Origin of the sequence: Mahella sp., from assembly GCF_020054945.1 — a bacterium.
In the GTDB taxonomy this organism is placed as follows: Bacteria; Bacillota; Clostridia; order Mahellales; family Mahellaceae; genus Mahella.
Genome location: NZ_JAIHAU010000002.1, coordinates 1 through 57,671, shown reverse-complemented (window position 1 = coordinate 57,671; position 57,671 = coordinate 1). Strand labels below are relative to the sequence as shown.

General features: G+C 44.4%; 54 protein-coding genes, 1 tRNA gene, 1 other RNA gene and 3 pseudogenes (1 of these 59 running past the window's edge). 50 read left to right on the top strand and 9 right to left on the bottom strand.

Going from position 1 to position 57,671, the window contains the following annotated elements:
- The 19 genes from JG770_RS00725 to JG770_RS00635 all read left to right on the top strand — a co-directional run.
- Window positions 1-13 carry the 3' portion of a DegT/DnrJ/EryC1/StrS family aminotransferase gene (locus JG770_RS00725; protein ID WP_363320862.1) on the top strand. Its footprint begins 1,106 nt before the window's first position, so 13 of the gene's 1,119 nt are visible here — the last part of the coding sequence; its start codon lies off the left edge, out of view; the stop codon is at window positions 11-13.
- A 2-nt stretch (window positions 14-15) separates the two neighbouring features.
- Window positions 16-849: a diaminopimelate epimerase gene (gene dapF / locus JG770_RS00720; protein WP_291953890.1), complete on the top strand. Its 834-nt coding sequence runs from the start codon at window positions 16-18 to the stop codon at window positions 847-849.
- A gap of 13 nt (window positions 850-862) precedes the next feature.
- Window positions 863-2,101 carry an LL-diaminopimelate aminotransferase gene (locus tag JG770_RS00715; protein WP_291953888.1) on the top strand — a complete coding sequence of 413 codons (1,239 nt, stop codon included), beginning with the start codon at window positions 863-865 and terminating at the stop codon, window positions 2,099-2,101.
- Entirely contained in the window at window positions 2,082-3,548 is a 1,467-nt protein-coding gene (locus JG770_RS00710) for an aminotransferase class I/II-fold pyridoxal phosphate-dependent enzyme (RefSeq protein WP_291953886.1), read from the top strand. The genes JG770_RS00715 and JG770_RS00710 overlap by 20 nt, the downstream gene beginning before the upstream one ends.
- Window positions 3,541-4,179 (top strand): dTMP kinase, encoded by a 639-nt coding sequence (gene tmk, locus JG770_RS00705; RefSeq protein WP_291953884.1) that lies wholly within the window; start codon window positions 3,541-3,543, stop codon window positions 4,177-4,179. The genes JG770_RS00710 and tmk overlap by 8 nt, the downstream gene beginning before the upstream one ends.
- Window positions 4,180-4,208: 29 nt before the next feature.
- Window positions 4,209-5,432 (top strand): O-antigen ligase family protein, encoded by a 1,224-nt coding sequence (locus JG770_RS00700; RefSeq protein WP_291953883.1) that lies wholly within the window; start codon window positions 4,209-4,211, stop codon window positions 5,430-5,432.
- Window positions 5,433-5,457: 25 nt separating this feature from the next.
- Window positions 5,458-5,787 (top strand): cyclic-di-AMP receptor, encoded by a 330-nt coding sequence (locus tag JG770_RS00695; RefSeq protein ID WP_291953882.1) that lies wholly within the window; start codon window positions 5,458-5,460, stop codon window positions 5,785-5,787.
- Window positions 5,788-5,790: 3 nt separating this feature from the next.
- Window positions 5,791-6,240, top strand: coding sequence for a YaaR family protein (locus JG770_RS00690; protein ID WP_291953880.1), 450 nt, complete (start codon window positions 5,791-5,793; stop codon window positions 6,238-6,240).
- A gap of 2 nt (window positions 6,241-6,242) precedes the next feature.
- Complete coding sequence (holB, locus tag JG770_RS00685; RefSeq protein WP_291953958.1) at window positions 6,243-7,199, top strand: DNA polymerase III subunit delta'; 957 nt, start codon at window positions 6,243-6,245, stop codon at window positions 7,197-7,199.
- Window positions 7,171-8,022, top strand: a complete 852-nt coding sequence (locus tag JG770_RS00680; RefSeq protein WP_291953877.1) for a stage 0 sporulation family protein — start codon at window positions 7,171-7,173, stop codon at window positions 8,020-8,022. The genes holB and JG770_RS00680 overlap by 29 nt, the downstream gene beginning before the upstream one ends.
- A 103-nt stretch (window positions 8,023-8,125) precedes the next feature.
- Window positions 8,126-8,296 carry a 4Fe-4S binding protein gene (locus JG770_RS00675; RefSeq protein ID WP_013780020.1) on the top strand — a complete coding sequence of 57 codons (171 nt, stop codon included), beginning with the start codon at window positions 8,126-8,128 and terminating at the stop codon, window positions 8,294-8,296.
- Window positions 8,297-8,367: 71 nt separating this feature from the next.
- Entirely contained in the window at window positions 8,368-9,387 is a 1,020-nt protein-coding gene (locus JG770_RS00670; protein WP_291953872.1) for a zinc-dependent alcohol dehydrogenase family protein, read from the top strand.
- 72 nt (window positions 9,388-9,459) lie between these two features.
- Window positions 9,460-11,640 carry an SH3 domain-containing protein gene (locus JG770_RS00665; protein WP_291953870.1) on the top strand — a complete coding sequence of 727 codons (2,181 nt, stop codon included), beginning with the start codon at window positions 9,460-9,462 and terminating at the stop codon, window positions 11,638-11,640.
- Between the two features lie 229 nt (window positions 11,641-11,869).
- The gene (locus tag JG770_RS00660) at window positions 11,870-12,526 is read left to right on the top strand and encodes a redox-sensing transcriptional repressor Rex (protein ID WP_291953867.1); all 657 of its coding nucleotides are present in this window, start codon (window positions 11,870-11,872) and stop codon (window positions 12,524-12,526) included.
- Complete coding sequence (locus JG770_RS00655) at window positions 12,523-13,257, top strand: PRC-barrel domain-containing protein (RefSeq protein ID WP_291953866.1); 735 nt, start codon at window positions 12,523-12,525, stop codon at window positions 13,255-13,257. The genes JG770_RS00660 and JG770_RS00655 overlap by 4 nt, the downstream gene beginning before the upstream one ends.
- Window positions 13,258-13,380: 123 nt before the next feature.
- Window positions 13,381-14,820, top strand: a complete 1,440-nt coding sequence (locus JG770_RS00650; protein ID WP_291953864.1) for a VanW family protein — start codon at window positions 13,381-13,383, stop codon at window positions 14,818-14,820.
- Between the two features lie 124 nt (window positions 14,821-14,944).
- The gene (locus JG770_RS00645) at window positions 14,945-15,436 is read left to right on the top strand and encodes an Lrp/AsnC family transcriptional regulator (protein WP_291953862.1); all 492 of its coding nucleotides are present in this window, start codon (window positions 14,945-14,947) and stop codon (window positions 15,434-15,436) included.
- Complete coding sequence (locus JG770_RS00640) at window positions 15,433-16,617, top strand: aminotransferase class I/II-fold pyridoxal phosphate-dependent enzyme (RefSeq protein WP_363320858.1); 1,185 nt, start codon at window positions 15,433-15,435, stop codon at window positions 16,615-16,617. Before JG770_RS00645 ends, JG770_RS00640 begins: the two co-directional genes overlap by 4 nt.
- A gap of 68 nt (window positions 16,618-16,685) precedes the next feature.
- On the top strand, window positions 16,686-17,798 hold the full coding sequence (locus tag JG770_RS00635) for a nitronate monooxygenase family protein (RefSeq protein WP_291953859.1): 1,113 nt from the start codon (window positions 16,686-16,688) through the stop codon (window positions 17,796-17,798).
- A gap of 46 nt (window positions 17,799-17,844) precedes the next feature.
- Here JG770_RS00635 and JG770_RS00630 read toward each other — a convergent pair whose 3' ends face one another.
- On the bottom strand, window positions 17,845-19,344 hold the full coding sequence (locus JG770_RS00630; protein WP_291953857.1) for a hypothetical protein: 1,500 nt from the start codon (window positions 19,342-19,344) through the stop codon (window positions 17,845-17,847).
- A gap of 827 nt (window positions 19,345-20,171) precedes the next feature.
- Here JG770_RS00630 and JG770_RS00625 point away from each other — a divergent pair.
- Together JG770_RS00625 and JG770_RS00620 are read left to right on the top strand one after the other, a co-directional pair.
- Window positions 20,172-20,354 (top strand): hypothetical protein, encoded by a 183-nt coding sequence (locus tag JG770_RS00625; protein WP_291953855.1) that lies wholly within the window; start codon window positions 20,172-20,174, stop codon window positions 20,352-20,354.
- 608 nt (window positions 20,355-20,962) lie between these two features.
- Window positions 20,963-23,311, top strand: a complete 2,349-nt coding sequence (locus tag JG770_RS00620) for a DEAD/DEAH box helicase family protein (protein WP_291953854.1) — start codon at window positions 20,963-20,965, stop codon at window positions 23,309-23,311.
- A gap of 73 nt (window positions 23,312-23,384) precedes the next feature.
- On the opposite strand, the gene JG770_RS00615 is transcribed toward JG770_RS00620, so the two are convergent.
- Entirely contained in the window at window positions 23,385-23,753 is a 369-nt protein-coding gene (locus JG770_RS00615; protein ID WP_291953852.1) for a hypothetical protein, read from the bottom strand.
- Entirely contained in the window at window positions 23,746-23,871 is a 126-nt protein-coding gene (locus JG770_RS00610) for a hypothetical protein (protein ID WP_291953850.1), read from the bottom strand. The genes JG770_RS00615 and JG770_RS00610 overlap by 8 nt, the downstream gene beginning before the upstream one ends.
- A gap of 270 nt (window positions 23,872-24,141) precedes the next feature.
- On the opposite strand from JG770_RS00610, the pseudogene JG770_RS10610 reads away from it, so the two are divergent.
- Window positions 24,142-24,306 (top strand): annotated as a pseudogene (locus tag JG770_RS10610) (hypothetical protein); the annotation flags it as partial.
- Window positions 24,307-24,341: 35 nt separating this feature from the next.
- Here JG770_RS10610 and nagZ read toward each other — a convergent pair.
- Window positions 24,342-25,616, bottom strand: a complete 1,275-nt coding sequence (nagZ, locus tag JG770_RS00605; RefSeq protein WP_363320856.1) for a beta-N-acetylhexosaminidase — start codon at window positions 25,614-25,616, stop codon at window positions 24,342-24,344.
- Window positions 25,617-25,968: 352 nt separating this feature from the next.
- Between nagZ and JG770_RS00600 the strand changes: the two genes are divergently transcribed.
- From JG770_RS00600 to JG770_RS00560, 9 genes and pseudogenes are all read left to right on the top strand, one after another.
- Window positions 25,969-26,274, top strand: a complete 306-nt coding sequence (locus tag JG770_RS00600) for a DUF4351 domain-containing protein (RefSeq protein ID WP_291953846.1) — start codon at window positions 25,969-25,971, stop codon at window positions 26,272-26,274.
- A 281-nt stretch (window positions 26,275-26,555) separates the two neighbouring features.
- Window positions 26,556-29,456, top strand: coding sequence for a hypothetical protein (locus JG770_RS00595; RefSeq protein ID WP_291953844.1), 2,901 nt, complete (start codon window positions 26,556-26,558; stop codon window positions 29,454-29,456).
- 15 nt (window positions 29,457-29,471) lie between these two features.
- Window positions 29,472-30,638 carry a type III-B CRISPR module RAMP protein Cmr1 gene (cmr1, locus tag JG770_RS00590; RefSeq protein WP_291953842.1) on the top strand — a complete coding sequence of 389 codons (1,167 nt, stop codon included), beginning with the start codon at window positions 29,472-29,474 and terminating at the stop codon, window positions 30,636-30,638.
- A gap of 1 nt (window position 30,639) precedes the next feature.
- Window positions 30,640-31,866 carry an RAMP superfamily CRISPR-associated protein gene (locus tag JG770_RS00585; RefSeq protein WP_291953839.1) on the top strand — a complete coding sequence of 409 codons (1,227 nt, stop codon included), beginning with the start codon at window positions 30,640-30,642 and terminating at the stop codon, window positions 31,864-31,866.
- Complete coding sequence (gene cmr4 / locus JG770_RS00580) at window positions 31,856-32,803, top strand: type III-B CRISPR module RAMP protein Cmr4 (protein WP_291953838.1); 948 nt, start codon at window positions 31,856-31,858, stop codon at window positions 32,801-32,803. Before JG770_RS00585 ends, cmr4 begins: the two co-directional genes overlap by 11 nt.
- A 7-nt stretch (window positions 32,804-32,810) precedes the next feature.
- Window positions 32,811-33,197, top strand: coding sequence for a hypothetical protein (locus tag JG770_RS00575; protein ID WP_291953836.1), 387 nt, complete (start codon window positions 32,811-32,813; stop codon window positions 33,195-33,197).
- 6 nt (window positions 33,198-33,203) lie between these two features.
- Window positions 33,204-34,007 (top strand): hypothetical protein, encoded by an 804-nt coding sequence (locus JG770_RS00570; protein ID WP_291953834.1) that lies wholly within the window; start codon window positions 33,204-33,206, stop codon window positions 34,005-34,007.
- Between the two features lie 92 nt (window positions 34,008-34,099).
- Entirely contained in the window at window positions 34,100-34,363 is a 264-nt protein-coding gene (locus JG770_RS00565; RefSeq protein WP_291953832.1) for a DUF4351 domain-containing protein, read from the top strand.
- Window positions 34,364-34,440: 77 nt separating this feature from the next.
- Window positions 34,441-34,584: pseudogene (locus tag JG770_RS00560) on the top strand (4-phospho-D-threonate 3-dehydrogenase); the annotation flags it as partial.
- A gap of 66 nt (window positions 34,585-34,650) precedes the next feature.
- Here the strand turns inward: JG770_RS00560 and JG770_RS00555 are convergent.
- Both JG770_RS00555 and JG770_RS00550 read right to left on the bottom strand, forming a co-directional pair.
- Entirely contained in the window at window positions 34,651-35,397 is a 747-nt protein-coding gene (locus tag JG770_RS00555; RefSeq protein ID WP_291953830.1) for a helix-turn-helix domain-containing protein, read from the bottom strand.
- Between the two features lie 93 nt (window positions 35,398-35,490).
- Window positions 35,491-36,156, bottom strand: a complete 666-nt coding sequence (locus JG770_RS00550) for a FadR/GntR family transcriptional regulator (RefSeq protein ID WP_291953828.1) — start codon at window positions 36,154-36,156, stop codon at window positions 35,491-35,493.
- Between the two features lie 412 nt (window positions 36,157-36,568).
- Between JG770_RS00550 and JG770_RS00545 the strand changes: the two genes are divergently transcribed.
- The 12 genes from JG770_RS00545 (at window position 36,569) to JG770_RS00490 (ending at window position 48,657) form a co-directional block, all read left to right on the top strand.
- Window positions 36,569-37,957, top strand: a complete 1,389-nt coding sequence (locus JG770_RS00545) for an extracellular solute-binding protein (protein ID WP_291953826.1) — start codon at window positions 36,569-36,571, stop codon at window positions 37,955-37,957.
- An 87-nt stretch (window positions 37,958-38,044) separates the two neighbouring features.
- Window positions 38,045-38,929 carry a sugar ABC transporter permease gene (locus JG770_RS00540; protein WP_291953824.1) on the top strand — a complete coding sequence of 295 codons (885 nt, stop codon included), beginning with the start codon at window positions 38,045-38,047 and terminating at the stop codon, window positions 38,927-38,929.
- Between the two features lie 20 nt (window positions 38,930-38,949).
- Window positions 38,950-39,789 carry a carbohydrate ABC transporter permease gene (locus tag JG770_RS00535; protein WP_291953822.1) on the top strand — a complete coding sequence of 280 codons (840 nt, stop codon included), beginning with the start codon at window positions 38,950-38,952 and terminating at the stop codon, window positions 39,787-39,789.
- 94 nt (window positions 39,790-39,883) lie between these two features.
- Complete coding sequence (locus tag JG770_RS00530) at window positions 39,884-40,594, top strand: hypothetical protein (protein WP_291953821.1); 711 nt, start codon at window positions 39,884-39,886, stop codon at window positions 40,592-40,594.
- A 185-nt stretch (window positions 40,595-40,779) separates the two neighbouring features.
- Window positions 40,780-41,823 carry an alcohol dehydrogenase catalytic domain-containing protein gene (locus JG770_RS00525; protein ID WP_291953819.1) on the top strand — a complete coding sequence of 348 codons (1,044 nt, stop codon included), beginning with the start codon at window positions 40,780-40,782 and terminating at the stop codon, window positions 41,821-41,823.
- 17 nt (window positions 41,824-41,840) lie between these two features.
- The gene (locus JG770_RS00520) at window positions 41,841-42,719 is read left to right on the top strand and encodes a hydroxymethylglutaryl-CoA lyase (RefSeq protein WP_291953817.1); all 879 of its coding nucleotides are present in this window, start codon (window positions 41,841-41,843) and stop codon (window positions 42,717-42,719) included.
- A 19-nt stretch (window positions 42,720-42,738) separates the two neighbouring features.
- Complete coding sequence (locus JG770_RS00515) at window positions 42,739-44,055, top strand: hypothetical protein (protein ID WP_291953815.1); 1,317 nt, start codon at window positions 42,739-42,741, stop codon at window positions 44,053-44,055.
- A 26-nt stretch (window positions 44,056-44,081) separates the two neighbouring features.
- Window positions 44,082-44,522: a PPC domain-containing DNA-binding protein gene (locus tag JG770_RS00510; protein WP_291953812.1), complete on the top strand. Its 441-nt coding sequence runs from the start codon at window positions 44,082-44,084 to the stop codon at window positions 44,520-44,522.
- 269 nt (window positions 44,523-44,791) lie between these two features.
- The gene (locus JG770_RS00505) at window positions 44,792-45,679 is read left to right on the top strand and encodes an ABC transporter ATP-binding protein (protein WP_291953810.1); all 888 of its coding nucleotides are present in this window, start codon (window positions 44,792-44,794) and stop codon (window positions 45,677-45,679) included.
- Window positions 45,676-47,640: an ABC transporter permease gene (locus JG770_RS00500; RefSeq protein ID WP_291953808.1), complete on the top strand. Its 1,965-nt coding sequence runs from the start codon at window positions 45,676-45,678 to the stop codon at window positions 47,638-47,640. Before JG770_RS00505 ends, JG770_RS00500 begins: the two co-directional genes overlap by 4 nt.
- Window positions 47,621-48,007, top strand: a complete 387-nt coding sequence (locus tag JG770_RS00495; RefSeq protein WP_291953806.1) for a hypothetical protein — start codon at window positions 47,621-47,623, stop codon at window positions 48,005-48,007. Before JG770_RS00500 ends, JG770_RS00495 begins: the two co-directional genes overlap by 20 nt.
- Entirely contained in the window at window positions 48,004-48,657 is a 654-nt protein-coding gene (locus tag JG770_RS00490; RefSeq protein WP_291953805.1) for a hypothetical protein, read from the top strand. Before JG770_RS00495 ends, JG770_RS00490 begins: the two co-directional genes overlap by 4 nt.
- Before the next feature lie 15 nt (window positions 48,658-48,672).
- Here the strand turns inward: JG770_RS00490 and JG770_RS00485 are convergent, their stop codons facing one another.
- From JG770_RS00485 to JG770_RS00475, 3 genes are read right to left on the bottom strand one after another with little or no spacing between them, the layout of a single operon-like run.
- Entirely contained in the window at window positions 48,673-49,464 is a 792-nt protein-coding gene (locus JG770_RS00485) for an ABC transporter ATP-binding protein (protein WP_291953803.1), read from the bottom strand.
- Window positions 49,455-50,378, bottom strand: coding sequence for a hypothetical protein (locus tag JG770_RS00480; RefSeq protein WP_291953801.1), 924 nt, complete (start codon window positions 50,376-50,378; stop codon window positions 49,455-49,457). The genes JG770_RS00485 and JG770_RS00480 overlap by 10 nt, the downstream gene beginning before the upstream one ends.
- The gene (locus tag JG770_RS00475) at window positions 50,362-50,937 is read right to left on the bottom strand and encodes an RNA polymerase sigma factor (protein WP_291953799.1); all 576 of its coding nucleotides are present in this window, start codon (window positions 50,935-50,937) and stop codon (window positions 50,362-50,364) included. Before JG770_RS00475 ends, JG770_RS00480 begins: the two co-directional genes overlap by 17 nt.
- Window positions 50,938-51,190: 253 nt before the next feature.
- Between JG770_RS00475 and JG770_RS00470 the strand changes: the two genes are divergently transcribed.
- The 7 genes and pseudogenes from JG770_RS00470 to rnpB all read left to right on the top strand — a co-directional run bounded on the left by JG770_RS00470 (window position 51,191) and on the right by rnpB (window position 57,547).
- Window positions 51,191-52,186 (top strand): deoxyguanosinetriphosphate triphosphohydrolase, encoded by a 996-nt coding sequence (locus JG770_RS00470; RefSeq protein ID WP_291953798.1) that lies wholly within the window; start codon window positions 51,191-51,193, stop codon window positions 52,184-52,186.
- Between the two features lie 96 nt (window positions 52,187-52,282).
- Complete coding sequence (gene dnaG / locus JG770_RS00465) at window positions 52,283-53,956, top strand: DNA primase (protein WP_291953796.1); 1,674 nt, start codon at window positions 52,283-52,285, stop codon at window positions 53,954-53,956.
- A 15-nt stretch (window positions 53,957-53,971) separates the two neighbouring features.
- Window positions 53,972-55,021 (top strand): annotated as a pseudogene (rpoD, locus tag JG770_RS00460) (RNA polymerase sigma factor RpoD); the annotation flags it as partial.
- A gap of 18 nt (window positions 55,022-55,039) precedes the next feature.
- A tRNA-Ile gene (locus JG770_RS00455) sits at window positions 55,040-55,115 on the top strand.
- A gap of 65 nt (window positions 55,116-55,180) precedes the next feature.
- A complete protein-coding gene (locus JG770_RS00450) occupies window positions 55,181-56,299 on the top strand; it encodes a Nif3-like dinuclear metal center hexameric protein (protein WP_291953794.1) in 1,119 nt (372 codons plus the stop codon).
- Between the two features lie 33 nt (window positions 56,300-56,332).
- On the top strand, window positions 56,333-57,049 hold the full coding sequence (locus JG770_RS00445) for a hypothetical protein (RefSeq protein ID WP_291953792.1): 717 nt from the start codon (window positions 56,333-56,335) through the stop codon (window positions 57,047-57,049).
- A 146-nt stretch (window positions 57,050-57,195) separates the two neighbouring features.
- Window positions 57,196-57,547, top strand: an RNA gene (gene rnpB / locus JG770_RS00440) — RNase P RNA component class A.
- The last annotated feature ends 124 nt before the right edge of the window (window positions 57,548-57,671 follow it).

The window sequence follows — 57,671 nt, the reverse complement described above, 5'->3', positions numbered from 1 at the left end:
TTTTGGGAGGTAAAGATGCATTTTGTGAAGATGCACGGTTTGGGCAATGATTTTATCGTTGTAGACGAGTTCAATGCTCAATCCGGCAGGGATTATAATAAACTGGCGCCGATGCTTTGCGACAGGCATTTCGGCATAGGCGCCGATGGTATAGTAATAGTATTGCCGTCTGACATAGCCGATGCGCGTATGCGCATAGTCAATGCCGATGGTAGCGAAGCCGAGATGTGCGGTAACGGCATACGCTGCTTTGCTAAATATGTGTATGAGAGCGGCGCAATAAAAAGACAGGTATTGTCAGTCGAAACATTGGCTGGTATAATAAAGCCAGAACTTTCTGTAGAGGGAGGCGAGGTGCAAAAGGTAAAGGTGGATATGGGCAAACCTGATTTTGAGCCGGGCGCCATACCGGCATTTATGCCAGGTACAAGGATAGTAGAAAGGCCGCTTGAGGTGGACGGCCGGCCATATGCTGTAACGTCTATGTCCATGGGCGTGCCGCACACCGTGATATTTGTCGATGATGCGGACAAGGCGGATATAATAGGATTAGGGCCTAAGATAGAGAAACACCCCGTATTTCCCAAAAAAACAAATGTGAATTTTGTCGAGGTATTAAACAATCATGAGATAAAGGTGCGCACATGGGAGAGAGGCGCCGGGGCCACATTGGCCTGCGGTACCGGTAGCTGTGCGTCGGCGGTGGCCGCGGCCACAACGGGGCGCACGGGGCGTGAGGTGACGGTACATCTGATGGCGGGGCAGCTTGAAATACGGTGGGCTGAGGACGATACTGTCTTTATGACCGGTCCGGCCACAAAGGTATTTCAAGGCGACATAGAGGTTTAGAGAGGAGCAAAATATGTCTGAAGAGAGTTACATACAACAATTATTTGCTGACAGGATAGGCGGCACTAATTTCGGCAAAGAAACGGTGTTATATAAATTCGAAAAAATAAAGCGCGCTAAAGCCGCTGCTATAAAGGCTCATCCGGATATGGAGGTCATAGACCTGGGCGTAGGCGAGCCCGATGAGATGGCCGATATGAAAGTAGTGCACGCGCTGGCCGAAGAGGCAGCGCGTCCCGAAAACCGCGGCTATGCTGATAACGGCATACAGGAGTATAAGGATGCGGCTGCCGGATACTTAAAAGCAGTGTATGGCGTTGATGTCGACCCTGTGAACGAGATAAATCATGCTATAGGTTCCAAGTCGGCGCTGGCTTTGCTGCCTTATGCGTTTATAAATCCCGGCGACGTGGCGCTTATGACAGTGCCGGGGTATGGAGTGCTGGGCACTATTACCCAGTGGTTGGGCGGCGAGGTGGTAAATCTGCCGCTATATGAGGAAAATGGTTTTTTGCCTGACCTCGACGATGTACCCGAGGATGTATGCAAGCATGCTAAACTGATGTATTTGAATTATCCGAACAACCCTACCGGAGCGGTAGCTACGATGGATTTCCTGGAGAAAGTGGTAGATTTTGCTACAAAAAATCATATACTGGTAGTATATGATGCAGCATACGCCGCATTGGTGTATGACGGTGAACGGCCGTTGAGTTTTTTATCGATACCGGGAGCCAAGGAGGTAGGGGTGGAGATCCATTCCATGTCCAAGGCTTTCAATATGACCGGTTGGCGTCTCGGCTTTGTTGCCGGCAATGAGCGTGCGGTGCGGGCATTTGCCACGGTGAAGGATAACAACGATTCGGGCCAATTCAAGGCCATACAGAAGGCCTCGATTTATGCGTTGGCTCATCCCGAAATAACCGAGCGCATATGCCAAAAATATTCCCGACGGCATGATATGCTCTCTCAGGCCCTTGCCGGATTGGGGTTTAAAGCCAAGAAACCGCGAGGTACATTTTATGAATATGTGCCGATACCCAAAGGCATCGAGGGTGGTCCTCAATTCAAAACCGCGGAGGATTTTTCACAATGGCTGCTTGCAGAGAGGCTTATATCCACAGTACCGTGGGATGATGCAGGCCGTTTTATCCGTCTTTCAGTTACCTTCCAAGCCAACGGAGAGGATGAGGAACGCCGCGTGGTGAGCGAGATAGTGCGGCGCTTATCCGATGTCAGGTTTGAATTCTGATCAAAACCGTGCGCCTATATATGACATGGCAAGGCGCTATGTCGAAGAAAATACGGTGAGATTTCATATGCCCGGCCATAAAGGCCGGCTATATGGCGATGATGCTGCGGATCTGGCGCAGGACATGTGGCAGATGGATATTACAGAGCTGCCCGATACGGATGACCTGCACATGCCGCAAGGGGCGATCATGGAGGCTCAACGCCTCATGGCCGAGGCGTACGGTGCTGACCGGAGTTTTTTGATGGTGAATGGCAGCACCGGAGGCATATATGCCATGATGCTGGCGGCGTGCAAGCCGGGCGACAGCATCGTGGTGGCGCGCAATTGCCATAAATCGGTTATAAACGGGCTGATATTGGCAGGATTGAACCCCATATACATATGGCCGCCGATGCTGCAGGATTGGCATATTACCGGCCAGATAAGGCCGGAACAGGTCGGAGAGGCTTTAGAGCAGCATCCCGAAGCCGTTGCTGTGCTCATAACCAGTCCGGACTATTATGGATTATGCGCCGATGTGGCAGGGATAGCCGGCGTGTGCCACCAACGCGGCGTACCGTTGCTGGTCGATGAAGCGCATGGCGCACACTTCGCGTTTCACGAGAGCCTGCCGCCGTCGGCGGGGCATTGCGGGGCCGATATATGGGTGAACAGCATGCACAAAACCCTGCCGGCGCTGACCCAGACGGCGGTTTTGCATGTCAGGAGCCGCATGGTCGATACAGACAGGGTGATGGCCGGACTGCAGATGGCGCAGACGACCAGCCCATCCTATATATTGATGGCTTCTATGGATATGGCCAGGCGTTATATGGCAAACGAAGGACGGGGTGATCTCGGCAATTTGCTGGGATACATCGCGGATTTGAGCCAATGGCTGTGCGGCATGGGCGGCGTCAGGATGATGGATGAATCTATAAAAGGCAGGAGCGGTGTAACCTTTAAGGATCCAACCCGCCTGTGCCTTGATATAAGCGGTTTGGGTATAGGAGGCGTTGCCGCTGAAGAATTGTTAAGAGTCGAGGGCGTGCAGGCAGAGATGGCCGACTTATATAATGTCGTGTTTATAACCACCGTGATGGATAATGCAAAGGATTTTGCTGTTCTAAAAGAGGCGCTCATCCGGCTGGCGGCATCGGGCCGCAACGCAAAAGAGGTATACCATCCGCCTGTTATGACATTGCCGCATCCGGTGCAGACCCTGTCGCCGAGGCAAGCCGCGCTGGGGGCTGCCGAACGTGTGCCTCTCGAGGATGCGGCCGGCAGGATAGCAGCTCAGCCGATAGGCTTATACCCGCCTGGCATACCGGCCGTATGCCCCGGCGAATTTATAGATAGGGACACTATAGAAGTATTGCTGGAAGCATCGGCGAGGGTCGGCAGGGTTTTTAACATGGGGGAGGACAAGATGGTAGCGGTGGTACGGGAGAAGGCATATGAGTAGAGGTCTTTTCATAACGATAGAGGGGATAGACGGCAGCGGTAAAAGCACACATGCGTCTATGCTGGCCGATTATTTGAACGAGCGCGGCATACCGTCGCTGCTAACCAGAGAGCCGGGCGGTACGCGCATAGGCGAGCAGGTGCGCTCTATACTGCTGGATAATGCCAATAGCGATATGGCGGCCATGACCGAGGCTTTGCTCTATGCCGCTTCCCGGGCGCAGCATGTGGCCCAGGTTATAAAGCCTGCTTTAGAACAAGGCCGGATAGTGCTGTGCGACAGGTTTGTGGATTCCAGCCTGGCATATCAAGGCTATGCCAGAGGGCTCGGGCCGGATACCGTAAAGGCTATAAACGAACACGCCCTGGGAGGCGTGTGGCCCGACATAACCTTGCTTTTGGATATATCTCCTGAAACAGCATGGGAAAGGATATTAAAGGATGGATTTAAAGACCGGTTGGAATCGGAAGGCCTGGAATTATTGAAAGCTGTTTACGAGGGATATATAGATATTGCACGCCGGTATAGCGATAGGTTTTATATCATAAACGCCACAGGCGGTGTAAATGATATACATAAAAAAATATTATCTATAATTGAACCGAAATTGAAAAAATATCGTCTAATATAAAGGAGGGATTTGAGGAGGGAAGATTACAAATGAGCATTGAAATAAAAGAACGGCCGTTGAATACGGCTGTTACGATGTCGGAATTCAGCAGCAAGCCTGACATATACGATAAATATATGTATTACAATGTAATAGCGCTGGTGCTTGGGATACTGTCGCCATATACGGCGCCGTTAATGGTAGCCTTTATATCAGTGCAATACATAATACGCAAGATAAAGAGCCGGGATATAGATTTAGCATCCGTTCCGTTGGCGCAGCCGTATATGCTCATGTTTATAGCTGTGCTTATAAGCGATATCTACTCGCCCGACTTTATTGAAATAATAGCGACTGTAGGTTTTATGCTGCCCTATGTTATCTACGGCATATATACCGAAGAGGTGTTCGATAAACATTTCGCCATGCACATGGTCAGCCTTATAGCATGGACCAGTCTGCCGGTATCCTTGTTCGGCATAGTACAGAAAATTTTAAGCGACAACGGTATATTGTTTTATTTGCCGGGAGGAAGGTTGGCATCCACATTTGTTAATGCCAACCTCTATGCGTTCTACCTTGCGGTTGTCATATTCGTAACGCTCGGATATATGTTTTATACTACCGGTGAGAAAAAGCGCCGCGCATTAATGATGGTGCTATGTTTGGATGCCTTGAACCTGTATCTTACCAATTCGCGCACAGCGCTGTTCTCGGTGCTGATAGCCGCCATATTTTTCTTCTTGCTTTGCGGCAAGCGCCATGCGGCGCACATACTGTTTATGTCTGCGTTTATACTAATGATGGCCATTATTGTATACCCTCAGCTTATACCGCGCTATTTCGTATTGGATGAAAGCATGGAAGCACGAAAGGAAATATGGCAAACGGCCCTCGTGGGCATACGTTACAGCCCTATAATAGGGAGAGGATTTCTGTCATTTATGGATTTTTCGGCTATGTTTGGAGTAGGACAGCTCCATGCTCATAATATAGTGTTGAATACATGGTTTGAATGGGGTGTGCTGGGGGTCATATCAATCATATGGTATGTTGTAGCGCTGTTTAAGAGGGGCTTGTCGGCATTGAGAGATTCACCGCACAGGCCTGTAATAGCAGGCATACTGGCTGCTGTGATAGCAGCCTTTATACAGAGCATGACCGATAACCCGGTAGTAAATATACAGACAGGGCTTATATTTATTATGCTGGCTTCGATATTAGTAGCGCTGACGCCAAATAACGCTTGCCCGACCGCTCAAAAAAAGGTATAATAAAAGAAAAAAGGGGGCTTTACTTGTGAAACTTATTATAGCCATAGTACAGGATGAGGATGCTAGTAAGCTTATAGCCACGCTGATGGACTCGGGTTTTAGTGTTACCAAGCTTGCCACCACCGGCGGTTTTCTGCGCTCGGGGAATACGACTCTGTTGCTCGGCATCGAGGACGACAGGGTGCCTGCGGCCATGGCGTGCATAGAAAAGGTGTGCAAGAGCCGTAAACAGGTGGTGACTTCTCCTATGCCGATGGGCGGAGCAGGAGAGGTTTACATGCCTTATCCGGTTGAAGTAGTGGTTGGAGGGGCGACGGTATTCGTGCTGAATGTAGAGGAATTCCGCAAGCTGTAGCCTATGAAGGTAAATGATATAAGAGGCGGATATGCCTACAGCAGCCAACCTTCCGATGCGATGCATATAGACAAAAATGCCTCCGGCGGTGCATTCTCGCAAGCATTCGGCAATGCTGCAAATAACGAGGCAAAGGATTGGCTGAATAGTATGCTGTCGGATATCAAAGCCCAGGGCCAAAGATTAGAAAAAAATACCGATTTAGCCGAGCTTTTGCACTACAGGCGCACCATAACGATATTTTTGAATGCTGTGACATCATCCATGTTGCAGTTCTCAGCGTCTGAAGCAGTGGATAAACGCGGCCGGCGCAAGAGGTATATTATCATAAAGCGGATCGATGAACAGCTTGAGCGTCTTACCGAGCAGGTCATGACGGATGAGATGGATCATATAGCTGTGTTAAAGCTTATAGGCGAAATAGAAGGCCTATTGGTAGACCTTATAGCGTGATTATGATGTTTACATTCGATGATATTATCGGACAAGATTCTATAATAAAAGAGCTTAAAGAGGCTCTTGCCCACCAGACCATATCCCACGCCTATATATTCGAGGGGCCGGCCGGCGCAGGCAAAAGTACATTGGCCAACGCATTTTGCCAGGCCATCGTCTGTGAAGAGCATAAGCCGTGCGGCGTATGCGGCGCATGCAGGCGCTTTGAGGCAGGCACACACCCCGATTATAAGGTTATAGCGCCCGAAAAGAATACGATAGGAGTGGATAAGATAAGGGAGCTCATAGGCGATATATATATAAATCCATATATGGCCGATCGCAAGGTATATGTTGTAGACCAAGCGCAGTCTATGACCGTACAGGCACAGAATGCGCTGCTCAAGACGCTGGAGGATCCGCCGCCTTATGCGGTCATTATCCTGCTTACGACCGGTGCCGATAATCTTTTGCCCACAGTGGTATCGCGTTGCCTTATCTATAAATTAAAACCTGTGCCATTAACCCATGTTGAAGATATTCTGATACGCCGATTTAACGCCAGTCCCGGCGATGCAAAGCAAGCCGCTGCCGCTTCGGACGGTATAATAGGCAAGGCGATATCCATAATAAACGATAGCGCATGGCAGGCATTGCACCGGAGCGCGCTGAATAATTTACAAAACATAGTCAGAGACAGATGGGATGCCTTCTTTGCGGCAGAGGAATTTCTGGTCGAACATAAGGATGATATAGATGCCATACTGGATAGCTGGGCGGACTTTATAAGAGGCAAACTGCTGGATGCGAAGGTATCGGACTTTACATTGTTCCGATGGAGTAGTATCATGGAATGTGTGGATGCGGCGCGCAAAGCTTTGGCATCCAACGCTAATTATCAATTAACCGCAGATGTTTTGTTGCTTAATATATTGGAGGTAGTAGATAATGCCCATAGTAGTGGGAGTACGTTTTAAAAGAGCAGGCAAGATGTATTATTTTGCTCCCGATATTTGGGATTTAAATATAGGAGACTGTGTTATAGTAGAGACGGCTAAAGGTCTTGAATACGGTCAGGTGGTATCTGGGCCCAAAGAGGTATCGGATACCGATATAGTCGCGCCATTAAGAAAGGTCATAAGGATGGCCACCGACGAGGATAGGCAGATGCTGAAAGAAAATGAAATCAAGACGCGCGAGGCTTTTGAAAAATGCTGCCAGAAGATAGCCGAGCATAATATCCATATGAAACTTATAGATGCCGAATACACATTCGACAGGAATAAGCTGATCTTTTATTTTACCGCTGAAGAACGCGTGGATTTCAGAGATTTGGTCAAGGAATTGGCAGCTATCTTTAAAACGCGCATAGAGTTAAGGCAGATAGGCGTAAGGGATGAGGCCAAGATGCTTGGAGGCTTAGGCCCTTGCGGGCGTCCGGTATGCTGCAATGGTTTTTTGGGTGAATTTGAGCCGGTATCTATAAAGATGGCCAAGGAACAGGAATTAGCGCTTAATCCGTCGAAGATATCGGGTATGTGCGGGCGCCTTATGTGCTGTTTAAAATATGAACAATCATTTTATGAACAGCAGCTGAAAAGATTGCCCAGATGCAATGCCAGCGTGATTACCCCGAAAGGTACGGGCACAGTAATCGAGGTTAACGTGCTTCTCGATAAAGTAAAAGTAAAATTGGAGCGGCCGGATGACAGCTTTGAGATGGATGTTTTTGATGCATCCGATGTAAAGCTTGTACCGGGCTGCGGTAAGGCACACTGCCCCCACATAACGTCGAAATAGTCGGAAAATTGCTTCTTCGGCAAAGGTATTTCAATATAGCCCGATCCATGCTACAATGGAAACGGACATCTTTAAGATGTACGAGGTATGAGGGGGTGAAGATATGCCTTATAGAATTACGGATGATTGCATAAGCTGCGGCGCCTGCGAGCCGGATTGCGAAGGAGGCGCCATATCTGCCGGCGATGATATATACGTAGTGGATCCCGCGCTGTGCACTGAGTGCGGCAACTGCGCCGATGTGTGCCCGGTGGATGCTTGTGTTTTGGAATAGTAATATAATAGAGGATCAGAATGATTTCTGGTCCTTTATTTTTTAATATATACGATAATGGAGGCGATATTATGAAAGCAGCTGTATTTTATGGCACAGGTGATATAAGGGTGGAGGAAGTAGAAAAACCTCGGCTGAAGGAAGGCCACATATTGGTCGAGGTTAAAGCGTGCGGCATATGCGGTACCGATATGCATATATATTCGGGAGGCATGGGGCCGTCGGCCGTCAAACCGCCCACCATACTGGGCCATGAATTTGCAGGCCGCGTGGTGGAAAAAGGCGATGGCGTATCCGATATAGACGTTGGCGATAACGTGGCCATAGATCCGAATATATACTGTGGCCATTGCCATTACTGCAGGATAGGCAAAGTGCATCTGTGCGAAAATCTTAAAAATATCGGCGTCATACTAAATGGCGGGTTTGCCGAATACTGCTTGGTGCCCCAGAATCAGGCCTATAAGCTGCCGCCTGACATGCCGTATGAGGTGGGGGCTATGGTGGAGCCTTTGGCATGCTGCCTTCATGGCACGGACCTGGCGCAAATAAAGCCTGGCGACAGCGTGGTAATACTCGGCGGCGGGGCTATAGGCCTGCTGCATGCGCAACTTGCCCGTTTGGCAGGGGCGTCGTCCGTCATAATAAGCGAACCTTCACAAGGACGGAGGCAATTGGCCCAAAAGCTGGGCTTCGATATGCTGATAGACCCGACCAATTGCGATGTAAAAGCCGCTGCGAAGGCCATGATACCCTACGGCGCGGACGTCGTAATAGAGGCGGCAGGCCTTGCAAGGACGGCCAAACAGGCATTTGATCTTGTAAAAAACGGCGGGACCGTATTGCAGTTCGGTGTGGTGGATGAAACGGCCGAGATACAATTGAAACCATTTGAAATATATCAGAAGGAAATAAAGTGGATAGGATCGTTTATAAATCCGTATACACATGCCAGAGCGCTGGAATTATTGGCTAAAGACCTTATAAAAGTATCGCCGCTTATAACCCACAGGTATTCGCTGGATGATATGGAGGAGGGTTTGAAACCTGATAAACGTGGCGACAGGGTAAAAGCCATGGTAATAATTTAGCAAAATTAAAGGGAATATGATTTTTTTGTCGAATATAAATAATAGAGGATAACGAAAGGGGGTGAGAATGGAATGAGACGTATAACAGCAGTGCTTTTATCGATTTTGCTGGCGTTTACGATGTTGTTACCGCTTGCCGGCCAGGCACGAGCTGCCAAAAGCGAACCCGATGTGATAAGGGTGCAATTGCGCAATTACATAGGCAACAAATCACTGATATCGGTGAAAATAACCAAAGGCAGCTACAGCATGGCGGGCAACCCATCATTAATATTGCAGCAAGATCATAACTACGCGGTAAAAGCAGTAAATGGGAGTTTGAGCCTTTATGAAGGTAACACGCTCATAGGCACCTATGGCTCATCGCTTGAACTGGTACCGGCGCATTACGGTACTGACAATGTTATAGAAGTCAACGGCAGGGCATATATAGGCAGCATGGCGTTTGGCATCGACGGGGCATATGTCAGGCCTATAAGCAAACTTATGCTGGAAGATTACCTGAAAGGGGTCGTACCGTATGAAATGCCTGCTTCATGGAATAAAGAGGCTCTGAAAGCCCAAGCTATAGCGGCCAGGACATACGCTATACGCTGCCTTAAACCTACTGGCAGTTATGATGTGCTGGATACCACTGATAATCAGGTTTATGGCGGATATATATGGAACAGCCAATCATATAGCAACAGCAATGCGGCCGTGGATGAGACACGAGGCATAGTGCTGGAGTACAATGGCAGCCCTGCGTTGACGGAGTATTCGTCCAGCAATGGTGGTATAGTCGAGAAAAGCAGCTATTCGGCGGCCAAAAAGGATGAGTATGATCCGATAAACCCATGGACAGTCACATATAAGAAGGTACAAATAGATCCGGTACAGATCGATGCAGCCAATGGATACCTGGCTCAAAACGACATTGCAGCGCTCGATGTATGGTGGAATAGCATAGAAAATATTACATATGCATCAAGGGCTAATGAGAAGGCTATGATAGCCGGCGTCAAATCGTTATTGGCACCGATGTATACCGGCAAAGATATTCGTATAACCGAGATAACCGATATGACCATGGACCTTAGTAAGCGCACGGAAGGCCAGCGTTTGCCGGCCGACAGCCACGTTACAATGACGGTAAAATTCTTAACTAAAGATATCGAAACAAAAGCATATGATACAAAAGTCATTGTGCCGGAGCAGGATCCTTTGTCCAATGAGCAGGCGCCTCAGCCGGTGACTGAGTTAAATGTAAATCAGCGAACGATTACTTTTACAGTAACGCAAATGCGCATGGGCTTTGGAGCAAGCATAATAAAAAGTTACCTTATAGACAGCTTTGAGAAAAGCGGCGATGGTTATGTCATAAAGGGCAGAGGTTATGGCCATGGCAGGGGTATGAGCCAGTACGGGGCCAAGTACAGGGCTGAGGCAGGGCAAAATTATGGTCAAATACTGGACTTCTACTATCCGGTAGCCAGCCGCGTGAAGTACTCCATACCCGCACAGCCGGCGCCGGCACCTCTGCCCGACCGCGGCGAGGACAGACCCGTACCGCCGCCAGCACCCACACCTGCGCCAGCACCGGCTACACAGACCGGTACGGTGAAGGTGAATACAACGCTGAATGTACGCAGCGGAGCCGGTACCCAGTACAAAGTGGTAGGCAGCCTGAAGAATGGCACCAAAGTAGAAGTATTGGGTAAGAGCGGCAGCTGGTACAAGATAAAATATGGCGGCATAACAGGCTATGTTAGCGGACAATACCTGGTGGTAAGCGGTACAAGCCCGGCACCTGCGCCGACGCCAGCGCCAACACCTGCACCAGCACCGGCTGCACAGACCGGCACGGTGAAGGTGAATACAACGCTAAATGTACGCAGCGGGGCCGGTACCCAGTATAAAGTAGTAGGCAGCTTGAAGAACGGCACTAAAGTAGAAGTGCTGGGCAAGAGCGGCAGCTGGTACAAGATAAAATATAACGGTATAACAGGCTATGTCAGCGGACAATACATGGTGGTAAGCAGTGCAAGCCCGATGCCAGCACCCGCACCATCGCGAGGCAGCACAACACAGACCGGTACGGTGAAGGTGAATACAACGCTGAATGTACGCAGCGGAGCCGGTACCCAGTACAAGGTGGTAGGCAGCCTGAAGAACGGCACCAAAGTAGAAGTATTGGGCAAGAGCGGCAGCTGGTACAAGATAAAGTATGGCGGCATAACAGGCTATGTCAGCGGACAATACCTGATTGTATAATAAGTTTCACAAAAAAGGCTACAGAAGATGCTTATTCTGCGGTCTTTTTTGTTGCGTACAAGCATGTTCACAATCTAGCCATGGAGCACGACCATAAATCAACCTATGCCTGTTTTCGCGGCATTTTTCGTTGACATCTCGGTATATTATATATATAATAGAAGCAAATATACCGCTAAATATTTACATATATTAACGATAAATTAATGATAAATTAGCAAAGGCAGGGATGTGTATCGTGGCTAAGGAGGAAGGCAAGGTTTCCGATGCGGTAGTCAGGCGCTTGCCCAGGTACTACAGACATGTGCGCGAGCTCATGCGCAACGGAGTAACCCGCGTATCGTCGGCAGAGTTGAGCAGAAAAATGGGGTTGACCGCCTCGCAAATACGCCAGGACTTTAATTGCTTTGGAGGTTTTGGTCAGCAGGGCTACGGTTATAACGTCGAGGAACTCTACGAGCAGTTGACAAGAATATTAGGGCTGAATGAGAAATATAATACTATAATAATAGGAGCTGGGAATATAGGTCAGGCTATAGCCAATTATACCGATTTCGAGAAAGACGGTTTCATATTGCAAGCGTTATTTGATATAAATCCGCGGTTGATAGGGCTGGCTATAAGGGGTATTGAAATCCGCGATATAGATGAACTTGGAGCATTTGTGCAGCAACATCCCATAGATATAGCCATAATAGCTACGCCCAGGGCAAAGGCGCAGGAAGTGGCCGATATGGTGGTCAGATACGGTATAAAAGCTATATGGAACTTCGCTCCTGTGGATATAGCGGTGCCGCCCGATGTAGTGATAGAGCATGTCCATCTAAGCGATAGCCTATACACGCTTTCGTATAAAATAAGAGAATTGAGGAGTGACTCAGATTGAAAGCGAGCCATCAGATTATAGGATTGCCGGTTATATCAGCTCAAGAGGGTATGGAGGCCGGCAGTATAAAAGAGCTGCTGATTGATCCTCAAAAGAGGGCAGTGCGTTTTGCAGTGGTAGATGATGGGCAATGGTACTTTGGCGCAAATATAGTGGATATGGCTGATATACTCGGCATGGGAGACGACGCTGTCATTATAAAAAGCCGCAATGTCATAAAGAAGATAACCGAATCAGAAGAAGCGGTTCGACTGGTTAAAGTTGAGCCGCCTTTGTTAGGCCGGATTGTAATGACGCATAAGGGCAAAATTGTAGGCTCTATAGAGGAATATTTCGTACACGAGGATAACGGCCGCTTGTTGGGCTTCCGGGTCCGGTCGTCATCGGGGACCGAAGATATAGATTTTGTACCTGATGACAACGTATTGACGTATGGAACCAAGGCTGTGGTTGTAAAGCTGCCGCACAAAGGGGAGAGCGTTGCCGAAGAATATGAAGCGGAGGTTGCAACAGGGCAGCAAGCCGTTGCGTCCGCTGCGAAAGAGCCATATAAAAATGTCTTTTTAGAGCGTCAGAAAGCTTTTTTAATAGGCAGGCGCGTTACAAAAGATATAAATGATCTGGATGGCAAGATAATAATATCGAAGGATACCATGCTGGATGAAGAAATTATAGAGCTTGCTGCCAAAGCAGGCAAACTGGTAGAGCTTACCATGAACAGCAGGCCATGAAATGTTAAGCATTTTTAACAGATATTATAAATGTGTTAAATTTCACATATTTTCTTTACTTTTTCTGTTTTATAAACTATCATTAGTTATATGAAGTATGAAACATATGTGGGAGGAAACTATATGTCTGTTCAAGCTTCGAGCGTTCCTGTTCGCAAGAAAAGAACGGGGATAATATGGTGGGCTATAGTATTTATCTTGCTTATAATCGCCGGTGCCGCGGCTGGCATAGCTATGGCCAATATAAAGGGAATACTGGACGCTCAGACATTCTATTGGAATGTCAGCGTAGACGGTGTGGACCTGACGGGTATGACAAAGGATCAGGCCATGGCGGTCATAGGTCAGGCAAGACAAGCCGACTTAGACAAGATAAAGCTTCAATTACAGTATCAGGATAAATCATGGGATTTTGATTATAAAGATATAGCAGCCGCTTATGATGTGGAACAGCAGGTCGAAAAGGCATATGCTGTGGGCCGACAGGGCAGTGCTATTGAAAGATTAAAGGAGATATACGCTGTAAAACAGCAAGGAGCAGCATTTCAGACTACATTTACTTATGACATTTCTTTACTTAAAGACGATGTGGAGGCAATAGCCAAAGAACTCGAGATAACGCCGGTGGACGCCACTGTAAAGTTTACACCGAATGTATCGGCAGCTAATCGTTTTAAATTTACCGAGGAACGAATCGGGCGCAGGATGGATGTTGATAAAGCTATGGAGGCATTATCGGCGGCAGTGGAAAATGACCGGTATGAGCCCATAGAATTGGTAGTTAACAAAGTACAGCCAAAGGTTTTCGTGAATGACTTAAAAAAGGCTACGTCGCTTGTAGCGGAGTTTTCCACCCCACTCGGCAACAGCACGCCGGACAGGGTGACCAATATAAAGCTGGCATCAGGCGCTTTTAACGGAGAGGTAGTCCAGCCCGGAGAGATTTTCTCAATAAACGAAGCGACCGGCGAGCGTACCCGGGCCAAGGGCTATAGAGATGCTAAGGTATTTAAGGAAGGCGGCAAAGTGATCGAGGATGATCTTGCAGGCGGGGTATGCCAGGTCTCATCCACGCTATACAATGCCGTGCTTATGTCGGGTCTGGATGTGGTAGAACGCTATCATCATTCCCGCCAAACGTCATATATAGATCTGGGCCGCGATGCTACTATAAGCTACGGAGCGGCTGATTTTAAGTTTAAGAATAATCGTAAAACACCTGTGTTCCTTGAACGTACGGTTTCTAACGGCAAATTAACAGTCAGAATATACGGGGAGCCGTTGCCTAACGGGCAGCATATAGCTATACGCTCGGAAATCTATGATGTTGTACCGGCGCCGGAGCCTAAGATGATAGTCGATAAAACGCTGAAACCGGGTGAAAAGGTAGAAGAGGTAGTGGGTACTGATGGGTACCGCACGCGAACATATAAGATAGTGTACGATAAAAACGGAAAGAGATTATCGTCTACTGTCATAACCAAAGATTATTATAAGCCTATACAGGGTGTTATACGATATAATCCTGAAAAGCCACAGCCTGAACCGGAAGCGGGCCAGTAAACGGATTTGTTATGCCTTCCGATTAGTGAAGGTATTTTTTTTATTGCTAGCATAAGCGATAGGGCATATAATTGTATAGAAAGCTATTATTCAGAAAGGCGGTGCAGGCATTTTTGCCATATATATGACTGAATTAGAAAATAATATTTTGGAAATCCTATCTGATGACCATAGGGTTAGTGCTGAGCAGATATCGGCCATGCTCGGTGTTGACGTAAAAGAGGTAGAGGCGACTATAAAAGCGTTGGAAGACCGAGGTGTGATAGTCAAGTATAATACTATCATAAATTGGGAGAAAACCGACAGGGAGTTCGTTACAGCGCTTATAGAGGTCAAGGTAGTACCTCAGAGGGATCAGGGATTTGACGTTATAGCCGAGCGCATATATCGTTTTCCTGAGGTGCAGTCGGTATATCTGATGTCTGGCGATTATGATTTGGCAGTTACGGTAGAAGGCAAGACCATGAAGGATATCGCCTATTTCGTGGCCGAGAGATTATCGCCGCTGGAGTCGGTGCTGAGTACGGCAACGCACTTTATATTGAAAAAATATAAGGTCGAAGGCATTATATTGGAAGATCACGAACAGGACCACAGACTGGCGGTGAGCCCGTGAATATAAAGGATATGATATCTCCGGTTATCAGAGATATGCCGCCTTCGGGCATAAGGCGTTTTTTTGACTTAGTCGACGAGATCGAAGGAGCAGTATCGCTCGGTGTGGGCGAACCGGACTTTATAACGCCATGGCATATAAGAGAGGCCAGCATACATTCTTTAGAAGAGGGTTATACGCATTATACATCCAACTGGGGATTACCCGACCTGCGCAGAGAGATCGCGCGTTATCTGTCCCATCGCTTTAACCTTGCTTACAGCTTTGAGGACCAGATAATCGTTACTGTGGGAGCCAGCGAGGCTATAGATCTAGCGTTGAGAGCGATAGTGACCCCGGGCGATGAGGTATTGGTCCCCGAGCCTTCCTATGTGTCTTATATGCCTTGTGTGGAGATGGCGGGCGGCCGCGTGGTGCCTATAGTGACCAAGGCCGAGGATGAGTTCCGCCTTACGCCGCAGGCATTGCGGGAGGCTATAACGCCCCATACCAAAGCGCTTATATTGCCTTATCCCAATAATCCTACCGGGGGAGTAATGCTGCGGTCGGATCTTGAGGCTATAGCTGATGTATTGAAGGATACCGATATACTCGTATTATCGGATGAGATATATGCCGAACTTACATATGGCGATACAGCGCATGTCAGCATAGCGTCTTTGCCGGGTATGGAAGAAAGAACAGTGCTTATAAGCGGATTCTCCAAGGCTTTTGCCATGACGGGATGGCGCGTCGGCTATGCGGCCGGACATAGGGACATAATAGCGGCTATGGTCAAGATACACCAATATACCATGCTTTGCGCACCCGTTATGAGCCAGATAGCCGCAGTAGAAGCGCTGCGGGCCGGCTATAACGACGACTATGAAGATGTAAAACGCATGCATAGGGAATATGACAGGCGGCGGAGGCTTATGGTCAAAAGCTTTAATGATATGGGCTTAGAGTGTTTTGAGCCCAGAGGAGCGTTTTACGTGTTTCCGTCTATACAGCGTACCGGTATGAGCAGCGAGGAATTTTGCGAAAGGCTGCTGCAGGAACAAAAGGTGGCTGTTGTGCCGGGCAATGCCTTCGGTGCCAGCGGAGAAGGCTTCATACGCTGTTCCTATGCTTATTCTATAGATGCATTGACAGAAGCGCTAAAGCGCATCGGGGCATTTGTTGAAAATCTGCATAATTAGTGTTGCTCAGCACATAACCGCATGGTATAATAACATATAAAAGTTTATTTTTTGTAAAGGAAATATTTATGAAATTACCCAAACTGAGGATAGGAAATTTAATAGCCAAAATACCGATTATACAAGGCGGTATGGGCGTTGGTATATCGTTGTCAAGATTGGCGTCGGCCGTGGCCAATGAGGGCGGGATAGGCGTCATATCGGGCACCGCGGTAGGATTTCGCGAGCCCGATTTCAGATTGCATTATCGCGCTTCGTCGATAAAAGGCCTCAAGGAAGAGATACGCAAGACGCGAGAGGCCAGCCCTGATGGGATAATAGGTTTAAATCTTCTGTCTGTTATGACCAACTTTGCTGAATTGGCTAAAGCTGCAGTGGAAGAGGGTATAGATATAATATTTGCCGGAGCAGGCCTGCCCATGCGCCTGCCCGAGGTCACAAAAGGTACCGATACCAAGGCTGTGCCTATAGTATCATCGGCCAGAGCTGCGGTACTTATATGCAAAAATTGGGATAACAAATACAGCGTTGTACCCGACGCCATAGTTGTCGAGGGACCTTTAGCGGGCGGGCACCTTGGTTATTCCGCCAAGCAACTGGAGAATATCGATGATATCGATGTGGAAGATATTGCATTGGACGTAAAGAAAAGCATTGTGCCATTTGAGCAAAAATATGATAAGCATATACCGGTAGTAGTGGCCGGTGGTATATATGACGGAAAGGATATAGCGCGAGTGCTGGCCAAAGGATTGGACGGCGTGCAAATGGCCACGCGTTTTGTGGCGACCGATGAATGCGATGCCGATGAACGATTTAAAATGGCTTATGTAAACGCGAAAAAAGAGGACATAATATATATACAGAGCCCGGTGGGGCTTGTGGGCAGAGCCATCAGGAATAAATTTCTGGATGATGTGGCCATGGGCATAAAAAAACCCATACGCTGCCAGTACAATTGTTTAAAGACATGTGATCCAAAGGCATCGCCCTATTGTATAGCCGATGCATTATTAAGTGCCAGGCAGGGTGATTTGGATAATGGTTTTGCTTTTGCGGGGGCCAATGTATACAGGATAGACCGCATAATGCCGGTAAAAGAGCTCATAAACGAGCTGGTGGAATCGGCGGAGGCGGCGCTGGATGAAATGGCAAACCTTATCGAGAGCAATACCGTATAGAATCTGAACATATTAATAAAGCCGGGCATATGCCCGGCTTTATCGGTTAATTCATTATCTCCCATATCGGCTTCAAGCGTTGCTGACCTTCCGGTCCAAGTATTATGGACGGAATGCCTATTATCTCGCATAGATAGTTTAAAGCGCGCACGTAGTCGCCTTTTACACCCAATACATGATTGGCGGGGAATACATTCAGAAATTCCTGGAAACTGCCGTGTACACGCGCATGAACATGCGGCCAGGTGGGATCGGTTTGAGCATTTATAGCCTTGCGTTGCTCGGCGGGAAGTTCCACATTCTCTCCGGCCATTATGACCATAAATGGTTTGTCGTCCCATAAGCCCAATCGCGCAAATGTCATCTGAGCCGGTCCGGCATCGAATGCCACAGATGCTCCGCCTGCTTTGAAGTAAAACTCAAGCGCCGGATGCAATGTCAGCTTCTTAAAGTTATCGGCGGCATTCATGCTGTAGCTGGCATAATAGCTGGAGTGATTGCCGGAATTACACCAGTCCCAGATATCCAATTCAGGATGATATAAACGCACATCCATGAATAATGTGGGCAGACCGCCGCTTACATACTTCAAAAGCTGCATTGTCATAGCCGCATACGAATCCCCTTCGGTAGCGCATACCATAGGCTCTTTCGGGCCGTTCCAATCGTATGGATCGTTCATCAGCATCTCGGCTATATCGCCCAGACATACGTTTTCGGTAAGCTCTCTTTGGCCTTTAAGCCCGCAGAAATTGAAACCTTCTTCTTCATTCACTAACTTCATGGCCAGATAAAGGCGTATCTGTGTTTTCAATGTTTCCGGTGTAAGCATATGGCCGTCATACAATATACGATCGCCTAAAAGGTCGTTAAACCATTTGAAACCCTTCTCAACCTCAGCCTCATCGACCTCTTTCTCCATTTTTTTAAGCAACAGCAATTGGTCTACGAAAAATACATTGGTGCCAAATGTCTTGACATTGGGAACAAGGTGGAAATAGCCCGTATCCATGCCCATAGACGGGCCGCCGTATATGCCGTATATCTCGTTGTGCATCGTGGTATAAGCCTCGCTGGCGCGCAACCAATCCAGCACCTGATCTTGAGTGCTTTGATCATTCATATCGCCTACTATCCGGTGGGTGCGTATACCGGCCTGGCGCAGAGCCCCATCAGTGGCCAAAAGGCCGACATTCCCGGGATACTGGCCATTGTTGTTGGAAAGGCTTAATATTGGCACATCTCTGCCCAGGGAATTGATGAAAGGCCATACCAGATACGGGAAATCCCATACATTGTAGCACATGATGACCTGGCGACAATTGGCTCGGCGCAATTCCTCGCCTATTTTTTGTGCGACGCGCACGCCGGTGATGGTTTCCGAAGCGGTTATCACTTCCGGCGAGGATCCGTCGACGTTTTTAAAACGCCGGCGAATTACATCTGCCCAGCCCTGTACAACAGCCATATTTTCAGCGTTGTTGACGCTGTATACGTGCGGGCGTGCGTCGTTCATCATTACTATGCCAATGGGTGTGGAACGCATAAAACAACATCTCCTTTTATGTAACAACATTATTTGCGCCATATGTAATCGTGTTCAGAAAACATACAAACATACAGCGCAACGTTTATAGAATACATATAAATTATACCACGATTTTATGTTGATGCAACGGTAAAACAATATTTCTGCCATGGAAGGCACGACCGTGCCAAAGCGGCCGGCCGCTATCCCCGCTTCGTAAAAGATTACTAAGATATTACTATTGACGTATTTCAACAATAATAATACAATTAAAAGCAGAAGGGGTTACTTTTAAAGAAAAAATAGGAGTTAAGTACTGCTAATTTTGACTTTTGCAAGTGCTTTTGCGCTGCGCTGTGCTATAATAGAAGTACAACATGGCGGGCAATACAAAATCGGCGGTTTAAGCCGGGTGTTTCGGCCCCGGGGAGGACCAAAGAGGTCATAGAAGAAACACAAAAGAAGCGATATATTTTGGCAGATGCATGAGCCATGGCCAAAAAATGCCATCCGATATACCATAAGGAGAAAAGTATTGTATTTTCTAGAAACACCAGATATTGTAAAGGGGATAGGTACATATGCAGAACGAACACATGCTGACGGATAATACTACGCCGCCAGTAAGTAGATATATAACGGGAACGCGGGAGATACCTGCTACATATCTGTTCATAAAACGTGCGATGGATATAACCTTGTCTGTTATAGCCTGGATTCCCGTTATCTCATAACGAGGTTTAGAGAAAAAGGCCTCGAAACATAGATGAATACTAGAATAGTTGTCATATTACACTTGCATAATGCCTCGTTATGCGTTACAACACATAACGAGGGGGATGTATATGGCAGCGATTGTTTATCAAACAGACAAACGATTGGGTATAACTTACGCATATGAATCAGTATCTTACTGGGATAAGGAGAAAAAACAGTTCCGTGCCAAACGTACTCTGATAGGCCGGGTAAACATAAAAACCGGCGAAATTATTCTTACTGATGGCAGAGGCAGAAAGAAGATGATTTAACTGCACCTGCGAAAAGAGGGCCATCTTCGACAACCGAATCAGCACGATACTTCTACGGTGCCACGTACCTGTTAGATGCCAGAGGACAGCAGCCCACTATCTCGTTTTGAAAAGCGGTATTACGGCTTTTCGCACTTATTACCAATAAGACCATGGATTCCATCACTGTTTTGGGAATATACCGTAACAAAGATGTCTTGAGAAAGCCTTCGGCAATCTCAAAGAAAGATTAAATATGATGCGTACGCTGGTTCGTCAGAACAAAGCCTTGACGGTAAACTATTTGTTGAGTTCATTGCACTTATTTATCTTTCCTATATCAAAAAGCAGATGCAGGATCATGATTTATTTAAAAGTTATACGCTTCAGGGTGTTCTTGACAAACTGAATGTTATCGAATGCTTTGAGAGTTCGGGGTGGGAACTACGCATTGGTGAGCTTCTTGAGAAACAGAAGGAGCTTTATATAAAATTAGGTGTTACTCCGCCTACCTCGTTATGAGTAGGCGGGAATCTAAGGTAAAAGGGAATTACGAGGAAAGACGTTTTTTTCTGGATACACTTGGTATGATGTCTCTTCTGGAATGAAGAAGTTGGGGGTATTATTTGATGAGGAAATACACAGATCCTATAGATTTACTAAACTCCGATACCGAAAATAAGAAGCTTTACAAGCATCAATTGGAAGCTATAAACAGTTTAGACATGTACTTCGATCTATCGGGTAAAACAGAACAAGCTCAAAATGGTTTACTTGTAATGCCGACTGGAAGCGGTAAAACATTTACAGTTGTTAATTGGTTGCTTGACAGAGCCGTGGCACAAGGCTTTAAAGTTTTATGGCTTGTACATAGGCAGGAGCTTATTGAACAAACATATAACACTTTTTGCAAGCAAGCGCCAATTCTTGTGAACCATGGTTTTAAAACATTAAAAATTATTCCGGTATCAGGTGGGCATCACTCAATGTCACAGGCTTTGGGGTATGACATAAACATTTGCGGTATTGGTTCGGTAGCAAGTAAAAATGGCATGAGATATTTACGAAGGATGTTAGGGGCTAATGGTAAAAGAAAGCTAATCGTAGTTATTGATGAGGCACATCATGCCGTGTCTCTTTCGTATCGGAAGGTAATACAAAAAATATCAGAAATCAACCCAAACAGGTTATTGCTAGGTCTTACGGCAACGCCTTATCGCATGCAGGATGCTGAACAGGGTCAGCTTCTAAGGATGTTTAATGTAAATAGCAATATAAAAAATGGAAAGGGTACAGATAAAGGTTACATATACGAAGTTACATTGCGAGAGCTTCTTCTTACCGGCTTTCTGGCAGAGCCGGTATATAAGAGAATTGAAACCAAAATAAATGGTGAAATCGAGTTCGATTTAACGGAAGAAGACGAAGTGTACTTTGAAAAATTTGGGGAGCTTTCAGAACACTTAAAAGAGCAGCTTGCAAAGTCCTCGGTCCGTAATCAGATAATTGTTGACGAATATATAAAGCATAAGGACAAATATGGGAAAACTCTGGTGTTTGCAGTTAACAGGCTGCACTGTGTTACATTGGCAAAAGCATTCACTGAAGCAGGCGTTTCCTGTCGTTTTTGTATGTCGGGCGAACCTGGTATACAGGAAACCATAGCAGATTTTAAAGCTGATAAATTTGACGTGCTTATAAACGTTCAAATATTAACCGAGGGAAGCGATGTGCCGGATATACAAACAGTTTTTCTCACACGTCAAACCAATAGCGACTCGCTGCTTATGCAAATGATAGGTAGAGGGTTAAGAGGTGTTGATGCAGGTGGAACAAAATTAGCATATATTGTTGATTTCCATGATACTTGGGATAGATTCAATTTTTGGCTTGATCCTAAGAAGCTTATTGCTGATGAATTTGGAGAGGTACAAGAACTCATTGATGAAAATGAAGATATAGTTGAGGTTAATAGCTTAGATTTTCCAAATGAACCAGAAGAAAACTATCCTATATGGGATTTATACCTTAAGATGTACAGCGCAATGAAAATGAATATTACTGGGATTTCGCATAATGAAATTTTCCCCCAAGGCTGGTATGCGGTAGTTAATAGTGATGGGGAAGATGTAAAGGTTCTTGTATATGATAATCAAGTAGCGGGATATGAGCTTATAGCGGAAAATGCAGATAATCTGCTGGCAAACAAACCCACTGCACAAGAGGTGTTAAAGAATTATTTCGATATTGAAGAAAATCTTCCTAAGCTTGATGATATACAGCTGATATTAGATACGCTGTATGAGTTGGGTGAAATGCCACCGTTTTATACCTTCAAGGAGAGGGACGAGGTCGATGCTAAGAAGATTGCAAAAAAGTTGTTTGACATGGACTTGCGGCGTTCGGAACAAGAGTATAAATTGAAGGAAATGTACGATTCCACTCCTATAATCAGAGAATTATACAAAACTTTTTTTGTCTTTAAACATACCGTAAATGACTATATTGAGAAATTTTCAGATGGCGAGCCTGCTGAACCTCAAATTGTGAGCATTGATGAGAGGGCAGAGTTCAATATTGTAGAGGATTATTTCAACTTGGAAGAGCTTTATAATGAAGTAATTGAGAAGTGGTTTCCCAATGGTGTTAAGCCGGAAATAAGGTGGAGCAATAAGCCTTTGAGAAGCAGATTTGGGTTATGCACAAAATATGATGATGGCAGTGTTGTTATAGCTATTAATAAGCTGCTTTGCTCACCTGATGTTCCTCCGGATGTAATAAAGTATGTCATATACCATGAATTATTGCATGCAAATGGGTATTGGAATCACGATGAAGCTTTCAGATCTGAGGAATGGAAATACCCTAATTCCGACGAGCTTGACGGTTTCCTAGATGAACTGTTTTTGCGCTATAAGATCGATGAGATTGTACCACCGAGGAATATTGCGGTTGCTCCTGCCAGACCACTCTCATAGCAAAAGGTGGAGGTAGGTGAGGGTAAAGGTTCAAATACTTGCGAAAGCAAGTCATATAAAGCATTACGGGTCATTAGCATATCAATACTTTTGACACTACGATATTGATGGTATTATCAAGAAATTGATGATCGAGACTATAATATAGAAGCTGCCGCAGACGATTGTGTACTGCTTCCTGAAGGTCAAAGGAACTTCCATATCTGGCAGGTTCCCAGGGAACGGGTAACTCGTTCTTTTGGTTTTGGGCAAGCAAATGTCTGGTACGCAAACGAGGAATCTGCTGCGGATTATGTAAAGAAGATAGAAACACAAATTGAGAATTATGATGGCGAAAATTGGCTTTGGCGTTGTAAGGATGGAAAGTATATGGCATAAGCAGAAGAATCTTATTTGCGATAGTTCTTTCAGCCGAAAAGGCCGATAAAATATTATCATGCATTTTTAGATATTGAACCTTCTAACCTAAGCACCCTGTCTCCCTTAACATTAAAGAACTCAGGTAAAGTTGATAAAAGATACTGCTGATAATCCATATGAGACTGCCAGTCACGCAACATAATAAAACCTCCCGGAATCGAAGTAATGGTAAATAGTGCTATCCATTTCGATTATGGGGCGATTTTGAAAAAGTCAAGATAAAATGCAGCCAAAAATTTTTAAACAAAGTGTATAGACAAGGTACGGGGAATGTTGCAGGTAAGACATAAACAGTCAAGCCTTTAACATAGATTTTAAGTACTTTCGGAGTTTCCGAAAGTACTTAGCTGCCGAAAAAGAAGAAGGTTTAAAATTTGAGGGAGAAATAAAGCGCATATTGGATAAAGAAGGTGATAACATGGGATAATAGCAATCTGGCTAAAATTTATAAAGAGATCGGACGAGAAGAAGGTATAGCTGAAGGTATTGAAAAGGGCATCGAAAAAGGCAAAACAGAAATGATTATTAGGTTTCTGCGGAAGAGGTTTGGAACCTTATCGGAAGATTACGTTGAGAAGATAAGGAAACAGAATGATGCAGTTATATGGGCTCATCGGTCGAGGGCATGGGTTATGGCGTCATTGATGCTCTTAACATCGACGGACTCTATTTCCTCGTCCTTAAGGGCATACCGCTGTTTCAGCGCTAAAATCCTATACACACTGGCATCTATTTTATCCATGGATATAGCGCCTTCATTTGCGGCTTTTTTTATAGCTTCGACTACTGCTATCTCATTTTCATATTCATGGCATACCAGAACAATGTCGATGCCGGCGTTTAAAGCTTTGACGGCCGCCGTTCCAATACTATAGTTATCTACTATGGCGCCCATGGTGAGATCGTCGCTTAATATCACGCCGTCGTATTTTAATTCTTCCCTCAAAATGCCGGTTATTATCTTTTTAGACATAGAAGAAGGGTAGCCGGGGTCGATCTTCGGTAAGAGTATGTGAGCCACCATTATCCCATCGGCGTTGTTTTCTATGGCCGAAGCGAATGGAATGAGCTCAAAACTCCTCAATCGCTCCAAGCTGTTGTTGACCGAGGGCAGGTCTATATGGGAATCCACCGATGTATCCCCGTGGCCGGGGAAATGCTTAACCACCGAGATAACGCCTCCTGTGCGGATTCCCTCCATGGTCTGTATGCCCAGTTTGGTTACAGTCTGGGCATCTGCGCCAAAAGATCTATCGCCTATTACGGGATTTTTCGGATTGCTATTGATGTCCAGCACGGGCGCAAAGTCCATATTGAAACCAAAAGCTTTCAATTCTTTACCGATAACGCTGCCTATTCCAAAGCTATAGTCGGCATCGTTGATCTGGCCTATGGCTTTGTTGGTGGGGAGCTTTTTTATGCTATCGGGCATCCTGGATACTCTTCCGCCTTCTTCGTCGACGGATATGAATAGAGGAATCTTGTTGACCGTGTTAGCGCGCTTTAATGAATTTGTCAAATTCAGCAATTGAGCGGCATCTTCGACGTTTCTTTCAAATAGTATAAATCCGCCGACGTGCTTTTCCTCAATGAGGGTTTTGGCATTCTCATCTATATTATATCCATCTAATCCTACTATGACCATCTGCCCTATTTTCTCATCGAGCGTCATGGCGTCAATTCTTTCTTCAATGGGGTCCTTTTCTTCCAAAGGGGGCTCTGGCGCTTGAGGCTCGGTTCCCGATTCGGGCGGCTTTGAACTCGAATCTCCGGTTTTGGGCGGGGAGCTTGGCGTCTGGTTTTTACCCAACCCGCATCCAATAAGCGATGCGGCGATTATGCTTAAAATAACAGTTATCAGGATTATCCTGCGCACGTTTGCCATTCTCCGTTTCTACTATTTTGTCTGCTTAAGCAATACACATTATATATCATACACCAAAAGGTTACAGCTAATCAATTTTTGATGAAAATTCCTTATGCGTCAAATCTCATTTACTATTGCGGGCAAGCAGCAATTGTACGATGCGAATGATATAAATTTGAACCAAAGTTCACCTTAACCGTAAGAGCTCGGGCTCTTCAATAATCTCGCAGCGTATGAGATGATAGATTATATGCGAAAATATATTCTTGCACATAGATGTAAAATATGGTATGATGGGTACGAATGATGATATGTTAGAGCGGCCGAAAGAAAAAGGTTTAAAATTTGAGGAGAAGGTGATAACATAGGATTGACATGGGATAATAGTAACCTAGCCAAGATTTATAAAGAGATCGGACGAGAAGAAGGTATAGCTGAAGGCATTGAAAAAGGCATTGAGAAAGGCAAAGCCGAAGGTATAGCTGAGGCCATTGAAAGGGGCATCGAAAAGGGCAAAGCAGAAATGATTGTTAGGTTTCTGCGGAAGAGGTTTGGAACCTTATCGGAAGATTACGTTGAGAAGATAAGGGAACAGAATGATGCGGTATTAGAGACTATAGCTGATACCATTTTTGAAATAAACGATGTGGAACAGCTCAACGATTATCTTAAGTAGGGCGGTCAATATAGAACCTGGTAGATTTCATCTACGCTGGCATTTATTTTATCCATGGATATAGCGTCCTCGTTTGTGGCTTTTTTATGGCTTCAATTGCCGCTATCTCATTTCCATATTCATGGCATACCAAGACAATGTTGATGCCGGCGTTTAAAGCTTTGACGGCTGCCCTTCCAATATAGTCTATACAGCTTTCGAAATAGAGCCTAACAAAGAGGCTAAAGCATGGCATATCAATACTTTTGATACTACGAAAAGAAATTAAGGGGTGAGTTTCAATGGATGAGGGTAAACCTAAAGATTTAGGGATATTGGCTGATAATCGCGATGTGCTTCTGCCAGTAGAAGTTGCTATGTGGTTGCACATGATAGGAAAATTCTATGAAAAATTTCTCATAAATCATAGCTATGCTCGTAAACTTCCAGACGATTTGGAATCAAATTTTCCTGATTTATTTAAGCTATTGGCAGAAAAATGGCTTAACATACCGCTGTGTAAATTCGAAAATATTGATGAGCCTAAACCAAAATTTGCCATTAAGGATATAGTTGAGAACCATCAAAATGGAGTATCGAATAACGATAGCGGTTATTTAAAGCTTATGAAGGATGCCCATGCCAGGGGTTCGTCGGTTGAAAAGGGTATATTAGAAGATGGCAGCTATCATGAACAGCAAGGAAATGTGGCACTTGCTTCGGCTTTTGGTTATGAAAGCGGTTTTATCGATCGCGATATGATCTGTAAACGCAGACATGAACTATATGATTTTTTGGAAAGCAAGCTAAAAGAATTAAAAGATTATATTGATGGAACTATAGCTTGGGATTTATCACAATGGCTGGGATGGCGCTCATCCTTCATCGAAAGGTTAAAGGATGATTTTTCAATCACTGTGGCTGAAACGCGAAAGCCAGTAAATGATGTTTCGCTGTGGGATCAGACTATGGCTTCAGTGGCCTTTCTTAAGGCTTCTTTAGCGGAGGTTCTATTAAATGGTGAATATAGGCCACCAACCAAGGATGTTAAGGAAGAACAATATAAATGGAGGACGCTGCGTGTAGCTTTAGATGGATTGGAGCTTATATCCAAACCTCGTATAGGTGCTGTTTTAGCATACAGAGATCTCATTAATAAGGGATTCGATAATATAAAGCATTTGATAGAGGTAGAATACCCTCTCGGGTTTGAGGTATATCGTGATGTCAATAGTATACTGTTTATAATTCCTGATATAGAGGATATATTGGATTATAAATGTGAGAGTAATGAGACATTTGAAAACGTCATAAGGAGGAGGTTCGATAAAGAGGCAGATGGTGAAGTACTTATCACTGTAAATGTGAGCAAATCAGCGGGGCGCTGTATTTTCTTTTCTGGCTCAGAATTGGCGGGAGAAATAGCGCCTTTATCGCCGACTCTGGCTTTACTTCAAAGGGAGTGGCAAAGTTCCAAGGATAAATGTACGATATGCCATGTAAGACCGCAACAGATAGAGTCAAGGAAGATATGCCAAAAGTGCTTTGAACGTTTAAGTGGCAGAAGTAAGGAATGGGCTACTGAAAAGTTAGATACTACCATTTGGATGAATGAAATTTCGGATTTTAAAGGTGAGGTTGCTCTTATAACTGCAAAATTCGATCTTGATAATTGGTTGAACGGTAGAATGATATCGACCTTTAGAAATGTCAAAGAAGATTGTGGCGTGGAATTCTCAGATATTGCAAATGAGTTTAAGGGCAAGAAGGATGGTTGTAACTTAGAGAATCTTAAAAAATTTAAGAAAGTTGCAAGGACAGATTATAACACTTTGGGCAATATGAAAAGAACCCTCTTTTTAGGCGAAAAGTACGAAGACATGCCGGAAAATGAAATGCTGGCCATGGGAGTGTGGCGTAAGCCTCCATCCTTTGCTCGAATACAAAGGGTGTGGGGGACCACTTATGCATTTTGGAACGAAGTATTAAAAGAACTTAAAAAAGTGGTTGGTGGAGCAGAACAAAGGATTGGGATAACAGGGGAATTCTTGCATGTAATAAGCGGAGCAAGTATAGATGAGCACTACGCCTATGAAGCTAAGATAGAAAATACTGTGTTTGATCTGTATTATGACGGTAATAGATATATCGTAATCGAAAATCTGCAGAGATTGGCCAATCAACTTGATCCGAAATTCTCCTTGGATAACGAATATGGTGTTTCATGCGAGCATATAAGAGAGATATTGGCAAACGCAAAGGCAATTGAAATAATAAGCAATGAAACCAATTCAAAATTGGGTGATTTAAAGATAAGAAATGTTGTCTTATTGGATGCTCCATATCCAAGGATTATTCCTTTATTAAGTGAACCTCAATATTTTAGCGTTTTGGTACCTGCCGATAAGGCATTGGATGTTGTGCACAAAATCAAAGAAATGTATCAGCAGGAGATGGCCAAAGTGAGAAATCGCCTGCCGTTGTTTTTAGGTATGGCTATTGCCAAACATAATACCCCGATGAACGCTCTTTTGGACATTTCATATAAGATGGTAAAAAACAAGCCAAAAAAGGAACCGTGGCGCGTGCCTTCTATCAGCCACAATGATAAATATCATAAACTGAAATTTGAAAATGGTGTAACGTGGGATATAGAAGATGATATATGGCATTCCAATTTCTATTTAGATCCTCAACAGGTAAATTCTCTACAAGAGTTGCAGGACCGTTCCACGGCTTTCAGGGGTCCCGATGGCTGGCTTGTCAATGTCAAGGACTTACGTGAAGGTGATTCGGTATCTATATATCCTTCATCGTTTGATTTTATATATGTAGATGCTTCGGCTCGACGTTTTGAGGTGAAATATGGGAGAAGGGGTAAACAAAACGATAGAGACAATAGGCCGTATCTGTTAGAAGAATTAGATACATTCTCTCAAATTTGGGACATATTGCAGCAAGGCCTATCATCTACTCAAATCAAAGGCTTAATCGAGCTTATAGAGACTAAAAGGTTAGAATGGCAGTCAAATAAGGACGATACTGTATTTTCAGAATTTGTGCAGGCAGTATTAAATAACGCCTTGTGGGAAAATGGTAAACCCGGCAACATGGACGATATTGTGAAAGCAGCTGTATCCGGTGAACTCAAGGATATCGTCGAATTATACTCATGTTGTAGTAGGAAAGGACTCTTTAACTAGGGAGGTAAGTTTAAAATGGCAGACGAAATGAATATAAAAATTAAAACCTATACGCCTTTATGGTCGGGAGGTGTTGCTAAAGACTGTGATAGATTGCATGAAACCAGCATTGTAGGTAGCCTGAGGTTTTGGTATGAGGTTATATGCAGGGGCCTTGGCATCAGCGTTTGTGATATTACGAGCGATGATAATCGGTGCATGCTGGACGCTGAAAAGTATAACGAGGGGATTAAAAAGGGCAAAACGGTTGATGATATACTGGATGAGCAAGGCATATGCGCTGTATGCAGGATTTTCGGATGCGGGGGGTGGAAAAGAAGGTTTCAGTTTAGGGTTGTAAACGCACCTTTGGTAACATTTTCTTTCGTTTCATTAAACCAAGAAAATAAGGGATGGCTGGGAAGAATATTTAACGGGAACAAGGCTTTCTTTGGCGACATAGGGTTTGATTTGTGCTTCTATGGCAGAGATAGTGAATTTATTAAGTCACAATTGCTGATGGTTTTTAGCTTTATAGAGCTATTTGGGGGATTGGGGGCCAAAATGCAACATGGCTTTGGTCAAATCCATTTGCTAGAACCTGCTTGTGATGAAAGGCTAATTATGAATCAAATGAAGCAACTGCTGAACAAGGGTGCGGCGCTTTCAGAAAATAGCATAGAACACGACTACTCCCTTTCCAATCTGGTTACTATGGATTGCGATATAAATAAAGAGGGTCTTAAATCATTTATAGAAAAAAACAGCAGCAATAAAGAAGGGTACATACCATGTGTATTTGACCTAAAATATGAAGCCAACGATAAAGACGGCAAGTTCTTCGGTTTTCGAAGGTGGCTCAAGGAAAATAAAGATTGGCAGGAGAGTGCCGATGTCAGCCAGCCGAAAGAGTTGGATTTGCTTTTGGGACCAAGCAGTCAAAACGTCAAAGATGATGAACAAAGGCTGGCTGGACGCGTGTTTTTCAGTATGCCATACAAGAGGGCTGATGGGCAGGGGTATCGCTTAAGGGTTTTCGCTTTTGCACCGCCCGGATTATGTGTAAAGGATAAGCATATTGATGTAAAGGAATTGGCGGATATACTTAAAGACTATCTTGAATATATATTCGGAGGCAACGTAAATATCGTCGAAAAGCGCTATGGCTCGGATCTTGTAAAAAAAGTGATGGGGGGTGAATGAGATGATATCGGATTGGTATGCAAATGCATTTTTTCAAAACAAAAAATTGTTCGATGAAATATCTTCTGCTCCAAAAAAAGAGAAGTTGAATAAAAAACTTGAAACGTTGCTGGAGGTAGACCCTAGCCTGGCCTATAATGTATTGGCTGTATGCAATAAAGATTGGGCTAGCGAACTGCGCCAATTGTGGATACAAAATAACTCCGATGTCGATTATGCAACAAAGCTTAAAGAATGGGGAGTCTATGATTTCTTTGAGCAGACCTTTGCTGCGGATAAAATAGATCTAAGTTTATTGCCGCGCTATTCCTTTAAGCTTTGTTGTAAGTTTAAGCTTAAAAAGCCGTATATTTCAAGAGGCGAAGAGGATTTTTATATAATAGATAACCCATTAACCCGGGACATGGTATTCAGATTGCCGTGTGTTAATCCGACTGCATGGAAGGGCAACCTCAGGTCCGCATTGCGACAGGAAGGCCATGAAGATAACGAGGATGGTATCATTAGGTTGTTTGGAGCTAAAAGCTCTGTAAATGGAAATGATGTCTTTTCTAAAGGGAGCCTGCATTTTATGCCGACATTCTTTTGGAAGAGCTCGCTAGAGATCATCAATCCTCATGACAGAAAACGGCGAGTAGGTAAAAAACCTATAATGTTTGAAGCTGTGCCCGCAGGTGCTGATGGTTCTCTTGTTCTTTTTTACATTCCGTTTGTCACTGGCAACAATGACGAGAGAAAGGAAGTAGCTGCTGATATAGGGCTGGTGGCCGAAGGTGTAAGCAGTATGCTTGCGAGATATGGGTTTGGGGCTAAAACGTCTGATGGTTTTGGTATAGCTGACATAGCATCGAAAGAAGACAATTATATAGAGATAAATGCGGTAATTAGTGACATAGGGGCAGGAGAGGTGCTCGAAGAACCTGATGAATGTTTTTCGAAGTATTTGGATGAGTTTGGCGCGGTAAAAAGAGAATACTTAGGGAACGGCGAGTTCGGGCTATTAAGCAACAGCGAATACACTTCAAAAAAAGACCAATTAGGTGCAGGAAGCCAAAATGAGTTTAAGCGATTTCGCAAATGGTATAAAGAGTGGGGGGAAAAGTGGCAAGAGCACCTGAATAAAAAGAAAATATTTAGACAAACCTTTAGCACTTTCGAGGAAATGGAAAATATCGCGATCGGCATTGGAAAGAAACTAAATGAGGAGGAAATCGAAAATGAACATTAAATCAAAACGCATTTATTTAATGGCCATCGATCCTATACATATAGGAACCGGAGGTTACAGCATAGGAAGGGTGGATAATGCCATACTTAGGGAGTTGGGAACAAATTTGCCCATAATACCCGGTTCTACGTTGATAGGGACATCGAGATCCTATGCGGCGGTGCAGTACGGTAAACCTGAGGCGGCAGGCTTGCATAAAAATTTCACGGGGGATAAGAATAAATGCCCTATCTTGTATACCTTTGGTACAGCTAATAAAAATGGGGAAGCCAAGGCTGGGAAAATAAAAGCCAGCGATGCGAGAATATGTTTTTTCCCAGGTTTTTCGAATGCAGGCCCATTGTGGGTAACAACGAAAGAGATTTTAGGCGAGTTAAAAATTGAGACAAATACAAACATTACATTTGATGAAGGAGAGGAAGAAGCGGTTTATACTACCTTAAACTGGGATAAGGGTGTCCTTAAACTCGGTTGGTTGGCATTAGGAGTTAAGGACAAATTGAATGAATTAAAGGCCCCTCCAGAGTTGGAATCTAACGAGTATTACGGATACATCAAAGACAGAATAACTGTGGCCTCACCAAAACTATTTCCATATATTGTGGACAACAATCTGGAAACAAGGACATCTGTAGCCATTAATCCGCAAACAGGTGCTGCTGAGGATAAAGCCTTGTTTACATATGAAGCCATACCTAGATCAACGTGGTTTTGGTGCGATGTTATAGAAGAAGATTACGAAAACTCTTTTCCGTCAGTCTCCAAGATGTATAAGGATGGTTATGATGATACCGGTGAAGATTTGCCTAACGGGCCATGGAAAAGCCCTATGGATGTATTCCTAGCTGGTTTGAATCTTGCCCAGTACTTTGGAATAGGTGGCATGAGTTCCAAGGGATTTGGTCGAATAAAAAGACTTTGTCGGAAGGAGGTTTAAGAAGGGAATGCTGAACAAAGTAAATCTTGATTATGAAGCTGCCAAGATCGGGAATGAAATAGTGATGGGCATAGCTGAAGCGGATAAAAAAGATATTGAAAGGTGTGTGACAAAAGCATTGGGAATACTGCAAACCAATGGCGTGTACGCTTCTTTGCTATACATGTGTGCGGCGACGGGCGAGGATGAAAAAATAAGCCGCTGGATGATGGAGAAATTATTGGAAATAAGTGAGCCGGTGCTAGAGGTGCACTTTCAAAATAAAAGCGATCCTAAAGAAGTGCTCAACGATGTCATAAGCAAGGTGCTTAGCGATATTGATTCAGTGCTATTGATAAAGGAGCTTTGGGAGCAGACACTCATATATGCGCGCTATAATGCACGGGCGAGGTGAAATGAAATGTCGTGGATAATGTATAAAACAGTGTTTGACGTTAAGTCGCCTATCCATATAGGTTGGGATAAATTTAGCATTCTGCACAAAACGCGGCCGTATATTACAGGGAGGAACTTGTGGGGAGCATTAACTGCGAAGTTGGCTGCCTGTCGCGGTGATAGCGATTATAAAGGTGTTGGCGAAAATGTGGACGAGCAACTCCGCTTTAGTTATTTTTATCCTTCTACTTGCAAAAATGAAGTAAGTTTATTCCCGTGGTGTGACAGCGAGAAATTTTATTGGCTCTATATCAATGGGTACGGCAGTTCGGCATTAAAAATGCGTTTGGCGGAAGATGCTTCCCTTCATGAGATTGAATACATTTCGCCTAAAACGAGAGAGGGAGATGCTGTTTATATGATAGGCTATATATTTGAGCGAGAGGGAAATGAGCTTAAGTGGCGCGATGTATTAGGCGAGGCATGTTTGGGTGGGGAACGCGGCTATGGCTGGGGCAATGTCGAACTACTGCCTGATTCGCCACAGCAAGAGAAAGATAAGTTTTTTGAACTTGATATAGAACTGGATGGTGCTGATCCACAAATTAAATTAAGATCCGATGATAAAATATTAGCTCATGCAATAGCTGTATGCGAATCCGAATGCAAAGGTATATTGGAACCTTTTATAGGTAGAGAAACGAAGTCGAAGGATGGCTTTGGGACATCTTTGTCAAAGCCGGAAATATGTTGGATGCCGGGTAGCAGTGTAAAAAATGAAAGCCGGTATGCAATAGTCTCAAAGGGCCTTTGGCAACAGATTATATGACGTGGCCAAAACCGATGAATTGGCCAACCTTAGATCAAAAAGCTTACCGCGGAGGTGCTAAATCACTCGGCCAAGAGAAAGAGGGTGATAACATGGGATTGACATGGGATAATAGCAATCTAGCCAAAATTTATAAAGAGATCGGACGAGAAGAAGGTATAGCTGAGAGTATAGAGAAAGGTATTGCAAAAGGCAAAGAAGAAATGATTATTAGGTTTCTGCGGAAGAAGTTTGGAACCTTATCGGGAGATTACGTTGAGAAGATAAGGAAACAGAATGATGCAGTATTAGAGGCTATAGCTGATACCATTTTTGGAATAAACGATATAGAACAGCTCAACGATTATCTCAAATAGTACGGTCAATATAGAACCTGGTAGATGAAATCTACCAGGTTTTTGTTTTGATGTTTTCGGTATTTTGGGCATGTGCCAACGGCAAATATGATGCTGTGTTATCGCTATATCATGATCAAGGGCACATAGCAGGTCAAGGGATAGCGAGTTCTATAAGCATGGAAGAAGCTATAAAAGTCGCATCAGCATATGCGAAGATTTACGGGCAACCAGGCACGTAAATAAAATTAATGCGACAACTATCTTGACAAACACCAGGGCTTAGGTCGTTTTTTGTAACAAGTGGATCAAAAATTCGTTGACGATCGCATATATTCGGAAGGGGTTTTACCTGTTAATTTTTTAAATGATTTACTGAAATGTGCAGAATCAAAATATCCAACTTTTTCTGCTATTTCATAAATCATTAAATTTTCTGTTTTCATAAGTTCTTTGGCTTTATTGATTCTAAATTTCTCCACATAATCGATAAACGATTCTCCAGTTTCTTTTTTAAATATATAACTCAAATAATTACGACTTATGTGTAAATCTTGAGATATCTTAGTTAAAGATACTTTTGTATTGTAGTTATTATTTACAAAGGTTTTTATATATTTTACATAAATAGAGCATTTTTCCGATTTATTAGCATTAATATCATCTATTAAAAGTAAAAGTATGTTTTTAAACTCATCTATTATTTGCAAAGAAACGATTGAATTTACAGTTGTGAAATTGTAGTAGATATTCTCAAATCGGTATTTGAGAATATTTACTAAGCGACTTTCGGTAATGATTGCATTATCGACTAAAACTTGTGATATTAAAGTATTGATGATTAATATATATAAAGTTTTAACATCGTCGCATGTTCTTTTGCTATTCTGAAAAAAATTGCAATTGATATTTTCCCATATAGCAAGAAATCCTTTTTTATCCCCATTTAAAATACTGTTTGATAACGCATGAGCTTGGTCTATAAATTTATAAAATAGTTCGCTTGAGAGGGAATTACTTGTATTATTATAAGTTTCATATATCTGATTTATCATTTAAAATACCCTCCTTTATGGGATTTTACCCCTCATTTCAAGACAATACGTCCTTTAAGATCGGCACATCTTCGTAAATATCATATATATTACTTATATAGTTATATTCTCGTTTTTCATTAAACTGTTTTTCCAAGCATTAAAACTATCATTCATAGCTTGGCGTAATTCTTCCTCGTTTTTGTCACAAAATGCATTAAAGATTCTTACGTGGTCTCTTACGGCAATTTCTGGCATATTTTTCATGGTTGTGCCAAGAGAAGCTTTAAAAAGCTGTAATATGGTCGAACCAATTCTTATTACAAATGGATTATGAGTGCTTTCTAAAATTGCATAATGGAAAGCTAAATCATCATCTGCCTGTTGAGTGCCTTGGTTGACTGCGTTTTCTAAGCGATTTATAGCATTTCTTATATTTTCTATATCTTCAGGAGTAGCCTTTTTCATAGCCATTACAGTATACGCTGGTTCAAACATTTCTCTGAGTTCAAATATCTCTTTGTTGCTTCCCTGTTCCAAAAGTAAAGTGAATATTAGCGAATTTATGTTATCGACATCTGCCTTTTGTTTTATAAAAGAACCGTTCCCGTGTTTAACTTCTACAACATTCATTGCTTCCAACATTTTTATAGCTTCTCTTACACTGGTCTTACCTACACCAAAAGTTTTTGCCATCTCATTTTCAGAAGGCAAAGGATCTCCGGGTTTAAGTTCTTTGCTAATCAAAGCTTCTTCTATACGTTTGATTATTGCTCTCACGATAGAGCCTGATTTTATGGGTTCGTTTAAAGGACTCATATACTTATACACCTCACTGTTATCGGATAACAGACATCAGATATCTGTTATCTGAATTATATGATTCTTTATATGTAAATGCAATATTCAAAAATGGCTTATAGATAGATTCAGAACGTGTTATATCAAAATATTTAGCTATTACTCCAAATTGCTTCGATTCTCGAGTATTTGTGTTTTTGTTATATACTGTTTTTATTTATGACGACATTCTAACATGTAGAATAGATTTGTACAATTATAACGTACTTTTTTACATTTACATAGAATGTTGCACCCGTCTATAATGGTTTATATAAAGGATTTCAAGCGATGTATTATTGTAGAAAGCGCTTGGAAACCTAAAATATTATCTATATAGGAGGGAACAGAAGTGGCTAAAAAGAAAGTGTTTATTGGAATTTTGATAGTAATGCTAGTATTATCTATTACATTACTATCAGCATGTAGTGGAGGGGATGATGGTACTGCTGTAAACCCGGAAGATACACAGGAGCCAACAGAGCCGAGTAACACGGATTCTCAAACTACTGAAGAAACACCAGTAGAGATACGCGTCGCATGGTGGGGCGATACTACGCGACATGAGTTGTATAACCAGATTCTCGATGCATTTGAAGCTGAATATCCGAATATAAAAACGATACGTGAACCGGCTAGCTGGACAGATTATTGGAGTAAATTAACGGTTCAAAGCGCTAGCGGTGGAGCTCCGGATTTCATGGGGATGCATCCGTTTTATGGAAGCGATTATGTTCAAAGAGGTGTTATAGAACCATTAGATACGTTTATTGAAGATGGCGTAATTGATGTGAGTAATTTCCCACAAAGTGCTGTAGACAGTGGTAAACTTAATGATATTGTTTATATGATTCCTATGGGTATCACAATAGACGCATTGATAGTCAATAATTCTATGCTCAAAGATCTAGGAGTAACTACTCCGAAACTTGATTGGACATGGGATGATCTCAAGGTTATAGGAACCGAAACGAGAACAGCGCTTGATGCGAAAGGCGCAAAAGATTCATGGCTTATGGATGATATGTCAGGTATCTATGAAATGTTTCGTGTATGGGTACGTCAAAACGGTCGCGTAGATTTATATACGCAGGAAGGCGATATAGCATATACAGAAGAGGATGTCGAGGGTTGGTTTACTATGTGGAATGATTTGCGGAAAAGTGGGATCATACCAGATGCAGCCACAGCGACTGAGTACGCTAATGCAGCTTTAGAAGATACGTTGCTTGTAAGGGGTAAAGTTGCTATACGTCGAGCACCCGCTAATCAATATAAGATGCATTGTGTAGCATTGCCGGAAAAGGAACTTATTATGGTACGACATCCATCTAAACCAGATGGTGAGGTTGGAGAATTTATTTATGGTGCTCACTTTGCAATTTCATCTAAAACGACGCCTGAAAAGAAATTAGCAGCGGCAAAACTGATAAATTTCTGGGTCAACGACGAGGATTCGATCGAATTATTCAGATTGGATCAAGGTGTACCCGCTAATACAAAAATGGTAGAATTCCTTACTCCTTTACTGGATGAGCAGGATAAGCCTACATTAGATTACGTCAATAAGCTGATGCCAATTGCTAAACCTATCATTTTTGCTCCAGCTGGGGCAACGGAAGTTGACTCGCTTTTTAAGACTCTTGCTGATGAGGTAAGATTTGAAGAGAAAACGCCTGGGGAAGCGGCTGCCGAACTTATTTCTAAAGCCCAACCTATATTGGACTCAAGCAAAAAATAACGACAGTTTTTTGGCCTAGAGCGTGTGCTTTCGACACGCTCTAGGCTATTCTAACAGCTAAATTGAATTGAGGTGATGACCTGACCAATGAAGAAATATAAATTTAATAGACCGTGGGAAGGCTATGCGTTCTTAACACCTTGGCTTTTGGGATTCCTTTTGTTCACAGCAATTCCCATGGTTTTATCATTGTATTTCTCTTTTACGCAATATGATGTTGTGACATCCCCTAAATGGGTAGGGCTCGAAAATTATATAGAATTAGCTAACGACCCCAGGGTTCATAAGAGCTTACAGGTTACCTTTACCTATGTGGCGCTCGGTGTTCCTTTCCAATTAATCTTTGCCTTGCTATTGGCAGTTGTATTCAAAAACGATATACCCGGCGTTCGCATATACCGCGCCATATATTATTTGCCGTCATTATTCGGCGGTAGTGTTGCAGTAGCTATATTATGGCGGCAATTATTCAACAAAGAAGGAGTGGTTAATCAACTCCTATCACTTGTAGGCATTGAAGGACAGAATTGGATAGCATCGCCGGATACAGCACTATATACATTGATCTTATTGCTCATCTGGCAGTTTGGCTCTCCTATGGTCATATTTCTAGGAGGTTTAAAGCAGATATCTCCCGACTATTATGAAGCGGCAGAAATAGACGGAGCAAGCAAAGTGGGTACTTTCTTTCACATAACATTACCATTGCTTACGCCTATGGTCTTCTTCAACATAGTTATGACCATAATAAATGCATTTCAGGCGTTTACACCCTCTTATATAATTAGCGGAGGAACAGGAGCGCCTGTAGATTCGACATTATTCTATACGTTATATCTTTATATCAAAGGATTTCAGCACTTTTCCATGGGATATGCATCTGCCCTAGCGTGGGTGCTATTGATTATAATAGCCATCATTACAGCTATTATGTTTCTTCTGGCTCGGAAATGGGTCTATTATGATGAATGATGAGGAGGGTATATAAGATAATGAAAATTAAACAAAGAAGAAAGTTGCTAACACATTTTTTAATCATACTATTTGGGCTGATTATGATATACCCTCTCCTATGGATGTTAAGCGCTTCATTTAAAGAAGACGTTGAAATATTTCAAAGCGCCAGCCTATTACCTAAAAATCCGACCATAAATAACTATATATATGGGTGGAAAGGCGTATCAGGGGTTAGCTTCGGCAAATTCTTTATAAACTCCTTTTTCTTAGCAATAGTAAGCATTATTGCCAATATATTATCGTGTTCAATGGCAGCGTATGCTTTTTCTAAACTTGAGTTTAGATTTAAGAACACCCTTTTTGCGATAATGCTGGTAACATTGATGCTGCCGTTTCATGTAAAACTAATCCCTCAGTATATAGTATTCAGTAGAATAGGATGGGTTAACACTTATCTGCCGTTATTAGTACCGAAATTTTTTGCGACAGAAGGGTTCTTCGTCTTTCTATTAGTGCAGTTTATGCGTGGGATATCGAATGAACTGCTAGAAGCGCCGAGGATAGATGGAGCAGGGACGTTTAGGATATATATGCAGTTTATAATGCCGTTATCAGTACCAGCGCTTGTCACCGTAGCGATTTTCACCTTTATCTGGACGTGGAATGACTTCTTCTCACAGATGATTTACTTGAGTGCGCCTCCGACATTTACAGTGTCGCTTGCGCTGCGTATGTTTGTGGATGCAACCGGTGAGAGCTCATGGGGTGCGCTTTTTGCCATGTCGTGCCTGTCCTTGGTACCGTTGCTGTTTATATTCATCGTATTCCAGCGCTATCTGGTAGAAGGCATAATGTTAGGTAGCATTAAAGGTTAAATTGAATGCTTACAATCAGAGATATTTAAGGCTTGGCATAAATATCCAAACCTTTTATATAAATTAAATTATAAAAAACGGAGGTATTCTACAAATGTCTAATGAAGAATTGATAAGGGAAATAAGAAAACATCGTCTGGCAGATTTAGCAGATGGTTTAGATGCACTTGGCTTAGTGAATACGGGTACCATGAATTCGGAGATGAGACCGATTCGTGAGGGTATTAAATTTGCAGGATTTGCTTATACTGTTAAACTTATTCCCGCACAAAAGGATGTCAAAGCTTGTGATAATATAGAGGAATATTTTGGCGAACTGGGGAATTGGTGTTCTGATACCTATTCTTTTATGAGCGGCATTACAGAAGAAACAGCTAAAGATATGGTCGTAGTAATAGATGAGGGTAGCTATCCTGGTGGAGTGTGGGGCTCTGAAATTGGTATGAATACGATGAAAAAGGGAGTTGTTGGTGCCGTCATTGATGGAGCATGCCGTGATACTTATGAATGCAATCTAGAGAAGGTAAATGCTTTTTGCACTAAGCGGACATTTAATCATGTCTATGGAAGACTAGTCAACGGTGGCATTAATATTCCAATACAATGTGCAGGCGTAACAGTAAATCCAGGCGATATCATTTGCGCAGACGATGATGGGGTGTTGGTTATTCCTAGAGATAAAGCAGAAAAAGTACTGGAATTTGCAGTGGCTATCCATAAAGTGGATCAAAAAACTAGAGCAAAACATTACGAAGACCTTGGTTATGATTACGATGAGACCCTAGGGGATATTGGCGCTGAATAACAATTTGAGTGGCCCATTGCTATAAATGCTAATTTATTATAAGTAGGCTGATTAGCCTTAAGTTAAATTAAGGTTAATCAGCTACTACAAAATATATTAACATAATCGGATCTTAACGTTAGTTGGCAAGGCTTGTAAGAGACTTTATAAATATTTTGTGCCTTAAGGAAGGAATGATCGTAAATATGAAAGCTTTACGTAAAATAAAAGATGAGGTAGGCGCTGAATTTCAGGACATTCCCATACCTAAAATTGGCCCTACTGATTTATTGATAAAAGTAAAGGCAACTGCATTGTGTAAATCTGATATAGATGTGTATAATTGGACGACTGTTGTACAAAATCTGAAATTGCCTTTACCTGTTACAATGGGGCACGAGTTTTTAGGTGAAGTCGTAGATATAGGTGAAGTGGTCAAAGGCTTCAATATAGGCGACCATGTGGTTGGAGAAACTCATATTCCGTGTGGATATTGCTATGCTTGTAAAACTGGTAAATCTCATATATGTGTAAATAATATGGGTGTGCTTGGAAGGAGCGTAGATGGCTCATTTGCAGAATTTATAAGGCTTCCAGCCGTATCTGCTATAAAAGTAGATAATAGTATGCCGCCATCACATGGTGCAATTATGGAACCGCTAGCTACAGCTGTGCATGCGACTACCAAGGCAGATGTTGCAGGAAAGACCGTCGCTATTTTAGGATGTGGGACCATCGGCTTAATGAATGTGGAGATAGCTAAGATTTTGGGGGCGACTAAGGTTATTGCTGTGAGTAGGACACAGGCCAAACTTGATAAAGCTCATGAATTAGGAGCAGATTTAATAATCAATAACAAAAGCGATAATATGGTAGGAGCGGTAATAGAAAATACTCATGGCATAGGGGTAGATGTAATAATCGATTATACAGGGGACATAAAGGTAATAAACGATTCAGTAGATATGCTCAAAGTGGGTGGTAAATGCGTATATGTGGGTATGATAGATTATCCATTAATATTTGAAAAATTTATGGTTAGAGTAGTTTACAAAGAATTGGTGTTAACTGGTATCTTTGGGAGAGAGATTTATAACACATGGACAATTCTAGATAATATATTAGAGTCCAAACGTATAAATTTAGAAAATTATATCGCAGATGAGGTACCGTTAAGAGATATAGATAAATGGATAGATAAAGCTTCAAAGCTTACGGGACGAGTCATTTTATATCCTGATTTTAATTAGAAGTGGAGATATTTATAATGTTTAAAGAAAATTTACCCAAAGAAATAACTGTTTTTGAAGTAGGACCAAGGGATGGATTGCAGAATGAACCTGAATATATACCGGTTGAAAAAAAGATAGAATTGGTTAATCGCTTAATCTATGCTAACTGTAAAAAAATTGAGGTGACATCTTTTGTTCATCCTAAATGGGTTCCTCAAATGAAGGATGCCAAAGAGGTATATGCAGGGATTGATAAGAGAGATGATATTACATTTAGCGCTTTGGTGCCAAACGTAAGAGGATTAGAGCTAGCGATTGAGAGCGGTTTTAAAGAAGTTGTGACTATAATGAGTTCCAGCGAAAGCCACAATATGGAAAATGTTAATATGACTGTAGACAGGTCGTTGAAAGAGATTGAAGAAATAAATAGAATAGCAAAACAACACGGGGTTAGAGTGCGTTCTTATATTGCTACAGCATTTGGTTGTCCTATAGAAGGAGATATACCGGTTGAGAAAGTGCTTGATATTGCTTTGGCATTAGAAAGTTATGGTTCTTATGAGATATCTCTTGGGGATACCACGGGTATGGCAAATCCTATTATGGCCTTTGAAATACCAAAGCTTATAAAAGAGAGCCTTAAAAAAGCATCGGTAGCCGTTCATTATCACCAATCAAAAGGGATAGAATTTGCCAATATTCTTGCCTCACTTCAAGCGGGTATTACTGTTTTTGACGGAGCGGCCGGGGGATTAGGTGGATGCCCTTATGCGCCTGGTGCCACTGGAAATATTGCTACGGAGATAATGGTCGATATGTTTGAACGTATGGGAATCAAGACTGGTATAGATTTAGAAAAAATCATGGAATGCGGCGAATATGCCAAGAGCTTAAGTTCATCTTGTCATAGCTAGAAAAGGAATGGTGATAATAATGAATAACGAATTAGAAAAAATAAGAAAAAAATTTAAAGATGGGCAGATAAAACAGCAAAATCTAGAAGAGGAAATTTTTAAAGCTGTATATGCCTCTGATGCTGCTAGAGTGAAGGATGCGTGCAAAGACGCGGCTATACTTAGATGTGAGGTTATAGAAGAAAATACCGGAGTACAATTAGAATTGATTAAAACTACTCAGGTAGATAACTGTGCGCTTTTAAGCGGAGGGCGAATCCTACCAGGCATTGAAATGAAAGTCGGGGCAGCTATTATACCTTTAGGGATTGCAGGACCTATGAGAATTAAAGGCGAATATGTAAAAGATGAAATGGTATATATTCCATTAGCTACTAATGAAGCCGCATTAATAGCAGGTGTACAAAGGGGAATTAAAGCAATAAATATGGCTGGAGGGGTGAACGCTTTGGTTCGATATGATGGAATGACCAGAGCCCCATTGCTCGAAGCGCCAAATATTTATGAAGCCGAAAAGTTATGTATACGCTTAAAGACCGATAAAGATCTAATAGTCAGGTTAGGAGGATATGTTAAGGATCCTTTTATTAGATTGGAAAAGGTAGATCCATATCAAGTAGGAAGCAAAGTATTTTTAAGAATGATTTTTAAAACAGGCGATGCCATGGGAATGAATGGTGTTACAAAAGCTTCAGCGGATATTGTAAAAGCTTTATTAGAAGAGTTAGATAATTGGGAGCTTATAACTATAAGCGGCAACTTATGTACCGATAAAAAAGCAGCTCATATCAATGTATTAAACGGACGTGGCAAGTCAGTAGAGACAGAAATATTTATTCCTGAAGAAATACTTAAAAAGGTATTTAAAAAAGGTGTTAGCAGCAGAAAAGTGGAAAAAGTAGTATTTCATAAATGTTATTTAGGTTCGGCACTCAGTGGTACGATATCGGGTTTTAATGTAAATGCAGCTAATCCGATTGCAGCCTTTTTTGCGGCTACTGGCCAAGATCTGGCTCAGGTAACAGGATCGGCTAATAGTTTTGTCCAGGCCGATGCTGTCGAAGGCGGATTACACTTTATGGTGAGCTTTCCATCATTGGAAATAGCAACGATTGGTGGCGGCACTATGTTTGGAACAGCAAAAGAAGCCTTGCAACTAATAGGTTGTGGCAATGTCGGTACTAGCATAGACGACAATAAAAGCGTTATGCGTTTAGCGGAAATTATAGCTAGTGCAACCACGGCACTTGAAATTAATACAGCATGTGCCCAAGCGGCCGATTATGAAATGGCAGAATCTCACGTAAGATTAGCACGCGGTGAAATAGATTCTTAGGAATGAATGAAAGGAAGGTAAGATTGATGAGAAGATTTATATCAGATAAATTAGGTAGAGTTGTAATATTAAATCTTGAAAGAGGCGAAAAGCTTCTTGAAAGTATAAAGGCCCAATTAAATGAGTTGGGTATAAAAAATGCAATAGTATTGAGCGCTATAGGCTCTCTGCAAAAAGCTGTACTTCATCGAGTAACTGGTATGGAGGAATCTCCGGTAGATGAATATGTAACTATAGAAGCTCCGTTGGAACTCGCTTCTTTACAGGGAGTCGTGGCAAATGGAGAACCTCATTTTCATATGGTGATTTCTAGCCAAGAAAATACATTTACCGGACATTTAGAAGAAGAGACAACAGTGTTGTATCTATGCGAAATTACATTGGTTGAAATAGTAGGTGCTAATTTCCAAAGAAAGAAAAATGACTTAAATATAGCTATATTAACAGATTTAGATGATTTTAGTTAAAAAAATATACCGGAAGCAAGGCGGCGATAAACCGCCAAGAAACGATATCCCTAAAAGTTTGGGACCTTAGTGGAATATTATATTGCTAGTATGGTCGATATAGAACCTGGTAGTTTTCACCTACCAGGTTTTTGCTTTGGGTATGTAAGTAATTTTGTCTATAGGCTTATCGGTTGAGGGCATGGCTTATGGCACCATTTGATATAAATTTGAACCAAAGTTCACCTTCATCGTCTTATTTAATGAAAATAGAATGACGGGAGGTAACAATGGATATTTCGTTTGAAAATGTGAGCAAGGTATACCGCAAAGGCGCTAAAGCGCTCGACGATGTCAGCCTTCATATACCTAGCGGGGTCTTTGGCCTTCTCGGGCCAAATGGCGCCGGGAAAAGCACCCTCATGAAGATAGCGGCGACGCTTATCGAGGCGACGTCGGGCAGGATAAAGGTCGGCGGTTTTGAGCTGCCCAAAGAGCAGCATGAGGTGAGGCGGATACTGGGCTATTTGCCGCAGGAGTTCGGGCTCTTCAATAATCTCACGGCGTATGAGATGATGGATTATGTGGCCATAATGAAGGGTATGCAGGATAATGTAAAACGTCGGGCCGAGATAGAAAGGCTTCTGGAGTGGGTGAACCTTACCGATGTACATAAACGCAGGGTGGGTAGCTTTTCCGGAGGAATGAAACAGCGCCTGGCCATAGCCCAAGCCCTTTTGAATGAGCCGAAACTCCTTATTTTGGATGAGCCCACGGCCGGCCTCGATCCGGAGGAACGCATGCGCTTCAGAAATCTTTTGAACCGCATAAGCGCCGACAGGGTGGTCATCCTGTCAACCCATATAGTATCCGATGTGGCGGCGGGCTGTCAGCGCCTGGCGGTACTAAACCGGGGCAGGATAATGCTGCAAGGGGAAGTGGAGGATCTGAAACGCTGCGCCGAGGGCATGGTATGGGAGGCGGAGGTGCCGAGCCATACGGATATAGAGGCGTTGCCCGATGCTGTGACGGTGTCGTCACGCCGCGACGGGGATAGATTGTACCTGCGGCTTTTGGCAAAGCAGCCGCCGCTTGCCGATGCGCGGCCGGCCGATCCGGGGCTGGAGGACGGCTATATGGCGCTTATCACAGGCATGAACGGTGGTGATGCACGGTGATCATGCAAATAGCGCGCTATCAATGGACCCGCACCCGGCGCTGGTGGCCGTTTCCCGCGGCTGTAATAATATCGCTGGCTGCAGGGCTTATACCGTTTCTACTCGGCGATACGCTGATCAGCAATACCATGACCGGCATGGATGTAATAGAAAACGCAAGGAACTTCTTGCCATTTGCAATGTTGGCTGTCATGGTGGCATCTGCCTTATCCATAAATCGTGAGACCGATGAGGGCAGCGATGATCTGCTTTGGGTATTGCCGGTGGACAATACCGCTCTTATATTGGGCAAGTTCTTGGGAACATTGCCTATAGCAGGGCTGGCTTTTGCGGCCTTTACAATACCGACGGGCGCTGCCGTCTTTATAGAGTGGCTGGGCAGCGGGCTGCCTGTATGGTATATTGCCTCCGAGCTGGGCATAATGGCGCTTTGGTGGGCGGCAGGCATACTGTCGGCGGCTGTGGCGGCAGGCTTTTTAGGCATGCTGTTTAGGGGCCTTGTCCTCTATGTATTCATACTTGTGCCATGGGTAGTAACGCCTGTGGTAGTGGTCATGGGCATAGATTTCGGCTATTCCGGCGATTATAAGAACATGATGATCCTATGGCAGCTTGCGGATTGGACCACCATCGGCAGCGAATTGACCATGCCGATGGCGAGGGACTTCTATGCCTTATTGCCTTATATTGGCGGTATTATATGGCAGAAACTTTTTTATATAGCGATGGCCGGCTTGATTTTGGCTTTGGCGCCTCGCCTTATAAAGAGGCATAGGATAAAAGGCGGTTCCATGGATAAAGGCTATATGATTGCCGCGATGGCGGCAGCAGCGCTGTTGATTGTATCGGCCGGCATGTTCTACGAGGAGCAAAGTATAGGCTATGATAAGGCAAGAAGCGAAACCGATTTTTACAGAAATCATTACGCGGCATATTTTGGAGAAGAAGGTGCATCGCCGGCGGATGAGGATACAAAATTGCCGCCGCTTGAAGATATAATCGATCCCCCTCTTTATATAGAACGCTATAAACTGGATATTGATACGACAAAACCGCCTTATTTGAAAATAAAAGCTGAGTTTACGCTTCGGAATACAAGTGAAAAAACCATAGATCGTCCCGTATTGACATTAAGGCATAATTTTGATGTGGCTTCGCTTACAGTGGACGGCCAAACAAAGCAAAATACAAGGGATGGGGACTGGGTGTATATAGAGGGTATGACGCTTAAGCCGGGCCAAAGCGCAGAGGTGGTTATGGAATACAGCGGATTGGTGGAGGAATGGCGCGTGCACGACCGTGTGCCTTATTTGCATTATTTTGTGACCGATTATGGGTTTATGCTGCCTGCCGACTACGGTTGGTATCCTCTTACTATACAAGCACCTTTAGGCAACCTGTTCGGACACAGAAGCTATGGTGATTATCCCTATTATTCATTGGATGAGTGGGATACCATGTTGCATTATATGCCTGATATATACGGCTCAGAAGTACCCACTCCGCGGCCGGATGAGCAGAAGTCCGGACAATTGGTGGCACAGGACAATGATCCCGCATGGGAAGCAAGCATTATAGATCCATGGCGGCGGCCGGCGTATTTTGATATAACCCTGCGAAAAGGGGGCAGCTATGAGGTGGTGACCAGCATAGGCGAGATCGATGAGCAGGGCGGCAGCGTCCATGCAGCGGGCAAGGGATATTATCTCACACTTCTTGGATGGCCTATGGATGAGATTAAGCTTGGCGTGGATACGGCATACAGGCCCATGGAATACGATGGTGATGAAGGGATATATCCGGCTACCGTCATGAGGGATTCATGGAACTGGCTGGGCATAAGCGGAAAGACGGCCCGAACAGCCATAGTGCCTTTTTATACTTACAGTGTAATAGACGGAGAGCAGGGATTTTTCATAGACAATGTAGAGGTGCTCGGCTATGACTCGCGGTATTTTTGATGGGGTGTTGACAGGGCGAAGGCCACCCAGTATAGCCGAGCAATGCCTGCAGGAGGTGTACAAGTTATGGCGACAATGGAAATACAACGGTTCCTATTCGTTGGACTATGAAAACATAATATTTATCGATATGCATGCTGATTCCTATTCCTATTCAATTGACGGTGAAAACATAACGTGGTTTGACGTGTATGGCGAACTGGGCGAAAATAAGGAAAGCCTTGATGTGTCGTCGGTAAAAGCCATCATGGCATGGATAGAGGCTCATGATGAAGAAACGGTGCGTCAGACACTGCATGGGCTGTATATAAAAGCACAGCAGGCCCCGCTTTCCATAGATGAGCTGAAGGAGGCCTTCGGACTATGATAAAGCGCTTGTATGCCCAATGGCTCATCGGCCGATCGTCGGTTTTATTTGCATTGGCGTTTGGGCTTTTGTGCGGCATGATCCTCGGCAATTACGAATCATTTACAGGGGATAAAGCCACGGTTGATGTGGTCTATACGGTGGTGGAGCGATATCTGGCGCTGACAGTGCTGTTCGTGGCAGTGCAGATGTGGAGCGATATCGAGGGGCGGCGACCGCGGCTGTTGCTGTCGCTGCCCTTTAACAGGGCGGAAATGGTATTCAACCGCCTGCTTTTGCCCATGGCGGTCTATGCCTTTATAGCGGCAACCATATTGCTGTATGCCGACATAAACATAGCGGATATGGACATATGGGAGATGGGTGTAAACAGCTTGCCGCCGGCTTTCTTGCTGCTGGCGGCGGCGACATTGGTCGGCCTTTTGGCCCGAAACGGTATGGCTGGTGCATCGGTCGCCATGGCATGGTGGCTGATGGAAATTACAAGCGGCGGCCGCTATACAAAGCAGTTTTACCTCTTTGCCGCAAGCGATACCAAGCCGGAAGTGAATCTTGTGGCCAATCGCTGGGAACTGGCCGTCATAGCGGTTATTATGGCCGTCGCCGCATGGCGGTTGTATAGGCGCAATGAGAGGTTTATGGAGGAATGAAGGATTGATATGCGTTTATCGCGGTTTGCGCATGGGGACAGGATCATGATGGTCCTGTCCCTTGTCGCTGTAAGCCTGCAAAATCTGCGCGTAGGCTCTTTCCAATGCGGAGGTATCGTTGTGCTCTAATTCGTCCATGCCGCCTTGCCATGCTATGCGCCCTTCCTTCATGATGACCAAGCGTTGGGCTACGGCCGCCGCATCGTCGAGTATATGCGTGGCCATTATTATGGTACCGCTGCGAGAGGCTATGGCGCTTAATAAAACCTGCCTCTCTTTCGGATCAAGGCCGGCGGTTGGTTCATCCAGTAATAGAAGTTCGGGGTCGACCAGCAGGCTTTGGGCTATGAGGAAACGCCGCCGCTGCCCGGGAGACAGGCTGTTCAAAGGGCGGTTTGACACCTCATCCAGACACCATTGATGCAGCAGGGGCTTTACGCGCTCTATCGCATTTTCACCGCGCAGGCTGGCAAGGTATTTCATGGCGTCTTTAACCCTCATGGATAAAGGCATAATATTGGATTGGGGGACATAGCCGCATCTCAGGGCCAAGCGCATGCGCTGTATGGGATCTATGCCGGCCACGCTATCGGCGGCGGGCATATGGATGTATAGGCTGTCGCCGTCAATGAGATAATGGCCGGCATCGGGCACATCGATACCGGCCATTATGCGTAAGAGAGTGGTTTTGCCTGCACCGTTCGGGCCGGCTATTGCGGTTATGCCCGGTCGGAATGATGCCGATATGTCCAATATGCGCCCGATGGCCTTATGATATTTCTTTATGCCTGTAAGTTCTACATACATTTCGGCTTTGCTCCATTCCGGTAGCGGGTGTTGCGCAGCATAAACCAGACCCATATCATCAATGCGGCCGAGACGGCTGTGCCTATCCATCGGCTGCTTACCCAAGCATAACTTCCCGGCTGGCCGATGAAGTTCACCGGCCCCAAACGGTTGCCGGCGGTCAATTCGATTGCCCAAAGCAGTACCGATGCGCCGAAGGCTGTGCCTATGCCGAAACGCAATGTCAAAGCCAAAGCCAACGCGGTCGAGAGCAAAAGGGGGATAAGCCAACTTAAGGCGAGCATGATGAAGCTGTCCTCCCAACCGGCCAACACGCTTATGCCGCTGACCAGCGTCGCCGCTGCGGCGTTTATGACAGTGGCTGCCAACCATCGTCCTAATATGGCCACCTCGGTGGATATAGGGCTTATGGCCTGCAATTCGCCCCATACGCCGCGGTTTATGCTTGCGCCGTACAGCGTGAGCAAGCTGCCCAGCCATGGCACCAGCGCTATCATTATATTGACTTTGATGGACACCATGCTTGCGGTGAGAATGGTTCCCGAAAGCAATATAACTGTGGCCGCCAGCCATACATATATCGGGTAGAAATGCATCTGCATGGCCAGTGCGCGCAGCAGGTCATTTATACCTATGCCGCGCCGCGCCGAGGGCTTGGCTTTTAAGCCGTATAGTCTGTCCATCTCATTTTCCAGCGTGGCAGCCAGCGCCCGGGTGCTTTCATAAGTAGGCTCCGGGGCTGTATAGCTATTCAGCAGCTCTTTTATAGAATCCATATCATCGTCGATGGTATCGAATGCGTCGGCATCATCATCTTTGGGTTCAAGCGGTTCCATAGCGCTGTACATTTTTGTCCTGTTGCTATCAGCATTGAACTTTGGCTGATAGAGATCTGATTTATCGCGCTTGCTCATCAACCGCACCTCCTTTATATTCGGCCAATTGCTGTTTTAACGAGCAATAGGCCTTGTGCAGCCGCGACTTGACAGTACCTTCGGGTATGTCCATGGCGGCCGATATCTCCTTTATTTTCAAGCCTTCATAAAAATGCAATACCACCGGCTGGCGTATATCCATAGGCAGGGCGGTTATCGCATCCACCACTTTGTTGCGCAATTCCTGCCGCTCCATAAGATCGGCCATATTGCCGCTGTCGGTCATGTCTTTTATCTGCGACATATCATCGCGCACATCCTCATGCTTATAGCTGGCACTGCGCCACATATCGCGGCATAGGTTGGAGGCTATGCGATACAGCCATGGTTTGAAGCGCTGCGGCGTATCGCCCCGCTTGAGCGCCCGTATCATATGCAGAAATGTATCCTGAACTATATCTTCAGCGGTAGCTTCCGCACCTGTCAAGCGGTAAACGTATTTGTATATGCTGCTGTGATACCGGTATATGAGTACCTCTACAGCGGCTTTATCCCCGCGGCCGGCGGCAGTGGCCAATTCCTCGTCGGTTAAATCCATAACATTCCTCCAAAGCGATTACAGCATTTCTTTTATATATAATAAGACGTAATAATAGCACATATGGTTCAACAAACGATGCATACATTCATATTGTACGTCATTATGGAAACGAGATCAATTGCTGCATGACGCAGGGGTTCAACTTTTCGCATCCCTCCTTCGCTTTTTATGGTATAATAGCTATATAGAGTTGATGAGAGAAGGGCGGCTTCTATGAGGCGCCCTTCTTGATTTTGAGGAGGTAGTGTTCATGCTGCCAAGAGAACGCACCGAAGCGCTTGAAATAGAAATATTATCGCCGTATGCCGCTTTGAGCAGCAGGAGCAAGGGTCGAGCGACGCCCGAGGCACAGTGCGATATACGAACCGATTTCCAGCGCGACAGGGACAGGATAATACATTCCAAAGCCTTTCGGAGGCTCAAGCATAAGACGCAGGTATTTTTATCGCCCGAAGGGGATCATTACCGCACTCGGCTCACGCATACGCTGGAGGTATCGCAGATAGCCCGTACCATTGCGCGCGCCTTAAGATTAAACGAGGATCTGACAGAGGCCATAGCTTTGGGCCATGATCTGGGGCATACGCCGTTCGGGCATACCGGTGAGGCGGTGTTGAATGAGGTATGCCCCAAGGGGTTCAGCCATAATGTTCAGGGGCTCCGCGTTGTGGAGGTTTTGGAGAAGGACGGAGCTGGCCTTAATCTGACTTGGGAGGTCCGAGACGGCATACTGAACCATACCAGCCGCGATGTCGCCGCTACCGTGGAAGGGCGTGTGGTAAGTCTGGCTGACAGGGTTGCGTATATAAACCACGATATAGACGACGCTATAAGGGCGGGCATAATATCGCCCGAGGACCTGCCGCCGAATTGCATAGATATATTAGGGCATACTCATAGCAGGCGCATAAACAATATGATTACCGATATTATAAACAACAGCGTTGACGACAACATAAACATGAGCCGGCCGGTTAAGGATGCCATGAACCAACTGCGCGAATTTATGTTCAATCGTGTTTATCTGGATCCGGTCGCCAAAAAAGAGGAAAAAAAGGCTCAACATGTGGTCAGAGAGCTTTATTTTTATTTTTTGAATAATGTGGATAAGCTTCCGGATGATATGAGGTTATTGCTGGAATTCAACGATATATCCGATGTGGTATGCGATTATGTGGCGGGTATGACCGATACCTATGCTATACGCGTCTATAAAGACCTGTTCTTGCCGGAGTCGTGGAGTTAGTGAAGTTAAATGATAAAAATTATTTTTTTTTGCAGGAGATTTTAATTTTATGTTGAATATTAGAGATAGAGACGATTATTATAAGTGGTGATAAGGATGAACGAATTCTTTGATCGCGAGTGGGTGGAAGAGGTGCGAAGCCGAAATGATATAGTGGACGTCATAGGAGAGTACCTGAAACTAAAGCCCAGCGGCAGAAATTTTATGGCGCTCTGCCCGTTTCATAACGAAAAGACGCCTTCGTTTTCCGTATCGCCCGATAAACAAATATATCACTGCTTTGGTTGCGGAGCAGGCGGAAATGTGATAGGCTTTGTAATGGCTATGGAGAGGGTGGATTTTATTGAAGCCGTAAAGCTGTTGGCAAAGCGTGCCGGTATACCGATACCGGAGAATTATATGCGCAACGCTGTTGCGGATAGCAAAGAAGCCATGTATAAGCTGAATACCGAAGCCGCCCGTTACTTTCATCACTGCCTGAGGTCAGAAGAAGGGAAGGCTGCCAGAGAATACCTGATGCACCGAGGGGTTGAGGCCAAGACCATTGTAAGGTTTGGGCTGGGCTTTGCGCCTGCAAGGTGGGATGGATTGAAGCAGCATTTGCTTTCGCTCGGTTATGACCAAAAGCTCATGCTGGACAGCGGCTTGATAGCAGCGTCCAAGGCGGGTGATCAAAGCTATGATCGTTTCCGAAACCGGGTCATGTTTCCGATATTCGATACGAGAAAGCGGATAATAGGATTCGGAGGCCGCGTGCTGGATAATTCCCTGCCGAAATACCTGAACAGCCCCGATACCGCGTTATTCCATAAAGGCCAAAACCTTTACGCCTTGAACGTCGTGGCAGAGGCGAAAAATATAGATTCTATTATGGTGGTCGAGGGATATATGGATGCCGTTATGCTGCATCAGTATGGCGTGGATAATGCGGTGGCTTCGTTGGGTACCGCTCTTACGGCCGAGCAAGCCAAATTGATGAAGCGATATGCGCAAAAGATAATAATATGCTATGACGGCGATACCGCCGGCAAAAAGGCGGCGAGCAGGGGGCTGGATATACTGCTTAATCAGGGCTTGGATGTGTATGTGCTCACATTGCCCGATGGCATGGATCCGGATGAATTTATCAGAAAGTATGGCAGGGATGCGTTTTGGCAGATAGCCCGGTCGGCAAAACCATGGTTGGATTACAGCATGGATGTGCTGGCTTCTAAATATGATATATCGGCTACCAGCGGCAAGACGTCATTTGCCAAAGAGGCGGTCAAACTGCTTGAAGGCATAAGCGACCCCATGCAAAAGGACTTATACTTAAAAGGCATAGAGCGGTATTCCGGTGTATCGCTCGAGGTGCTGTACGGATATATGAATAAGAATAGAACGGTGCGCATCGCCAAAACGGGACAAGAAATTCCGCATAAAATATCGGCGGTTCAGAAGGCTGAACGTGAGCTGCTCAATATAATGGCCAATCAGCCTGAAACGGCTGCCATTATAATGCAGCGTATAACCGTCGACGATTTTGAAAGCGAATTGCATAAGAAAATTTTTGATATAATGAGCGATGAGCCGAGATATGATAATATAAATAAATTTGCGGCACAATGTATAAATACTATAAAACGGAATAAAATTGCTATGAAAAGACAATTTTTATGCAAAAGGGCAGATGATCTGGCTTCCTCAGGCGATCAGGAAGCTTTAAATATATTGCTTGAGCAAATAAATGCTCTAGACAGAGAATTGCGCGACTTAAAAGAATTACCATAGAAAGGGGAATTGTACATGAAGGGTGCTGAAGTTAAATTAGGACCCCTAAAGCAGTTGATAGAAACCGGTAAGAGCAAGGGGGTGCTCACTTATAAAGAGATAATGGACATGCTCGAGGATGTGGATATAGATCCGGATCAAATAGATAAGATATATGATACATTGGAGACTTTGGGTATAGATGTGGTGGAAGAACCCATAGAGCATGAAGAGAACATCGTGGAAGAGGATTTAGAGGTCGGTTTGCCGGAGGGTGTAAATATAGACGATCCTGTAAGGATGTACTTAAAAGAGATAGGCAAGATACCGCTGTTATCCTCCGATGAAGAGATAGAATTGGCTAAACGCATAGAACAAGGCGATGAGGAGGCCAAAAAGAAGCTTGCGGAAGCTAATCTCCGCCTTGTCGTCAGCATAGCCAAGCGCTATGTCGGGCGCGGCATGCTGTTCCTGGATCTGATACAGGAAGGCAATCTCGGCCTGCTCAAAGCCGTCGAAAAGTTCGACTACAGGAAGGGTTACAAATTCAGCACGTATGCCACATGGTGGATAAGACAGGCTATAACAAGGGCTATAGCCGACCAGGCTCGTACCATAAGGATACCTGTGCATATGGTGGAAACCATAAACAAGCTGGTGCGGGTGTCTAGGCAGCTTATGCAAGAACTTGGCCGTGAGCCTGCTCCGGAGGAAATAGCCGAGGAAATGGGCATATCGGTGGAAAAAGTAAGGGATATAATGAAGATAGCGCAGGAGCCGGTGTCGCTGGAGACGCCCATAGGCGAAGAAGAGGACAGCCATTTGGGCGATTTTATACCCGACGATGATGCTCCGGCGCCGGCTGAAGCAGCGGCTTTCACCTTGCTGAAGGAACAACTCATGGATGTGCTGGATACCTTGACGCCCAGAGAAGAGAAGGTATTGCGCCTGCGTTTTGGCTTGGATGATGGTAGGGCACGTACGCTGGAGGAGGTAGGCAAGGAATTCGACGTTACGCGCGAGAGGATACGGCAGATAGAGGCCAAGGCATTGCGTAAATTGCGCCATCCCAGCCGCAGCAAAAAACCTACTCGGGGAGCCAGAGGGCCTTTAGCTCAGCTGGAAGAGCGACCGGCTCATAACCGGTTGGTCCGGGGTTCGAGTCCCTGAAGGCCCACCATATATCTAAGAATAAAAGCCAGAAACGACCTGTTTCTGGCTTTTTTGCATTGGAGGATGATGTCGATGAGCTGCACATGTGCTGATGTCATGCATATAATGGATAGTATGTTTCCCGAGAGATACGCCGAGCCTTGGGATAATGTAGGCTTGATGGCAGGAGATCCGGATGCGGAGGTTAAAAAAATATTGCTGGCGCTGGATGCGAATGCTACGGTTGTGGAGGAAGCCATACGGATGGGCGCTGACATGATAATAACGCATCATCCTTTGCTGTTTCACCCATTGAAGAGAATAGATACCAGCCGAGGCACAGGTAAAATAGTATCCATGTTGAATAAAGCCGGCATAGCGCTTTATTCGGCGCATACAAATATGGATGTCGCCCAAGGCGGCGTAAATCATGCTCTGGCCGAAGTTTTGCATTTAGATAATATCGCTATATTGGATAAGACAATATCGCAGAGGTATATGAAATTAGTTGTTTTTATACCCAAGGGATATGAGAATGCCGTATTGAAAGCAATGGCTGATGCAGGCGCGGGATGGATAGGCAATTACAGTCACTGCACCTTCCGTACCGAAGGAATAGGCACGTTTAAGCCGCTGGAAGGCGCGCATCCTTTTATAGGGCAAAAGGATCGGCTCGAAGAGGTGGCGGAAGTGCGCATGGAGACCATTGTCAGACAGCAGCAGTTAGAAGAAGTGATAAAGGCTATGCTGGCGGCGCATCCATATGAAGAGGTGGCTTATGACGTATACCCTCTTGACAATGAAATGGAAACCGCCGGGTTGGGTATAATAGGCAATGTACATCAGCCTATGCTTCTTGCCGAATATGCTTTATATGTCAAAGAATGTCTGAAACTGTCCGGGCTCAAGCTGGTAGGCCGCCTTGATAAGCCTATCGGAAGGGTGGCCGTATGCGGCGGCAGCGGAGGGGACCTGATCGACAAAGCCGCTGCAAAGGGAGCCGACGTATTTGTAACCGGTGATATTGGATATCACGATGCATTAAAGGCTGAGGAATATGATATGGCCATTATAGATGCCGGACACTATGCTACGGAGCATTGCGTTTTGCCTAAATTGGCTCTCGGTTTACAAAAGGCTACAGATACGTTACAATATAATGTAGAAATAACGGTTTCACAGAAGGAACGCGATCCTTTTGTATTTTTATAATAACGATAATAAAAAACGAGGAGGTTTTGTTTATTGGAACAATTGGATTACTTATGGCGTTACCAAGAAATTGAGAACATGTTGGACCGGTATAACAAGGAGCGCAAAAAGATACCATTGTCGGCTCAGTTGAATAAATTGAAAAAAGACATATTGGATAAGCAAGAGGCTATATCTGAGATGGGTAAATTGGTAAATGAGAAGAACGAGGCTTATAAGCAAATACGCGGCCGCTACGAAACTTTGTCTAAAGAATTCTATGGCGATAAGGAGAGACTAAGTTCTGCAAACAAGTCCAATTCAAATGAATTGAAGGAATTAAAGGCTAAAACCGGCTCTTATATAAATGATTTGAGCGCAATCAGGGCCGATCTTCGGGTATTAAAGCCTGATATCGACAAACTGGATGCCGATCTTGTCAAGGCCAGAAACCAGCTTAAACAAATGTCTGACGAGTACAACCAGCTCAAGAAGCAATACGAAGAACAGATTAAAGAGATGGGTATATCTGTCGATGAGCTGCGGAAAGAAAGGCAGGAGTTAAAAGCGCGGATAGATAAGGAGCTGATGGATAAGTATCAGATGCTCCGGAAACACAAACAGATAGCTATAGCATCGGTGGATAAGGATAAATGCGGCGGATGCAATATGTCGTTGCCATCGGCTATACGGCAATTCGCGTCCATGCTCAGTGCCGGCTGGTCGGGCGTCCATGCCCGACCTACGCTTGCTCTGCGCTACACTCATTGAGTACGCCTACGCAATATTCCAAGGCGTTCTCCGGCTTTATATCGTTTGCATCGCTTTATGTCGCTCGTTTCAGTCGTATATTACGAGTCGCAGATGAAAAATAACCACTTGCAATGCCGTAATGCATGTGGTATAATAATCGTTGCCAAGCAAGCTGGGTGATCGCGTGTGCAATTATGCATACGAGGAAAGTCCGAGCTCCATAGGGCAGGATGCCGGGTAATACCCGGTGGAGGCGACTCCAAGGACAGTGCAACAGAAATAGACTGCCGATGGATCCATAAGATCCAGGCGATGGTGGAAAGGCGAGGTAAGAGCTCACCAGCATCCAGGCGACTGGGTGGCTATGTAAACCCCATCTGGAGCAAGACATAATAGGAGGGATCAAAATAGTGGCCCGCTATTCCCTCGGGTGTAGTCGCTAGAGATATCAGGTAACTGATGTCGTAGATAGATGATCATCCTAGACAGAACTCGGCTTATAGGCTTGCTTGCAAAAATATTTTAGCAGGGGCGAAAAAGGGTATGTCAATAGCCTATAAAAATGTCATATAAAAAGGTTCAATTTTGTTCGACAAAAATGTCACTGCGAGCTTAAGTATTATAGAGATAATTATAGTGG

Bases quoted from the DNA above. Each gene is read 5' to 3' on its own strand.
- dapF (WP_291953890.1), top strand. From the start codon at position 16: ATGCATTTTGTGAAGATGCACGGTTTGGGCAATGATTTTATCGTTGTA.
- JG770_RS00715 (WP_291953888.1), top strand. From the start codon at position 863: ATGTCTGAAGAGAGTTACATACAACAATTATTTGCTGACAGGATAGGC.
- JG770_RS00710 (WP_291953886.1), top strand. From the start codon at position 2,082: ATGTCAGGTTTGAATTCTGATCAAAACCGTGCGCCTATATATGACATG.
- tmk (WP_291953884.1), top strand. From the start codon at position 3,541: ATGAGTAGAGGTCTTTTCATAACGATAGAGGGGATAGACGGCAGCGGT.
- JG770_RS00700 (WP_291953883.1), top strand. From the start codon at position 4,209: ATGAGCATTGAAATAAAAGAACGGCCGTTGAATACGGCTGTTACGATG.
- JG770_RS00690 (WP_291953880.1), top strand. From the start codon at position 5,791: ATGAAGGTAAATGATATAAGAGGCGGATATGCCTACAGCAGCCAACCT.
- holB (WP_291953958.1), top strand. From the start codon at position 6,243: ATGATGTTTACATTCGATGATATTATCGGACAAGATTCTATAATAAAA.
- JG770_RS00680 (WP_291953877.1), top strand. From the start codon at position 7,171: ATGCCCATAGTAGTGGGAGTACGTTTTAAAAGAGCAGGCAAGATGTAT.
- JG770_RS00675 (WP_013780020.1), top strand. From the start codon at position 8,126: ATGCCTTATAGAATTACGGATGATTGCATAAGCTGCGGCGCCTGCGAG.
- JG770_RS00670 (WP_291953872.1), top strand. From the start codon at position 8,368: ATGAAAGCAGCTGTATTTTATGGCACAGGTGATATAAGGGTGGAGGAA.
- JG770_RS00665 (WP_291953870.1), top strand. From the start codon at position 9,460: ATGAGACGTATAACAGCAGTGCTTTTATCGATTTTGCTGGCGTTTACG.
- JG770_RS00660 (WP_291953867.1), top strand. From the start codon at position 11,870: ATGTGTATCGTGGCTAAGGAGGAAGGCAAGGTTTCCGATGCGGTAGTC.
- JG770_RS00650 (WP_291953864.1), top strand. From the start codon at position 13,381: ATGTCTGTTCAAGCTTCGAGCGTTCCTGTTCGCAAGAAAAGAACGGGG.
- JG770_RS00645 (WP_291953862.1), top strand. From the start codon at position 14,945: ATGACTGAATTAGAAAATAATATTTTGGAAATCCTATCTGATGACCAT.
- JG770_RS00635 (WP_291953859.1), top strand. From the start codon at position 16,686: ATGAAATTACCCAAACTGAGGATAGGAAATTTAATAGCCAAAATACCG.
- JG770_RS00630 (WP_291953857.1), bottom strand. From the start codon at position 19,344: ATGCGTTCCACACCCATTGGCATAGTAATGATGAACGACGCACGCCCG.
- JG770_RS00625 (WP_291953855.1), top strand. From the start codon at position 20,172: ATGGCAGCGATTGTTTATCAAACAGACAAACGATTGGGTATAACTTAC.
- JG770_RS00620 (WP_291953854.1), top strand. From the start codon at position 20,963: ATGAGGAAATACACAGATCCTATAGATTTACTAAACTCCGATACCGAA.
- JG770_RS00615 (WP_291953852.1), bottom strand. From the start codon at position 23,753: ATGCATGATAATATTTTATCGGCCTTTTCGGCTGAAAGAACTATCGCA.
- JG770_RS00610 (WP_291953850.1), bottom strand. From the start codon at position 23,871: ATGTTGCGTGACTGGCAGTCTCATATGGATTATCAGCAGTATCTTTTA.
- nagZ (WP_363320856.1), bottom strand. From the start codon at position 25,616: ATGGCAAACGTGCGCAGGATAATCCTGATAACTGTTATTTTAAGCATA.
- JG770_RS00595 (WP_291953844.1), top strand. From the start codon at position 26,556: ATGGATGAGGGTAAACCTAAAGATTTAGGGATATTGGCTGATAATCGC.
- cmr1 (WP_291953842.1), top strand. From the start codon at position 29,472: ATGGCAGACGAAATGAATATAAAAATTAAAACCTATACGCCTTTATGG.
- JG770_RS00585 (WP_291953839.1), top strand. From the start codon at position 30,640: ATGATATCGGATTGGTATGCAAATGCATTTTTTCAAAACAAAAAATTG.
- cmr4 (WP_291953838.1), top strand. From the start codon at position 31,856: ATGAACATTAAATCAAAACGCATTTATTTAATGGCCATCGATCCTATA.
- JG770_RS00575 (WP_291953836.1), top strand. From the start codon at position 32,811: ATGCTGAACAAAGTAAATCTTGATTATGAAGCTGCCAAGATCGGGAAT.
- JG770_RS00570 (WP_291953834.1), top strand. From the start codon at position 33,204: ATGTCGTGGATAATGTATAAAACAGTGTTTGACGTTAAGTCGCCTATC.
- JG770_RS00565 (WP_291953832.1), top strand. From the start codon at position 34,100: ATGGGATTGACATGGGATAATAGCAATCTAGCCAAAATTTATAAAGAG.
- JG770_RS00555 (WP_291953830.1), bottom strand. From the start codon at position 35,397: ATGATAAATCAGATATATGAAACTTATAATAATACAAGTAATTCCCTC.
- JG770_RS00540 (WP_291953824.1), top strand. From the start codon at position 38,045: ATGAAGAAATATAAATTTAATAGACCGTGGGAAGGCTATGCGTTCTTA.
- JG770_RS00535 (WP_291953822.1), top strand. From the start codon at position 38,950: ATGAAAATTAAACAAAGAAGAAAGTTGCTAACACATTTTTTAATCATA.
- JG770_RS00530 (WP_291953821.1), top strand. From the start codon at position 39,884: ATGTCTAATGAAGAATTGATAAGGGAAATAAGAAAACATCGTCTGGCA.
- JG770_RS00525 (WP_291953819.1), top strand. From the start codon at position 40,780: ATGAAAGCTTTACGTAAAATAAAAGATGAGGTAGGCGCTGAATTTCAG.
- JG770_RS00520 (WP_291953817.1), top strand. From the start codon at position 41,841: ATGTTTAAAGAAAATTTACCCAAAGAAATAACTGTTTTTGAAGTAGGA.
- JG770_RS00515 (WP_291953815.1), top strand. From the start codon at position 42,739: ATGAATAACGAATTAGAAAAAATAAGAAAAAAATTTAAAGATGGGCAG.
- JG770_RS00510 (WP_291953812.1), top strand. From the start codon at position 44,082: ATGAGAAGATTTATATCAGATAAATTAGGTAGAGTTGTAATATTAAAT.
- JG770_RS00505 (WP_291953810.1), top strand. From the start codon at position 44,792: ATGGATATTTCGTTTGAAAATGTGAGCAAGGTATACCGCAAAGGCGCT.
- JG770_RS00495 (WP_291953806.1), top strand. From the start codon at position 47,621: ATGACTCGCGGTATTTTTGATGGGGTGTTGACAGGGCGAAGGCCACCC.
- JG770_RS00490 (WP_291953805.1), top strand. From the start codon at position 48,004: ATGATAAAGCGCTTGTATGCCCAATGGCTCATCGGCCGATCGTCGGTT.
- JG770_RS00485 (WP_291953803.1), bottom strand. From the start codon at position 49,464: ATGTATGTAGAACTTACAGGCATAAAGAAATATCATAAGGCCATCGGG.
- JG770_RS00480 (WP_291953801.1), bottom strand. From the start codon at position 50,378: ATGAGCAAGCGCGATAAATCAGATCTCTATCAGCCAAAGTTCAATGCT.
- JG770_RS00475 (WP_291953799.1), bottom strand. From the start codon at position 50,937: ATGGATTTAACCGACGAGGAATTGGCCACTGCCGCCGGCCGCGGGGAT.
- JG770_RS00470 (WP_291953798.1), top strand. From the start codon at position 51,191: ATGCTGCCAAGAGAACGCACCGAAGCGCTTGAAATAGAAATATTATCG.
- dnaG (WP_291953796.1), top strand. From the start codon at position 52,283: ATGAACGAATTCTTTGATCGCGAGTGGGTGGAAGAGGTGCGAAGCCGA.
- JG770_RS00450 (WP_291953794.1), top strand. From the start codon at position 55,181: ATGAGCTGCACATGTGCTGATGTCATGCATATAATGGATAGTATGTTT.